The organism is Paraburkholderia unamae, from assembly GCF_003268775.1.
Classification (GTDB): Bacteria; Pseudomonadota; Gammaproteobacteria; order Burkholderiales; family Burkholderiaceae; genus Paraburkholderia; species Paraburkholderia unamae.
Genome location: NZ_QLSU01000008.1, coordinates 286,602 through 338,696, shown reverse-complemented (window position 1 = coordinate 338,696; position 52,095 = coordinate 286,602). Strand labels below are relative to the sequence as shown.

Below are 52,095 nucleotides of genomic sequence, written 5' to 3'. Positions count from 1 at the left end.
TGCCTGCGAAGCTACCGTGCGTTTCTTCTTCATCGGCATATCCATGATTTTTACCTCTCATGATATGCCTCGCCCACGAAATGACGGATAGGTCCGGCGGCACCTACTTTTCTTTGCAGCGGCAAAGAAAAGTAGGCAAAAGAAAGCCGCTCAAACCGCTAGTGCCTGCCACCGTTCACCCCGCGCCACCCCAGATAGTGGCTCCAGAGCGTCTGTCACCTCGCACCTTTGAACGTAGTGACAAAGGGCTCATTCTTCCGGCGGCGCTACGCGCCCCGAAGGGCATAACCAAAACCACAAACCCCGCGTAGGCAAGGCGGGTTTCCCTTGCAGACCTTTCCGCAGCGCGCGAAGCGAGCGGCGGGAAGTATGACTGCCTTGTCACCAGGTTCAAGGGTGCGAGGTGACGGATGCTCCGGAGCCACAGACAAATACGGCGCGGGGTGAACGGTGGCGGGCATTGGCGGTGTGAGCGGCTTTCTTTTGCCTACTTTTCTTTGCCGCTGCAAAGAAAAGTAGGTGCCGCCCCGCACAGGGGCAACGCTCGCAGACCGACACGAAAGCAAGGAAAGGCCAAAACCGCCAGGAACCCCGCCATCAACCCGAGCCAACCTCAACCGCCAGGGCCCAAGCGCCAGCGCTCAGACCACCACGGTATCGAGACAATCCTCAGCCCGCCACCCATATAGCCATTGCAGCGAATCATAAAACTGCTCCTGACTGCGCCCCACCCACAACGCATTGCGCACAAGACGCTCCACACCCATCGCGTGATAAACGCGCCCCATCTCACGCGCCGAGTAGAGCACGCGCGCCGTGCGCGGAATGCGCACCGCTTCATAGCGCTTGAATGCCGCGACGAAGTCGCCATCGGCGGCGTTGACGGCAGCGCCGAGCGTCACAGCATCCTCCAGCGCCTGGCAGGCGCCCTGAGCCACGTACTGCGTCATGGGGTGCGCAGCGTCGCCGAGTATCGTCGCGCGCCCGAAGCTCCATTGTTCGACCGGGTCGCGGTCGGCGGTAGCCCATCGCTTCCACGAGGTGGGCCGGTCGAGCATCTGGCGCGGCAGTGCGTCGATTCCTTCGAAGTACGAAAGGACTTCTTCCTTGCTGCCGTCGCGCACGCCCCAGACTTCCTGCTCGCGGCTGTGAAAGGTCACGACGAGGTTGTACTGCCGCCCGCCGCGCAGCGGGTAGTGCACGAGGTGGCAGTGCGGCCCGGCCCACACCACGGGCGCGTTGAGCTGCAAGTCCTTCGGCATGTTTTCCGTGTCGACCACGGCGCGGTAGACCACATGTCCCGTCACACGCGGCTCGTCGCCGATCAACGCGGCGCGTACCGCCGACTTCACGCCGTCGCAGCCGATCACCGCGTCGGCGCTGTAGCGCTCGCCGTGCTGGTCGGTCACAGTCACGCCGTGCTCGTCCTGTTCGAGCGCCTTGATCTGCGTGTTCGTGCGGAACTGGATCAGCGGATTGTCCTTCACCGCTTCGAGGATCGACAGGTGGATATCGGCGCGATGAATCACGCCGTACGGATTGGCAAAGCGCTCGCGAAAGCGCGCACCCGTTTCGATGCGCGCAACCGGCCTGGCATTGGTCGCATCCATGAGCGTGAGCGAGTCCGTGAACACCGCGCGACTGCGCGCCGCCTCGCCCGCGCCGAGCGCATCGAGCGCCGTGAACGCATTGGGCCCGAGCTGGATGCCCGCGCCGATTTCGCCGATCTGCGCGGCCTGTTCGAGCAGCAGCACGCGAACGTTGGCGCGCGCGAGCGCGAGCGCCGCGGCCAGGCCGCCGATACCGCCGCCCACCACGATCGCGCGGCGCGCCGGTTGGGATGTATGCATGTCTTGTCTCCTGAATGACTTGTTGGGGCGGCGGCTGGCCGCTATGCGATGTAATCGGGCTGGCGTTGCGGCTCGGCCGCGGCGAACGCCGGATGTTCGCGGGCGTGACGGTAGACCGCCATGCTGCGTTCGTAGGCCGAGAGGTCGCAGCCCATGCGCAGCGCGTTGGCGATTTGCGGCACGAGGCAGCAATCGGCGAGCGTGGGCGCCGCGCCGAAGCACCACGGTCCCTCATGCGTGGCGGCGGCCTGAGCGAGCAGACGCTCGACGCCCGCCATGCCTTCGTCGATCCAGTGCCGATACCACGCGTCCTTCTGCTCCGGCGTCACTGCCAGCACGTTCTGGAGGTACTTGAGCACGCGCAGGTTGTTGACGGGGTGCATGTCGCAGCCGATCAGATACGCGAGTTCGAGCACGTGCGCACGCCGTTGCGGGTCCGCCGGAATCAGGCGCGGCTCGGGATGGCGCGCATCGAGCCAGTCGATGATGGCGAGCGACTGGCCGAGATGAAAATCGCCCTCGACGATGGCGGGCACCGCCGCCGAAGCGTTCACGTTCTCGACGTATTGGGGCGCGCAATGCTCGCCGGTGCGAATGTTCACGCCGAGATACTCATGCTCGACGCCCTTGAGCCGCAGTGCGATGCGCACGCGGTACGAGGTCGAGCTGTTGAAGAAGCTGTAGAGCTGCACGATGACGTTTCCTGTAGGCGCGAAGCGGCTCAAACCACTTTCACGGTCAGCTCGCCCAGGCGCTCCACGCCCACCTTCATGGTGTCGCCGGTCTTCACGGGGCCCACGCCTTCGGGCGTGCCGGTGAAGATCACGTCGCCCGGTTCGAGGCGGAAGAACTGCGAGAGGTACGCGACCGTTTCCGCGACCGACCAGATGAGATGCGAGACATCGCTCTTTTGCTTCGTTTCGCCGTTCACGGTGAGCCACAGCGCCGCGTTGTCGAAGTGCCCGGCAACGCTCGCCGGATGTACGGGGCCGACCGGCGCCGAGAGATCGAACGCCTTGCCGATTTCCCAGGGGCGGCCCATTTCGCGCATTTTCATCTGGAGGTCGCGACGCGTCATGTCGAGGCCGACTGCGTAGCCCCAGACGTGCGAGAGCGCGTCTTCAAGAGCGATGTCCGAGCCCGCCTTGCCGATCACGGCCACGAGTTCCGCTTCGTAGTGGTAGTTCTGCGTTTGCGCCGGGTAGGGCAGTTCGAGCGTTTCGCCGTAGGCCACGGGCACGATGGCGTTATCGGGCTTGCAGAAGAAGAAGGGCGGCTCGCGGTCCGGGTCGAAGCCCATTTCGCGCGCGTGCGCGGCGTAGTTGCGGCCCACGCAGTAGACGCGGCGCACCGCGAATTGATCGGTCGAGCCGGCGACGGCAAGGGCGACGGGCGCCTCGGGCTGGAAAACGAATGCCATGTTGGTTGCTCTATGAGAGTGAATCAGTTGATATGGATTGCGAAATTATGATGTAGCGGGCGCGTCCTGACGAGCGGCGCGCTTCACGGCAGAACGTCAGCCGAGGCGCTCCTCGCGCAGCAGGTTGAGCGCTGCGAGCACGGGGCGATCGGAGTAGCTGAACAGCACGGCGTCGCTTTCGGCTTCGAGTTGCACCGGCATCCACGAGGGCGCGACGAACACGTCGTGCGCGTCGAACGCGAAACGCTCCTCGCCGATACGCACTGCGCCGCTGCCCTCCACCACGCAGTAGACGGTGGAGTCCGTGCTGCGATACGGCTTGCCCCTGAAGCCCTTCGGCAGGAACTGCATGAAGGTCGCCATGGTCGGCATGGGCCAGCCACCCGTGGCCGGATTCACGTAACGCAGCTTCACGCCGTCCCAGTCGTCGAGATCGCCGTGGCGGTAGAGCGTGTCGAGCGCTTCGCGGCTGCGCGCGTACGGATAGCTGAAGATGGGCGAAGTCGGGTCGGTCACGGTATGGCGCACCGGCACCATGTTGTGGCCGAAGCGCGCAAAGCTGTCGCCTTCGGGGCGCGCGACGGGTTGCGTGGCTTCGGGGTAGTTCTCGGCGAAGCCGGCGTCGAGATGGCCGAGCAGCGGAATGTCCAGGCCGTCGAGCCACACCACGGGCTCGCCGCCTTCCTCTACGGTGGGGTTGCCGTGATCGTGCCAGGTCCACGAGGGCGTGATGATGAAGTCGCCGGGATGCATGGTGGTGCGCTCGCCGTTCACGGCCGTCCACGCGCCCTTGCCTTCGACGATGAAGCGCAGCGCCGACTGCGTGTGGCGATGGCTCGGCGCGATTTCTCCGGGAAGGATCAACTGAAGGCCGCCGTAGAGGTTGGGCGAGAGGCTCGACTTGCCGGGCAGGCCGGGATTTTCGAGCACGAGCACGCGGCGGATCGCTTCCTCGGCGCTGATGACCGCGCCTGCCTGCATGACGAGCTCGCGCACCTGCGCGTACTTCCAGATGGCGGGCAGCGCCTGCGGGCGCGGCGACTTCGGCACGAGGCTGTGCAGCGACTCCCACAGCGGGGACATGCCGCTGCGCGCGATCTGCGCATAGTAGGCTTCGCGCTCGGGCGTGGCCGTGCCGGCTGACATGCTGGACATGCGAGTCTCCTGAAATTCGTTGTATTGGGTGGCGGTTGAACGAATTTATAATCCCGCAAGACATATCCAGTAAAATCACAAATTCATCTTATCCATATGTTTGTGGATATACCTTGGCGAGGAGATCATGGACTGGACTCACCGTTTGCGGCTGCGGCACCTGCAAATGCTGCTTTCCGTGGCGCAGACCGGCAATCTGAGCCAGTCGGCGGAGGCGCTCAACACCACGCAGCCGGCGCTTTCGAAGTGGCTCAAGGACCTCGAAGCCGACATCGGCCTGGCGCTGTTCGAGCGCCATGCGCGCGGCCTGCGGCCGACGCCGTACGGCGAAGCGCTCATCGAGCACGCGCGCCGCATAGAGGGGCACCTGGACAGCGCGCGCGACGACATGCTCGCGTTGCGCGAGGGCGGCAGCGGCCTCATCTCGATCGGCACGTCGGGGGTCTCGGCGGCGGACACGGTGCCGCTCGCGGTGGCGCGCCTCATCGAGGCGATGCCGCGCGCGCAGGTGCGCCTCGTCGAAAGCACCATGAACCTGATGATGCCCGCGCTCGTGCACGGCGATCTCGACATCGTGGTGGGGCGTGCCGCCAACGCCCAGTTCGACGCGACGCTGGAGATGGAAACGCTCTATCGCGACCCGGTGAATTTCGTCGTGGGCCTTGGGCATCCGCTCGCGAAACGGCGCAAGGTGGACTGGCACGATTTGTTCGAATATCCGTGGATCGTCTGGCCGGCGGGCACGCCCATTCGCACCGCGCTCGAAGCGGCGCTCGCGGCGGCGGGGCGCGCCATGCCCCGGCACGCGGTGGAGTCGAATTCGTCGATGCTCAACGTGACGCTGCTGAACCAGACGCACCTGATCGGCGTGGCCTCGCACCGCGCTGCCGTGCGCTTCGAGCATCTGAACGTGCTTCGCGTGCTCGCCATGCCCATGCCGCTCGGCGGCTCGGGCGCGGTGGGCATGTACTGGCGGCGCGACAGCGTGGGCCGCGCGGCGGTCGCGCTCGCGCTCGACTGCCTGCGTGAGAGCGCGAATCCATCAGGCGAGGGTCAGACCGGGACGTGACGCCATCGCGAGATAACGCGATGCGCGGTGGGAAAACGTTGCTTGTCGGTATCGCATTGAGCCGCGTTGACTGAGAACAAGCTGACGGGCGTGGCCTGACGGTATGCTGCGCGGGCAGCGCGTGGGCGTCAAACCACGGCTGAATTTTTCCCACGCCGAGGTTTTATCCAGGAATGAAAAAGGTCACGCTTGCCGGTCTCTCACTGGCTATCACGGCTATTGCGCTGAGCGCGGGCGGTGCGCTGGCGCAAACTCCCCAGCCGGGCCCGGCGCCCTCGATCGATCAGGGCGATGTGTTCCTGGCCGTGTGCCAGAAGCCCGAGAACCTCGACGCATGCATCATGTATCTCGCCGGTTATACAAACGGCGCGCTGGTTCAGTCCGTCATCGACAAGCAGCGGCCGCGCTACTGCATCCCGCCGAACGTCGGCCGCAAGGACCAGCTCGTTGCCGTCACGACGTGGATGAGAGGGCACCTCGAACATGTGCTCGAACCCACCGCGGCGGTGGTCTACAAGGCGCTGATTGGCGCTTACCCGTGCCGGTAGCCGCGCCGCTGCGAGGCTCGGCCGGGTTTGGCCATTTCATGAATTGCATTCATGAAAGCATGCGCGATTCAGGGCTTTATCGAAAGACGGCGACGTATTTAAATCTCCACTTCGGCAACGAGTTCGAAGTGAGAGGATATGGACTATCGCAATCTGGGCCGCAGTGCGCTCAAGGTTTCCCCGTTGTGCCTCGGCGCGATGATGTTCGGCGGCGAGACCGACGAGGCCACGTCGAAGCGCATCATCGAAAAGGCATTCGAGCAGGGCGTGAATTTCATCGACACGGCCGACGTTTATCACGCGGGCCGCTCGGAAGCGATCGTGGGCCGCGCGATTGCGGCGCAGCGCGATAGCTGGGTCGTGGCGACCAAGTTCGGCTTTCCGTTCGCGCAAGGCCCGAACGAGCAAGGCCAGTCGCGCAAGTGGATCTATCAGTCGGTGGAGGCGAGCCTGAAGCGCCTTGGCACCGATTACATCGACATTCTCTATTTCCATCGCGCGCTGCCCGACGTGCCGCTCGAAGAGAGCGTGCGCGCCGTGGGCGACCTGATTCGCCAGGGCAAGGTGCGTTATTTCGGCGTGTCGAACTTTCGCGGCTGGCGCATTGCGGAGATCGCGCGGCTGGCCGACCAGATGGGCATCGACCGGCCCGTGGCGAGCGAGCCGCTCTACAACATCGTCGACCGCACGGCCGAGGTCGAGCAGTTGCCCGCCGCCGCGCATTACGGGCTCGGCGTGGTCTCGTATAGTCCGCTAGCGCGCGGCGTGCTGACCGGCAAATACGCCGTCGATGCGCCGCCGCCCGGCGACAGCCGCGCGGGCCGTGGCGACCGCCGCATCCAGCAGACGGAATGGCGCACGGAGTCGCTGCGCATCGCGAAGCAGATCGCCGATTACGCGGCGCAGCGCGGCGTGACGCCGATCGCGTTCGCGCTTGCCTGGGTGCTGAAGAATCGTCATGTGAGTTCGACGATCGCGGGGCCGCGCACCGAGGCGCATTGGGACAGCTATTTCGAGGCGCTGAGCGTGCAGCTCGGGCCCGACGACGAGGCGTTCATCGACAGCCTCGTGCCGCCGGGGCATGCTTCCACGCCGGGCTACACCGATCCGGGCTATCCCGTGGAAGGACGCAAGACCGGCGTTTGATCTGGCCGCTGAGTCGGCATCTAACCTCGCGCTGCGTTACCCTGCGGGTTACGCTCGATAACGCAGCGCGTCGATCACGAGCGCGAGCGCGCGCGACGATTGCCGCCGGCTCGGGTAGAACGCGTGGTAGCCCGGAAACACCGGGCACCAGTCCTTGAGCACGCTTTTCAGGCGCGCTTCGCGTATGAACGGCAGCGCGACGTTCTCGGGCAAAAAGGCGAGACCGTGGCCGTCCAGCGCCGCGTTGAGCATTTGCGGCACGGCGTTGAAGGTGAGCTGGCCGTCCACGCGCACCTGCAATTCGTGCTCGCCCTTCTTCAGTTCCCAGGCATACAGCCCGCCCGACGACGTGAGCCTCAGCGTGATGCAGTTGTGCTTGAGCAGATCCTGCGGCGTTCGCGGCACCTTGTTTGCGGCGAAATAATCGGGAGAACCAACGATCGCCATCTTCACGTCGGGCCCGATGCGCACCGCGATCATGTCCTTGGCCACCTGATCGCCCAGGCGCACGCCAATGTCGTAGCGGTCGGCGACGATGTCGCGCAGGCCGTAATCCACGGTGATTTCCACCTTGATGTCGGGATAGCTCGCGAGCACGGGGCGCAGTTTCGGCCAGATCACGCTGTCGATGGGATGATCGATCGCGGTAATGCGGATCGTGCCCGCGGGCTTGTCGCGCAACTCGGTGAGGGCGGCGAGCTCGGTGTCGATCTGCTCGAAGCGGGGCGCCACGGCCTGAAAGAGCTGCTCGCCGGCCTCGGTAGTCGAGACGCTGCGGGTGGTGCGCGTGAGCAGGCGCAGACCCAGACGCGTTTCCAGACTACGGATGGTATGGCTTAGCGCCGACTGCGACACGCCCAGTTGCGCGGCGGCGCGGGTGAAACTGCGCTCGCGCGCAACGGCGAGAAACGCAAGGAGATCGCTGAAATTTTCACGCGCCATGGAAGTGCTCGAAGTCGGGGCCGGAGTGGTGCGAATCGTATCACCGGGGGCGCGGCGGCGTGAAAAGGGCGTCAACGCATCGGGCGGCGGGCGTCAGGCTGTCGCTTCGACGGCCAATTCGAAGCCCTCGTCGAGCCAGCCCGTCACGCCGCCGATCATCACCTTGACGGGCCGCCCCAACTGGGCCAGCCGGATCGCCCCGCGCGTGGCGCCATTGCAATGCGGCCCCGCGCAGTAGGTCACGAAAAGCGTGTCGGCCGGATACGCGGCGAGCTTCGAGGCAATGATCTTGCCGTGCGGCAGGTTGACCGCGCCCGGCACGTGGCCGCTCGCGTAGCTTGCGGGCCCGCGCACGTCGAGCAGTACGAAGTCCGCGGGGCCGTCGCTCGTCAGCGCGGCGTGGACGTCGGAGCAGTCGGTTTCGAAGCGCAGCGAAGCGGTGAAGTGCGCGAGCGCTTCGGCGCTTGCGGCGGTGGCGACGGCGGATACGGTCGACATGGGGGCTCTCCTGAGTGTCGTGTTGCGTTGCGATGGCATCCATTGTGGGGGGGGCGACGCATGACGTGCCAGTGGCGCGATTGCCAATCTCCGGTAACATCGCGCCATGAACGAATCGACTTCACACCTCGTTGTCGCGCTCGCCTACGACAGGCTTTGCACCTTCGAATTCGGCTGCGTGACGGAGTTTTTCGCGCTGGAGCGCCCGGAGCTTGGCGTGGACTGGTATCGCTTTGCCGTGTGCGCGGGCGAGCGCGGGCCGCTGCGCGCGGCGGGCGGCATCACGGTGCAGGCGCCCTATACGCTCGCCATGCTCGATCGCGCGCAGACCATCGTCATACCGGGCTGGCGCGATGCTGACGAAATCCCGCCCGAACCACTGCTCAGAAAGCTGCGCGCGGCCTATGCGCGCGGGGCGCGGCTGTGCTCGATCTGCTCCGGCGTGTTCGTGCTGGCGGCGGCGGGCGTGCTGGACGGCAAACGCGTGACGACGCACTGGCGCTACGCCGAGCGCCTGCAACAGCGCTATCCGCGTGTGATCGTGGAGCCGCAGGCGCTGTACGTCGACGAAGGCCAGGTACTGACCTCGGCGGGCTCGGCCGCGGGGCTCGACATGTTGCTGCACCTCGTGCGCCGCGATCATGGCGGCGCGGTGGCCAATCGCGTGGCGCAGCGTCTCGTGGTTGCGCCGCACCGCGAGGGCGGCCAGGCGCAGTTCGTGCCGCGCCCCATGCCGCCCGACGAAGCGAGCCGCCTTGCCAGGCTGATGGACTGGGTGCGCGCGAATCCGCGCCGCGCGCACAGTGTGGAGTCGATGGCCGCCAGGGCGGTCATGAGCCCGCGCACGCTGCAACGGCAGTTTCTCGAAGCGACGGGCATGGGACCGTACGAATGGGTGCTGCGCGAGCGCGTGAGCGTCGCGCGCGAGTTGCTGGAGTCGCGGCCGCGCCTGACGCTCGCGCGCGTTGCCGAACTGGCCGGCTTCGGTTCCGAGGAGTCGATGCGGCGGCACTTCAGGCGCATCGCCTTGACGAGCCCGGCGGCTTATCGTGCGAAGTTCGGTACGCAATCCGGCGCGAAAGCAAGTGGCGAAACCGCATAGCGTGGCGCGCGATCGTCACGCCTTGCCGCGCTCGCGGACGATCGTTGCGGCGCGCTTCGGCGTAGCCGCCGGTTGCGCGTTGTGTTCGCGCGTGCGTCCGAGAAAGGCGAGCACCGCAAGCGCGCAGATGAGCGTCAGCGCCGCCAGTCCCGTAAGCAGGACCGAAAACGCGTCGGCATAGGCGTCGCGCAGCGCCGCGGCGGACAAGCCCGGCAGCCACGCCGAGGCTTGCGCGAGGTCGCCCGTCGCGAGTCTTGCCGCCGCCTGGGCGAGGGCGCCCGCATCGGCATGAGCGTGATTCACGGCGCCGAGCCGCGTTTGCGTGAGCGCAGCCAGCACCGCGCTCACACAGGCAAGCGCGATGCCTTCGCCCGCCACGCGCGTCGTGCTGAAGATGCCCGTGGCCATGCCCGCGCGCTCTTTCGGCACGACGCTCACGGAAAGGCCGTCCATCAAGCCCCAGGGCATCGCCGCGCCTGCGCCGATCGCAAGCATGGGTCCGATGGTCCGTTCGATTGCCAAGCCGTGCGCGCCGCCGCGCAGCGCAAGGCCGAGCGCATACAGCCCCACGGCGGCGATGGCGAGCCCGATGCCCGAAACCACGCCCGGCGCTAGCCAGCGCGTGAGCATGGCGGCCGCGAGCGGCACGACGAGCATGGGCGCGGAGAGCGCGAGCATGAGCCAGCCCGCGTCGATCTCGCGGTAGCCCTCCACGCCGATCAGCCGCAGCGGCAGCACGACGAGCAGCACGATGTAGCAAAAGCAGGTGGCGACGGGCAGCAACTGCACGCCCACGAAGCGCGGATAGCGAAACAGCGAGAGATCGAGCATGGGGCGCGCAATGCGCGTTTCGATCGCGACAAAGGCGCAGCCCAGCACCGCCGAGGCGCCCAGCAAGCCCGCGACGAGCGCATTCGACCAGCCACGCGCCGGCGCTTCGATCACGCCGTAGGTGAAGCACGAAAGCGCGGCGGTGAAGGTGAGCGTGCCCGCCCAGTCGAGCCCGCGCGCGTGCGGGTCGCGCGACTCGCGCATGCGCGGCACGCCGAAGGCGAGCGCGAGCGCGCCCGCGACCGCGCCCGTCGCGAACACGGCGCGCCAGCCGAGGCGATCGATCAACAGCCCGGCGATCACGGGCCCGAACGCGAGCCCCAGGCCGAAGGTCGTGCCGAGCAGGCTGAACGCGCGCGTTCGCGCATGGCCGTCGAATTCCTGCGCGAGCGCCGCCGTGCCGCCCGCGAGCGCGGCGGCGGCCGCGATGCCCTGCGCGGCGCGCAGCAGGTCCAGCGCGAGCAGCGAAGGCGCGCACGCGAGCGCGATCGATGCCAGTGTGAAGCCGCCTATGCCGAGCGCGAACACGCGCCTGCGCCCATACCGGTCGGCGAGCGTGCCCGCCGCCATCAACAGGCTGCCGAAGGCGAGCATGAAAGCGTTGGTGATCCAGTTGAGGGCGGCCGGGCTGCCGGCCGTGCCGGCGGCGAAGGCCCGGCCGATGGCGGGCGTCGCGACGGCGCCGCCCGAGAAGGCGAGCGGCAAGGCGAGGGCGGCGAGGCAGACCGCGGCCAGGATCGCGACCCGGCGCGAGCGCTCGCTGTCGTTGCGAAGAGACGTCATGAGTGGGCTCCGGAGAGTCGCCGGACGTCCGCCGGCAGGAGCGAGCAACGATAATGCGCAGGCGCGCGCGGAAAAACAGTCTGGCGCTCCGGGCATTGCGGAACGCAATTCGCGAATCGTTGCGCGCGAGACCACTCGAACACGACATGGACAACCTCAACGGCATCGTCGCCTTCGTGCGCGTCGCGCAGGCGCTCAGCTTCGTTGCGGCCGGGCGCACGCTCGGCATCTCGGCCTCGGCGGTCGGCAAGAGCATTGCGCGGCTGGAGCAGTCGCTCGGCGTGCGGCTCTTTCATCGCACCACGCGCCGCATCACGCTGACCGAGGAAGGGCAGCTTTTCTACGAGCGCTGCCATCGCATGCTCGAAGAGTTGCGCGACACGCGCGAGCTGCTGTCGGCCGCCGCGCAAACGCCGCGCGGCCGCCTGCGCGTGAGCCTGCCCGCCATCGGCTATCGCTTCCTGCTGCCGGTGCTGCCCGAGTTCGCGCAACGCTACCCGGAAATCGAACTCGATCTGGACTTCAGCGACCACATGGTCGATCTCGTGGAGGGCGGCTTCGACGCGGCGATCCGCAGCGGGCCGCTCAGCGATTCGAGCCTGATGGCGCGGCGGCTGGGGCCGTTTCGCTTCGTGCTCGCCGCGTCGCCCGCCTATCTCGCCCGCGCGGGCGTGCCGCGCACGCCAGCCGATCTGGAGGCGCATGCGTGTGTGCGCTACCGTTTCGCCACCACGGGCAAGCTGCAACCGTGGGACATCGCGAGCGGCGCGCAAGCGCTGCCGGCGCTGCGCTGCGCGCTCGTGTGCAACAACATGGAGGCCTTGCGCGGGGCCGTGGAGGCGGGCTTCGGCATTGGCTACATGCCCGATTTTCTCGCTCGCGGCGCGGTCGCGGCGGGCACGCTCAGGACCGTGCTGGACGATGCCTGCGAAGCGCGGGGCCAGTTCTCGATCCTCTGGCCCTCTAACCGGCAGCTCACGCCGCGCCTGCGCGTGTTCGTCGATTTCATTTGCGAGCGGCTTTTCAAGGCGCGCTGAAGCCGCTGTCACGCTGTTATTGCGCCGCCGGGGTCACGGCGGATTCATGCCAATCGTGCTAGCATGCGCGCTTTCGTCCGTCTGGATCCGGGCGCGCGCCCACACGCACGCGCCTCGCGCGAGAGGCTGCCTGCCTCGCGAATCTTCGCGACGGCATGACGCCGCCGCATCGCGCCCCGACCTTGTCCCCGCCCCCCTTCGAGCCAGCGCGACGCGCGGGGCGTGGCAGCGACATTCAGCCAACCTGCCGCAATCCATACCGCTTCATGGAAACCGACCGTTCCGGCTCGCGCCGTCCTGCTTCCCGTTTTTCACTGCTGCGCGGCGAACTGCTCGCGGGCCTCACGTCGTCGTTCGCGCTCGTGCCCGAGTGCATCGCGTTCGCGCTCGTCGCGGGCGTGAACCCGCTCGCGGGTCTGTATGGCGCGTTCTTCATCTGCACGATCACGGCCCTGTTCGGCGGGCGGCCCGGCATGATCTCGGGCGCGGCGGGGTCGATGGCCGTGGTGATCGTCGCGCTCGTGGTCCAGCACGGGCCGCAGTACCTGTTCGCCACGGTGGTGCTGAGCGGCATTGTCATGATGCTGTTCGGCGCGTTGCGCCTGGGCAAGCTGATCCGCATGGTGCCCCACCCGGTGATGCTCGGCTTCGTGAACGGCCTGGCGATCATCATCGCCCGCGCGCAGTTCGAGCACTTCAAGGTGCCGGGTCCGCAGGGGCCGCAGTGGATGCACGGATCGGCCCTCGCGCTCATGGCGGGGCTCGTCGCGCTCACCATGGCGATCGTGTTCGTGCTGCCGCGCCTCACCAAGGCGGCGCCGCCCGCGCTCGTGGCGATCGTCGGCGTGGGGCTCGCCGCGCAACTCCTGCATTTGCCCGCGCGCACGCTCGGCGATATGGCGCACATCGCGGGCGGCCTGCCCGCGTTCGCGCTCCCCGCCGTGCCGTTCGACTTCGCCACGCTGAAGATCGTGCTGCCCTACGCGGTGCTGATGGCGATGGTGGGGCTGCTGGAGACGCTCCTCACGCTCAATCTCACCGACGACGTGACGGCCACGCGCGGCCAGCCCAACCGCGAGTGCGTGGCGCTGGGCGCGGCAAACGTCGCATCGGGCCTGTTCAGCGCGATGGGCGGCTGCGCGATGATCGGCCAGACCGTGATCAACCTCGGCTCGGGTGGCCGCGCGCGGATTTCCGGCGTGACGAGCGGCGTGATGATCCTGCTCTATATCCTGTTCCTTTCGCCGCTGATCGAGCGCATTCCGCTCGCGGCGCTGGTGGGCGTGATGTTCGTGGTGGCGGGGCAAACTTTCGCATGGGGATCGCTGCGCGTGCTGCACAAGGTGCCGCGCAATGACGCCGTGGTGATCGTCGCGGTCACGCTCATCACCGTTTGCACGGATCTCGCCACGGCGGTGCTGTGCGGCATCGTGATCGCCTCGCTCAATTTCGCGTGGCAGCATGCGCGCGAGTTCCGCTGCGACGTGCGCGATGTCAACGACGGGGCCGAGCGCGAGCGCGTTTACGCACCGCGCGGCACGCTGTTTTTCGCCTCCGCCGCGCATTTCCAGACGCTGTTCGATCCGCAGCGCGACCCCGCCGCCGTGACGATCGATTGCGCGCATCTGCATGTGGCCGACCACTCGGCCATCGCCGCGCTCGAAGCGGTGCACGCGCGCTATGAGCGGGCGGGCAAGCGGCTCGTGTTCGCGCATCTTTCGCCGCGTTGCAGCGGGTTGCTGGCGCGTGCGGAGGTGGCGGTGAAGGTGGCGGCCTAGCCGCTCGCCTCACGCTCCGCTCACGCGAGCAGCCCCGTCCCATTGACAATGGCAGTGAGGACAGCGCAGTCGAAAAAAAGTGCTTGACCTGGAGTGCACTCGAAGTCCCACGATCTCGACTGTCGATGAGGAGAAGCGCATGAAGATTGGCGAACTGGCCGCACTTTCGGGCCTTTCGGCCCACACGATCCGCTATTACGAGCGCATCGGGCTGATTCCCTATGCCGTTCGCGACGACACGGGCCAGCGCGCTTACGACCGCAGCGTGCTCGACTGGATCGGCTTCCTGGGCCGCCTGAAGACGACGGGCATGCCGATTCAGGGCATGCTGCGTTATGCGCAGCTACGCGCGGCGGGTCCGGCAACCGAAGGCGAGCGCGGCGAGTTGCTGGCGGCGCACCGCGATGCGGTGCGTGCGCAGGTTGCCGAACTTCAGGCGTGTCTTCTCGTTCTCGACAAAAAGATCGAAGGTTATTCCCACGCCATGCAAAGGAACGAGAATGCACAACACGATGAATCAATCCGGCGACGTCCGGCAGGAAAGCCGCCTCGCAAGAGGCCAGCGCATGCTCACGGCGATTGACGGCAGCGCCGGCGAACATGTGATCGACGCGCTGGCCGATATCGCGCCCGACTTCGCGCGCTACCTGCTGGAGTTCCCGTTCGGGGACATCTACGCGCGGCCGGGCCTCGATCTGCGCTCGCGCGAGATCGCCACCATCGCCGCGCTCACGGCCGTGGGCCATGCGCTGCCGCAGCTCAAGGTGCACATTGCGGCGGGACTCAACGTGGGGCTCTCGCGCGAGGAGATCGTCGAGACGATCATGCAGATGGCCGTGTACGCGGGCTTTCCCGCCGCGCTCAACGGGCTTTTCGCGGCGCGCGAGGTGTTCGCAAGCAAGGCGTGAGGCGTGCCCCGCTTGCGGTGGCCGCATCAGAACAGTTTCAACGGCATGTTCACGACGAGGCGATACTCCATGTTGCTCGGGTCTGAGTAATACTTCGAGCCGTGATGCCACATGGCGATGAACGTGAACTTCGTGTCCTTGAAACGCCCGTCCTGCACGGTATAGGACGGAATGAGGCCGAACTCGTGATGCGAGCCGTGCACGGGCTGCCCGTCTTTCCAGTAGAGGTTGTAGAGCGGGCTCGCCGGCGTGGGGTTGGCGAGCGCGCCCGCTGTTGCATTGGCGCCCCAGCCTAGCGCGTACCAGAGCATGGCTTTCGCGCCCGGCAGGCCCGCATATTTACCGTCGAAGCCATAGCGCACCTGGAACGACTGTTCGTGAGGCGCGTTGTAGTCCACGTCCATCGAGTTGACGAGATAAATGCCCGCGGTCTCGTTCACGTAGTCGAAGAACTGGTCGCCGAGCACCTCCTGATAGCCGAGAAAGAGTGAATGCGGGCCGTGCTGCGCCGACAGCGAAAGGCTGTACGCGTTGCTGTTGATCGGGCCTTGCAGCGCGCTGCCGGCGTTGTGCGTCGAGTAGATGTTGAAGAAGCCCGTCCACTTGATCGTCGACGGGTCGCCGTAGCTCTGCTGCAACGAGCCATAGTACTGACGCCACACATCGTCGGCCTGGTTCGCGAAGAGCGCGAGGCTGCCGCTTTTGCTGTAGTCCCAACTGCCGCCCAGGTAGCTGAAGCGCTTGAACGACACACCGCCGTAAGTGGTGGAGAGATCGACGAGGTTCGTGTGTCCGCGCGGGTTCACCTTCGTGAAGCTGCCCGCCTGTAGCGCGACGTTCGAGATGTCGTTGCTCACGAGCGAAGCGCCGAGGAAGGTGGGCGGCAGGGCGCGGTTGTCGTGCGGCTCGAAGAACGGGTTGTCGGAGACCATTTGCAGGCCGTACTTCACGACTGTGTCGGAGATGCGCGCCTTCACGTCGTAAATGCCGGGGTAGGCCCACGCGAGCTGATTCGAGCCGCCGCCGTCCTTGCCCACGTGCACCATGTTGCCCGCACCCGCGCCGCCGTCGAGCTTGAGCGCCGCATAGAGCGAGGCGTCGACTCCGAGGCCCACGGGCCCCTGCGTGTAGCCCGAGGTGTAGTCGAGCATCGCGCCCTGCACCCACGCATGGCGGTGCGGGCCGCCTTGCACGTCGAGGTGGTCGGCGTAGTTGCGCAGATTGAGCGTGAGGTGGCTGTCCGCGATAAAGCCTTTGCTTTGCGACTGGCTCGATTGAGCGGGCTTCGTGTTGTCGGCCTTCACGGCGCGGTTCACGCTCAGGTCGGGCGAGCCCGATGCGAGACGCTCGGGGGCGTTGGGCTGCACGAGCGCGTCGGGGTGCTGTGCGTGCATCTGCACCGGGGCCGTGGCGGCATCGGCCTGCGCGGTTGACGGCGTGGTGTGCGTAGCCGTTTTGCGGCGCGCTTTGTGGCGGGCTTTCTTCGCTTTATTGGGCGCGGGTTGCTGGGCCTGTGGCTGCGATTGTGGCTGCGTTTGAGTTTGCGCCTGTGTTTGCACTTGCGCGCCTGCCGCCAGGCTCAACGGCAGTCCGATCGTGAGCAGCGCGAGTCGTGCGGCGTATTGCCTGTTCCTGTGTCCTCTTTTCATCACGTCTCCATAAGTATGGTCGTTGTTATTCCGCAAACACTAAGGAATGCGAACGGTTTGTGAGGCCCGCCCGCAAGGGCGAAGCGGGCACTTCAGGCCGCGCGTGGATCTTCCGCCGTGCGCGGGTGCCAGCAGGCGACAATCGAATGGCCGCAGCGGGAAGCCACGGGCGGCGGCGTGGCGGCGGCGCACTGCGCCGAGGCACTTGGGCAGCGTGTGCGGAATGCGCAACCCGAAGGCGGCTTGAGCGGCGAGGCGATCTCCCCGCGCAGCAGCGGTGCGTGGCGCTCGCGGGCGCGCGCCGGGTCGGGTAGCGGCACGGCGTCGAGCAGCGCGCGCGTGTAAGGGTGAGCGGGGTCGTCGTACACGGTCCCGCGCGCGCCGAGTTCCATGACGCGCCCCAGATACATCACCATCACGCGATGGCTGATGGCTTTGACCACAGCCAGGTCGTGCGCGACGAAAAGCAGCGAGAGCGACAACTCGCGTTGCAGGTCGCGCAGCAGGTTGACGATCTGCGCCTGAATGGAAACGTCGAGCGCGGAAACCGGTTCGTCGCAGATCACGAGCGCGGGCTCGCCGATCAGCGCGCGCGCGATGCCCACGCGCTGGCACTGACCACCCGAGAATTCGTGCGCGCGGCGTTCCAGGTGATGCGCGTTCAATCCCACGCGTTCGAGCATGGCGAGCACGCGGCGCGCGGTCTCCTTGCGGCCCAGATGCGGCGCGTGCGTGCGCAATGGCTCGGCAACGATCTCGCCGATCGACATGCGCGGGTCGAGCGAGGCAAGCGGGTCCTGGAAAATCATCTGCACGCCACGACGCAGGTTGCCGAGGCGGCGACGCGCGCCGAGCACGGTTTCTTCTCCCTGCCAGCTCACGCTGCCTGAGGCGACGGGTGCGAGGCCGATCACGGCGCGCGCAAGCGTGGACTTGCCGCAGCCCGATTCACCCACGAGCCCGAGCGTTTCGCCACGCCCAATATCGAAGGAAATACCGTTTACGGCGTGCAGCAGCGCCTTTTGCCACGGCCACGCGCCGCGTGCGACGCGAAAGTTCACCGCGAGGTCGCGCACGCTCAGGAGCGGGGCGCCTGGCGCTATCGTGGGGTTCGTCATGCGTGGACTCCCGGTGCGGCGCGCAAGGCGCCGTCGTGGCGAATCGGCAGGTGGCATGCGCGTGCGCGCGTGTGCGGCGGCGTGGCCACGGATTCGAGCGGCGGCATTTGCGTGCGGCACCGTTCGAGCGCAGCGGCGCAGCGCGGCGCGAATGCGCAACCGGGGCCGAGGTTGCCCGGCATCGGCGGGTTGCCGGGAATCGTGCGCAGCGGCGCGCCGCCTGGCGCATCGAGCCGCGGCAGTGCGCCCAGCAGTCCCGCCGTGTAGGGATGCAGCGGCTGCTCGAACAACGCGCGCGCGCTCGCCTTTTCCACCGCGCGGCCGGCGTACATCACCATGACGTCGTCGCAAAGCTCGGCTACCACGCCCATGTCGTGCGTGATGAGCAGGATCGCGGTACCGCGCTCGCGGTTCATCTCGCGCAGCAGTGCCATGATCTGCGCCTGCACCGTGACGTCGAGCGCCGTGGTCGGTTCGTCGGCGATCAGCACGTCGGGCTCCATCATCAGCGCCGCCGCGATCAGCACGCGTTGGCGCATGCCGCCCGAGAATTCATGCGGATACATGGCGATGCGCCGCGCGGCGTCGGGAATGCGCACGCGCTCCAGCGCCTCGATCGCGCGCTGGCGGGCCGTGCGCCGCGTGACCTTGCGGTGCAGTTGCAGGGCCTCGGTCATTTGCCGTTCGACGGTAAGGAACGGATTGAGCGAGGTCATCGGGTCCTGAAAGATCATGGCGATGCGGTCGCCGCGAATGCGGTTGAGTGCGCGCGGTTTCATGTCGAGCAGGTTCTCGCCGCGCAGGCGCGCATGGCCGGTGGCACGGCCATTCGAGGCGAGCAAGCCGAGCAGCCCCATCACCGTTTGACTCTTGCCGGAACCCGACTCGCCGACGATGCCGAGCGTCCCGCCCGCTTCGAGCGAGAAGGAAACGTCGTGCACGACGGTCACGGGCGGCTCGTCGCGGCGTTCGAAACGCACGCTCAGGTCCTGAACTTCGAGCAGGGCCATGTCAGCGCTCCTTGGGGTCGAGCGCGTCGCGCAGGCCGTCGCCCACGAAGTTTACGCAGTAGAGCGTCGTGCACAGCAGAACGGCGGGACAGAGCAGCAGCCACGGCATGGCTTCCAGCTTTTGCGCGCCGTCCTGGATCAGCACGCCCCAACTGGTCATCGGTTCCTGCACGCCCAGACCAAGAAACGACAGTACGGACTCCGTAAGAATGATGTTGGGAACGGTGATGGTGGCGTAGATCGCGACGACGCCCGCGAGATTGGGCACGATATGTCGCGCGATGATGGCGGCGGGGCGCACGCCGATGGCGCGGGCGGCGTCGACGAACTCGCGCGAGCGTAGCGAAAGCGTTTGGCCGCGCACCACGCGCGCCATATCGAGCCACGAAAAAGCGCTGATGGTGAGCACCACGAGCGAGAACGCGCGGCCGAACAGCGTGACCATGAGAATGGCGATCAGCATGTAGGGGATGGCATACATCATGTCGACGATGCGCATGAGCACAGCGTCGACGCGCCCGCCCAGAAAGCCGGAAGTCGCGCCGTAGATCACGCTGACCAGCGCGGAGACGAACGTGCCGAGCAGGCCGACTTCGAGCGACACGCGGCCGCCGACCAGCGTGCGCGCCAGCAGGTCGCGGCCCAGTTCGTCGGTGCCGAACCAGTGGCCGCCCTGGAGTGTGGGCGCGACGCTCATCGCGCCCCAGTCGTTGTCGATGGGCGTGTTCGTGAGGAGCAACGGGCCGACGAAGCAGGCCAGCGAGATGAGCGCGAGCAGCACAACGCTCGCGAGCGCCGCGCGGTGGCGCATGAAGCGCTCGAGCGCGGGCGGCATGCGCCGCCTTGGAGCGGCCGCCGTGGCTGGAGTGAGGGACGAGGCGTTCATGATGACGGAGGCGTTCTCAATAGCGGATGCGCGGATCGAGCCACGCATAGGCGAGGTCGACGAGCAGATTGAAGAGCACGGCGCAAACCGTGGTAAGCACGACGAGGCCGAGCACGAGCGTGTAGTCGCGATTGACGGCGCCGTTCACCACGAGTTGCCCGAGGCCGGGCAGCGCGAACACCGACTCCGTGACGACCGCCGCCGTGATCGACGAGATGCACACCGGGCCGAGCAGCGAGACGACGGGCATGAGCGCGGGCCGCAGCGCATGGCGCAGCACGATGACGTGGCCGGGCAAGCCCTTGGCGCGTGCCGTGCGGATAAAGTTGCCCGAGAGCACTTCGATCAGGCTGCCGCGCATCACGCGTGCGATCGCGGCCATGTTGATGATGACGAGCAGCGCAATGGGCAGCACGCGATGAGGCCAGTCGCCGTCGCCCCAGCCGCCTGCGGGGAGCAGGCCATTGCCGTTGGCGGACTTGAGCAGGATGGCGAAACAAAGCACGAGAACCGGGCCGAGCACGAATGGGGGCACCACGTTGCCGAGATTGCCGAGCAGCATCACCGCGTGATCGACCGCGCTGTTGCGGCGCACGGCGGCAAGCGTCCCGAGCGTGACGCCCAGCAGCACCGCGAGCGGAATGGCGACGCCGCCGATGCCGAGGCTCACGGGCGCGGCCTTTTTCACGAGCTCGTTGACGGACCAGTCCGCATAACGGAACGAACTGCCGAGGTCGCCGTGCAGCAGCGCCCAGAGGTAGCGCAGGTACTGCTGCCAGATCGGCTCGTCGAGGTGGTAGCGCGCGTTGAGATTGGCGAGCGCCGCCACGGAGAGGCGTTTTTCGGTGTCGAACGGGCCGCCGGGCGTGAGGTGCAGCAGCACGAAGCAGGCGGTCACGACCGCGAGCACGGTCGGCACCGACCAGAGCACGCGGCGCAGGATGTAGGCGAGCATGGGCGGTCAGTGTTTCAGTGCTTCAGGATGTACATGTCCTGGGTGGCGCGCTGGTCGAGGTAGTTGGTGAGCGAATAGCCCGCCACATACGACTTCACGAGCCGGGCGTTCGAGTACTGAAATAGCGGCACGATCGGGTAGTCGACCATCGCTTGCGCGAACGCCTGGGTGAGCAGGCTCTTGCGCTTCGCCTCGTCGCTTTGCTGGTTGGCGTCGTTCGCCAATCCATCGGCCTTCGAATTGCAGTTGTGCTGATCGTTTTGCGGGTTGCCGCATTGCACGAGGTTGTAATAGCTCGTGGCGTCGTTGTAATCGGCGTACCAGCCGTTACGTGCGACCTGGTATGCGCCATCGTGACGCCGCTTCAAAAGCACCTTGAATTCCAGGTTCTCGATCTGCGCGTTGACGCCGAGCTTGGTGCGCCATTCGCTCAACGCGAAGAGCGCGACCTTCTTGTGCAGATCGTTGGTGTTGTAGGTGAGCGTGAAGGCGAGCGGCTTCGCGTCGGAGTAGCCTGCGGCCTTCAACAGGGCACGCGCCGTTTCGACACGTTTTGCCATTGGCCACGAGGCCCAGTCCGGCGTGAACGGCTCGGCGCCCTTTGTGCCTTCGACGACGAGCCCATAGGCGGGGCGCTCGCCGCTTTGCGTGATCTTCGAAGTGAGCAGGTCGCGGTCGAGCACCATCGAAAGCGCCTGGCGCACGCGCGGATCGTGCAACGCGGGGTCGCTGTTGTTCAGGCTGTAGTAGTACGTACCGATTTGCATGCTCGCTTTCAGTTCGTGGCCGAACTGCTTCGAAAGCGACGCGTACTGGCTCGACGGCACCGTGTAGGTCATGTCGATCTGCCCCGCCTGGAACATGCGCATCGCGGTTTCGTCGTTATCGATGGGCATCCACGTGACCTTGGCGATGGCGACGTGGGCCGCGTTCCAGTAGTGCGGATTCTTCGTGAGGACGATGCGGTTGTTCGGTTGCCAGTCGGCGAGCACATAAGGGCCGTTGCCGACGAGATTGCCGGGGCGTGTCCAGGTGGCGCCGTACTTCGTGATCGTCGCGCGGTCGACCGGCGCGAGGGAGGCGTTCGCGGTGAGTTCGGTGAAGAACGGCACGGCCGTCTCGGTCTTGACTTCCAGCGTGTACGGGTCCAGCGCACGTACGCCGAGCGCCGTCGGCGGCTGCTTGCCCGCAATCACGGCCTTGGCGTTCTTGACGAACTCGACGATGACCGTGTAATTCGAGGCCGTTTTGGGATCGGCGACGCGCTGCCACGCGTACACGAAGTCGGCGGCGGTAACAGGACGCCCGTCGCTCCATTTCGCGTCGTGGCGAAGCTTGAATACCCAGGTGTCGGGCGCGGTGCGCGTCCAGGAGGCGGCGACACCCGGCACGACCTTGCCGGCGGCGTCGAGGCGCGCAAGACCCTCGTAGAGGTCGTAACCGACAAAGGCGGCACTGGTCGTTTCGATGTGTGCGGGATCGAGCGACTCGACCTCGGCCAGCAACTGCCGCGTGATTTCCTGCTTCGCTGCGAGCGCCGTGCCGGGCGGGATCGTGACGGCGTTGGCCGCGGGCAACTGGGCGAATGCGAACGCGGCGAGCGCCGCCGCGAATAGCGATGTGCGTGCCATGGGGTCTCCTGATTAATGTTCGTTGTGCGAAGCGGATTCGCGTGGCGCGGGCGCGATCAGCTTGACGATTCAAGCTGTGCCTGGCGCGGCGATAACTAGCCTGGTTGGCGAGTCGGGGGCGATTATTGAAATCGGCGAATGCCTTGTCAATCGGGGAGGATGCGTCGCGAGATTCGGATTCGTCCGATGGAGAAAGACCTCGGCTGCGGGCCCATTTTTCGGCTCTTAAGTAAGCCGTTGATAATGCAATCGATATTCAGGACTATCGAAAGGAGGCGTGTGCAGGCGCGAGCGGGATCCATACAAGACGCATAGCCCGAAACGTTTCGCTCCGTGCAAGAGCATTGCGCTTGGTCAATCTTGCAGCGATCCCATCGGTGAGGTTGGAGGCCCGTATCACGGATGCCAGCGATAGACCACGACACTCGATCCGTTGTAATTGTCCTTCGTGATCACATATTCGCCGGTCGAGCGCAAAAGTGCGCGAATGCCGTACATCGAATCGACGTCGTTGCCGACATCCAGGGCCGATGGATTCGAGTTGGTCAACGTAGTCACCAGGCTGCCCGTGTTGAGGTCGAACACGTCGATGTTCGGCACCGTATGTACATAGCCGACAAACAGATAGTGGCCCGCCGCCGCGATCGATTTCGGGTTCGCGCTCGTGAGGTCGATCACGGGGCTCGGCGCGCTCGTGTTGCCTGCTTTCCAGCCGTGATACACCTCGATGTGCCCGTTCATCGCGGTCCAGTCCCAACTTCCCGCAATGCCTTGAGCGAGGATCATCGTGTCGCTGTCCGACTGGTAGACGATGCGCGTGAGCGGCAGCGCGGTGCGCGGGATCTGCGTCACGATGGCCGCGCCCCATGACGGCTTGCCGGTCGCGTCGAAGCCCGTCAACGGATAGTGGTAGAGGCGGTTGGTGCGGTCGAGACCGGCCCAGATGTCGCCGTTGCTGTCGATGGCGAAGCCGGCTGTCACCTTCAGATCGGTGTTGAAGGGCTTGCCGGGCAGCGAACCGTCCGGAATCGCAATGTAGCCGTTCGCCGCATTGAAATGATAGAAGTTGAACGCGTCGGGGTTCTGGCCCGAGGCGACGAGTATGCGATTGCCGCCCACCGACACGAGCTGCCCGAAGTGCTGGCCGCGCTGGTAGTCGTTCACGTTCAGGCGCGGGTCGTTCGGCCAGGTGAAGGGATCGATTGTGTTCGCAACGAATGTGCCGCCCGCCGTGCCGGTATAAATGTTGTTGCCGCTGTAGAACCAGGCGCCGTCGGTTGCCGGGTCCGGCGCGGCGATCGCTTCGAAATTCAGCGCCTGCAAGGTCCACTGGAGCGTGCCCGTGGGGCTGTACGAGTGAAGGTCGGTGCTGCCGTTGCGGCCAAGGTCCCAACCGCCGCCCCATGCGTTGTTTAGCACGTACAGATTCGCGGCGGCATCCTTGCCGATACCCACCACACGCGTGAAGCGCTTGTCGCCAACCTGCCCCTTTATGCCCGTCGTGGTGTCGAGATAGCCGCCCTGCACGCCGAACGTGCCCACCTGCGCCGGTACGCCGGTCAGGGCGTATCGCTTGATGTTCATGTCGGGCCCCTCGTCGCCGACGAGCAACTGGTTCGTCGCGGCGTCGTAGTCGAGCGCCGAGGGACGCGCGCCCGCCGCCATCTGGATCGTGTTCAAGGCGGCGCCGGTGGGGCTGAACTGGGCGATCACGCCCGCGCTCTCGCATGCGACCCACAGGTTGCCCGCGCCGTCCGTTGCGAGCGCACCGGGTTGCTTGACGCCGATGTCGCGTTGCCACACGCCGTCGGTGGTGTAGACGCGCACGCGGTTGCCGTAAAAGTCGCTTGCGTACAAGAGCGAGCCTGCCGTGGCGAGCCCGGTGATCACGTCCGCGTACGGAATGCCGGTCCACGTGCTCACGCCAATGCGCAGGTCGCGGGTGTTCGTGCCGCGGTTGTAGCGCCCCACGGACCCGCTGCCGTACGTCCGGCTATAGCCGAGCGCCACGAAGATCGACGTGGCATTGCCCGTGATGGCGCCGCCCTGGAACTCGTCGTGCGCGCCGATGGTGCCGAGCGCGGCGCCGTTCTGGTAGATCGCCACGCCGCCCGCGTTTTCGTCCCAGCGCGACGCCGTGTAGATCACCCCTTCGGGCGCGACCCACATCGAGCGCGCGCCATTGCCGACGTGCGCGGCGAGCGTGCCGTACGTGTTCGCGAGCCAGTCGGTCGTGTATTGCGCGTGAGCGCTGCTCGCCAGCGTGGCGACGAGCAGCCCCAGCCATGCCGCGCGAATCGGTTGTTTGAACATGCGTGAGTGTCCCGCTGATGTCGCGCCGCGAGAGGGTGAATCGTGGCGCATAAAATGGCTGGTAGTGCGACGACGCCGGATTCGCAAGGGCAGGCTTTGCGATCGTGCGTAAAGGCAGTGTACGCACTAAATGCGAATCACTGCTTCGAGCAGGACACCTTGTAGCGCGCCTCATGGGCGCGGCGTGACCCGCAACGAATCGGGGCCGCACGAGGATCCCGATATAATCGTCCTGCCATTCAACGAGGACGTTACATGAAATCACTGATCGCCTTTCTCGCCGCCGCTACCGTTGCATCGAGCGCTTTCGCCGCCAACACCATCGAGAAGTTGCCCTCGGGTGTGGTGGTCGAGCACATCAAGCAAGGCACCGGCCCGCAACCCACGGCCAATGACGTCGTGCGCGTCAACTATCGCGGCACGCTCGCGAACGGCACCGAATTCGACAGCTCCGACAAGCACGGCGGCGCGGCGACTTTCCCGCTCGGCCGAGTGATTCCGTGCTGGACGCAAGGTCTCCAGAAGATGAAGGTTGGCGGCAAGGCCAAGCTGACCTGCCCGGCGGCGACGGCATACGGCGACCGCGCAGTCGGCCCGATCCCGCCGAACAGCGACCTCACGTTCGAAGTCGAACTGATCGGCATCGGTCAGTAATGCGAGGGTGAACGCGGCCGGCCATGCATAAACGCCGCGTGTAACACGCCGATTCAGGCGGGCGGTGCGTCCAGCGTGGCGCATCGCGAGAACCGGGCCTGGCCAGCCCGTTCTGATCGATAGCGAGCGTGCTTGAATTGCCGGATTGATTGGTACTGCTGAGTAGCAGGCGGGCCGGCACGATGACGCGCGACAAGCGCGATTTAAGGCGTCAAGTCTCGGGCTTCATCAAGAATCCATTTCGCGAATGCCTGTAATGGCGTTTCGCTCAATTCGATCGGCTCCGGCAGAACGAGACAGAAGTTTTTGGTCACGGCTTTGCCGTCGGGCCAGGGCGCGACCAGACGGCCTTGTTCAAGCTCGGTGCCGATGTAGAGACGCGGCACCAACGCCACGCCTAAACCGGCAAGCGCGGCCTCTATCAGCATGGAATGAAGATCGTAACGCGCGCCAACCGCGGAATTGCCAAGCGCGATGCCGGTCTCTTGCGCGTAAATCTGCCAGGCATCCGGATTTTGTCGCCGGTGAAGGCGTGGCAACGCATCGAGCGACGCGTTCGCACCGGCGTTTGCGAGCAGCGCCGGGCTGCAAACGGGCACAAGCACCTCCTCCAGCAAGCGATGGAGATGCATGCCCGCCCATGCCGGATGCTCGAAATGAATGGCCGCGTCGAAACCGCTACCGGCAAGAAGGAAGGGCTCCATGCGTTCGGCGATATGCACGGTGATGTTGGGGTACTGATCCTGAAAACGCTTCAGCCGGGGAATCAGCCAGCGGGTGGCGAAAGTCGGAATGGCGGCGATATCGAGGCTCGCGCCCTCCAGAGGCTGCCCCATCACATACAGGCTGTCCCGCTCCAGCCGGTCCAGAATCTCCCGAACCTGCGCCGCGTAGCGCGTGCCGTTGGGTGCGAGCCGCACCCGATTGCCCACTCGCTCGAACAACGCGACACCCAGGAACGCTTCCAGCCGGCCAATCTGACGACTGATGGCGCCCTCGGTGAGCGCCAGTTCCTCGGCGGCGCGGGCAAAGCTTCCGTGTCGAGCCGCGGCCTCGAAGGCCAGAAGCGCGGAATTGCTGGGAATCTTGCGTCGCATTGGAGGTTCTCCGGTCAAAATGGGTTCCACGCCAGCTTGATTAAATGTCACGGAAGCCTGACTAAACTTCGATATCCGCGCTGGGAATGCAAGGCTACCATTACATTGCTGCAATGAACATGAATCATTCGCAGAAGGAAGCCCATCCCTCAGAAGGACAAATCGATGATCTATACCGTGGAATGCAGCTTTGCCGATTCCAACTGCGAAGCCGAATGGAACGACTTCTACAGCCTTGAAAAGCTGCCCGCACTCATCTCCGTTAGCGGCTTTCATACGTCCCAGCGCTTCAGATCGATAACCGACGGTTGCCCCGTCTACCTGGCCGTCCACACGATCGACGGACTCGATGTCCTGACGGGAGAGGAATATCGCCAGAAAGGCGGCGGCAATTTCGCCAGGTGGCAGCAACACATCACTAACTGGCATCGCAATCTCTACAGCGATATCGGCCTCGCGCCAGCGGTCAATGCCGACGAACGCCTCGTGCTTTGTGCAAGCGGCCCCGATCCGCTGATCCGGATGGGCCTCGAACCGTTAGGCATGCACGCTGTTGCGCTGGAGAAGTCTCCCGAACGTCGCTGGCTTGCGGTCATGTCTCGCAGTCACGCTCAACGTGTCGGGAGCGTCGCTGAAGACGTCCATCTTTACTCGCCGATGACGGCACAACTGACAAGCTTCCGCACGCTTTCGACGCAGCAGCAATAGCAGGACTGCCATGCCAAATGTGACTTTCTATATTCATGTGGAGCACATGCCGTCCGACGCGAGCCTTGCCGATCTGTCTCGCGACTGCGTCGAACTCTGCACGAATGTTCTCGAAGCGAAACTCAAGAACGTTCATGTCGTATATGTGGGCGTTCAGCATGGACACGGGCATCCCGTCTTTGTGGAAATCCAATATCGTCTGGAGACGTTTCGTACTCCTCCGGTCATGAGCCGGTTCATGGAAGTCCTGGATCATGCCATCGCTCGCCACACGGGGCTCATGGCGCGTATCCGCTGTTTTGGTTATGCCGCGTCGGATATTCACGCCCGAAACTAACCGATCAGGAGAAGAACTGTGTCCACCCTTGTCTTTCCAACGCAGCAGGTTGGCGACTTCACGATTACCGCGATCAGCGATGGCTACCTCACCGCGAGCCTCGACTTTCTCTCGAATATCGATGCGTCCGAGGCTTCCAGCATGCAGCGCGATGCGGGGCAAACGGAACCGTCTGCCGTGCATATCAATTGCTACGTGGTGCGAGGCCCGGGCCACACCGTTCTCATCGACGGCGGGGCTGGCGGTATCAAGCAATGGGGCGGCCGCCTGAAGCCCCATTTATTGCTCGCGGGCATCGAACCCACCGCGATCGACACGATCCTGCTCACGCACGCGCATCCCGACCATGTCGGCGGGCTGATGGATGCGGCCGGACAAGCGAGCTTCCCGAATGCGGAACTGGTGGTTCATCAGCGCGAAGTTGAATTCTGGCGGGATGACGGGAACAGGGCGCGTGCCAGCGAGCGGGCGCGCGGCAACTTCGTGATAGCACGCCAGGTTTTCGATGGCTACCGCGACCGGCTGCGCACGTTCGATGAGGGCGAAGTGCTCCCCGGTATCAGCGCGATGCCGCTACCGGGACACACCGATGGACATACCGGATATCTCCTCGAAGCCCGTAATCGGAGTCTTCTTGTCTGGGGGGATATCGTTCATTTTCCTCACATCCAGATTCAACGGCCGGATGTTTCGATTGCATTCGATCAAGACTCGTCCCTTGCCGCGACTACACGATCACGGCTTCTGGATAGGGTCAGTTCGGAGAGGCTTCTGGTTGCCGGCATGCATTTGGGGGAAGCCGGTTTCGCGAGCATCAGGCCGACGCGGGGAGCATACGGTTTGCATTACGAGAGCGAAGCGTGAGGCATCAGGTCCGATTCACCAGTTGGTCTCGCAACTGTCGCCGCAGCACTTTCCCGACCGGCGTTTTTGGCAGACTGCTCACGAAGACCACCTGCTTCGGCACTTTGTAAGCGGCCAGGCTTTTGCGCGCGAACTCGATCACGTCGGGTTCGCTCAATCCCGAATCGCTTTTCACCACGAAGGCCACCGGCGTCTCGCCGGATTGAGAATCCGCCACGCCCACCACCGCAACTTCGAGAATGCCGGGATGCCGGAAGAGCACGCCTTCCACTTCGTTCGGGTAGACGTTGAAACCGGAGACCAGAATCATGTCCTTCTTGCGGTCGACAATCCTGATCATGCCGCGCTCGTCCATGACCCCGATATCGCCGGTCGCGAAAAATCCATCGGCGCCGATCGCATGCGCCGTTTCCTCGGGCCGGTTGAAGTAGCCTTGCATGACGATGGGCCCGGCGACCCAGATTTCGCCCGGCATACCGTTGGCCACGGCCGCTCCGCGTTCATCGCGGATTTCAATGCGTGTGGAAGGCAGCGGCACGCCGATCGTCCCTTCGAAGTTCGCCGCCGTGACGGGATTGGCCGTCACCGCGCCCGCGGCTTCGGATAGCCCGTAGACTTCCAGCACCGGGCTGCCGGTGAGCGTCTGCCAGCGCTCGGCAACGGCCGGCTGGGTCGCGGTTCCGCCACCGAACGTGTTGCGCAATGTCGAGAAGTCGAGCGCGCTGAACTCGGCGTTGTTCATCAGCGCCGTGAATAGCGTATTGAGACCGCCGAACACGGTTGGCCGGTGCGTTGCAAAATCTTTCACGAGGCCGGGAATATCGCGTGGGTTCATCACGAGAATGCAGCGGGTTCCCAAATGAAACGAGACCAGGCATTGGCACACGAGGGCCGCGACGTGGTAAAGGGGCAGCGCGACGAGTGTGGTTTCGCCGCTCGCACGAAATACCGGCTTCACCCACGCGGCGAACATCAACACGTTCGCGAGCACGTTGCCATGCGTCAGCACGACTCCTTTGGGCTCGCCGGTCGTGCCGCCGGTGTATTGCAGGAGCGCTCTTGTCTCGCGGCTCAGCGCCGGTTCGGTGAAGTCCGCGGCCGCACGCGCGCTCATGGCGGTCCTGAAGGCGATCGCGCCGGCGATCGTCCAGGGCGGCACGAGCTTTTTCTTTTTCCGAACGACGTAGTCGACGAGGATGGATCTCGGAAAGTGCTGCATCTCCGCCACGCGCGCCACGATAACGTGCTCAATGGCGACACGGGTGAGCACCTTTTCGACGGTGGCGGCGGAAACCTCCATGACGATGATCGCGCGCGCACCGGAATCCTTGATCAGAATTTCCAGTTCCGGCGCGGTGTAGAGCGGGTTGACGTTGACCACGGTGAGCCCGGCCCGCAGTGCGGCGAACATCGCGATGGGATGTTGCAGGGAGTTCGGCAACATCAGCGCAACGCGGTCGCCGGGTTTCAGACCGAGGTCTTTCTGGAAATAGGCGGCGAGGCGGGTGGCGTGCTCGTCCAGTTGACGATAGGTGAGATCCACGCCGAACTGATGAAAGGCGATGCGGTTGCCGAATCGTGTAACGGCTTCTTCGAGGAGGGCGACCATCGAAGGGTAGTCATCGAGGTCGATGTCCGCCGCAACGCCGGGGGGATATTGCGAAAGCCAGGGCAAGTATGACATTGCGTCCTCCGCTGCGGACGGCTCCGACGTTTGCCGCGTCTAACATCCTGTTCGATCATTCCGCAAAGACTGGAATTCGCGATCCATTATCCATAACGGTCAATACATAATGCGATTCGTCTTCCTTCGTAAGGTAGACGAAATTAATTCGGACTCCAAGCGTATTCTCGCTGTGATGTCCCTGGTGTGCTGTAGCGCACATATGTGCGAAATGTCCGGGTGCAGCGTGCGCGATCCGGTCAGGGAAGGCTGTGAAGGAGTTGCTCGGGTATTGCTGCGTGTGCGGCGTCAGCCCGTTTGGTGGCAGCAGGAGGAGCCGATGAGCGGGCGCCCGGATGAACGATCGAGACAGGGGCGAGGATGCTTGAGGCCTGATAGAGACAAACCCATTCCGCGTGCTCTGGCTGTCGCGGATCGATTTCCAGCAACCAGTTTGTCTGGCAAATGCGGCAACCGTAACGTTGCAGGAGCACGGGGCGACGCCCGAGTGGGCGCAGCCGGGTGCGCCCGTCGATGATCCGCAGCCCGTCGTGGGGAGGGACCGTGTCGCCCAGTTGCATTCTTTGGCAGGCTTCGCAGGACATGGCAGTCGGAGTGTCGCTGGACGAGTGACCGACTATAGCACCGCGTTGCGCGCCAGGCGCAGAGTCAGTAGTCGAAGAAAAAGCCCGCACAGGGCGGCCTGAATGCCGATCGAAAGGAGGCAAGTAAGGCGCGCCGCGCGGTATAGACTTTTGATGTTGTGTCGCTCCCGCTCGTGCGCTTATTGAGCGCTGATACGGGCAGTCACGGTACGCATCGGGTTATTCCTCTGATTTTTAGCCGCGACACGACGCTGTGCCTGCGCGGCAATGACAGGAGCCGGTCATGAATTCAAACCTGCGATGCGCCTTGTGTGCGTCTTTTCTGCTGATCATTACCGGCATCGCGAATGCCCAGTCGGCAACCGCGCCTTCCGATGCGTCGATGGCGCCGGGCGCGACGCCCTCGGCATCCAGCACGACGAAGTCGGACCGGGCGCTCGCGCGTGCTGTGCGGCGCGCACTGTCGAAAGCGCCGGGGTTCAATGTTTCCGGTGTTTTCGTTCGCGCGCGCGACGGCGCCGTGACGCTCAGCGGCACGGTTCGCAATGGCGACCAGATCCGGCAGGCGGAAGACGTTACGCGTTCGGTGCCGGGCGTGAACTCGGTATCGAACAAGCTGACGCTATTTCACGGCGGGAACGGTTGATACGGCCGCTTGCGGAGCGGAGCCGTCGATCAAACAGGCGGCTCCCATCCTCGCTCCCTGGCACATCGCGAAGGTCCGCTCGTTATCCGCGAGAACAGTTTTCTTGCGCCTCGAACGCAAAGACCCAGACAGATGAGCAGCATGCCAAGCAGGATCATTACGCCGGCCATGCCCGTGACCGCGCCGCCCACCCCTTGTCTCGCCGAATCGACCACCACGAGCGTTCCGAACGCAATAAGGCCCAGCGCCACGATGTAGTACATCCGTCGCAACCGCTTTGCGCCGCCCGGCACGGGCCGCCAGATGTTGTACAGGCCAATGGCGATGGCGCACCCGTACATGAAGAAGGTTAGATACGTCGTTAGCATGATTGCGAGCCGCAGGTGCTGTCAAAAAAGCGAATGTCGATCCCTGGCAGTCCTTGCTGGTTCCCGGAGGCTGTCGTCGAACCATGAAAAACGTCTACGGCGCGCTCTGCCGCAGTTGCTCGGCCAGCAGGCCGGCGTGCGGAGTCAGTGCGGAAAAGTCGCGCGCGCAGAGGTAGAGCCGTCGCGTGGACCACGCTTCCGATAGCGGCAGGACGGTGAGGTCGCGGCGCAGCGTTCTGGCCAGCCCTTCGGAAAGGATTGAAACGCCAATGCCGGCTTCCACGTGCATGACCACATGGTCGACGTTGCGCAACTGGATGCGGTAGTCGAGCTGCCGCCCCAGACGCGATGCACGTTCCGCGAGATGCGTTTCGAGCGCCGTGTCCGCCATGCCCACGATGGGCTCGTCGAGGATATCGGTAAAGGCAACGTCCGATTGCCGGGAGAAACGATGCGAATGGCTCGCGACCACGACGAGCTGGTCGCTGGCGATCAGGTGCGTTTGCAGCGTGCCGAGATCCGTGATGTCCGCAACGACACCCAGATCCGCGCGCCTGTCCATGAGGGTCTGGACGATCTCGGCGCTGGGCCGCTCCTCCAGATCGATCGACAGGTCGCGATGCGCCGCCAGAAATCGGCAGAGCTGCGGCGGCAGGAACGCCGCCATGGCGGCGGTGTTGGAGAGCAGCCGGATGCGCCCTTTCAGGCCCGTTGCGTAGGTCCGCAGTTCCCCGCGCATCATTTCGACCTGACCCAGGATCGAACGCGCATGACGGACCAGGGCGTCGCCCGCAGCGGTCGTGCGCACGCCGCGACGGTTGCGTTCCAGTAACGGCGCGCCCAGCGCCGCTTCCATGCTGGCCATGCGCTCGCTGACCGATGCCAGCGCGAGATGCATTGCCTGGGCGCCATGTGTGAGGCTGCCGCATTCCACCACGCTCAGGAATAGGCGCAAATCGGTCAAGTCGAAGCGCATGGGCGATTGTCATAGGTTCGGATTTTCCGAAGTCTAGCACCGGAATTGCCAGATTGTCGGAATGTGGGGCGGCGACTAACATCGCTGGCATGAACTCGACGGCCTTGATTTTTTCAACAGGATTGCTGGCAGGCGCGATGAATGCGCTGGCAGGGGGCGGCTCGTTCGTCAGTTTGCCGGCGCTGATCGCGGCGGGCGTGCCTCCGGTTCAGGCGAATGCTTCCAGCACTGTCGCGCTGTTCCCTGGCGGCCTGGCCAGCGCGTGGGCGTATCGCGACGGACTGCGGCCGGTGGGCGCCGTGTCGCTGCGCGCGCTGCTCGCGACGACGCTGTGCGGCGGCTTCGCGGGCGCGCTGCTGTTGTTGTGGACGTCGTCCGCGGCGTTCACGTTCGTGCTGCCGTGGCTGTTGCTGGTGGCTTCCATCGCGCTCGCGTTCGGCAGGCGCATGGGCGAGGCGTTACGCGCACGCTGGCACATTCACGCGCGTGCGGTGCTGGCCGTTCAGTTCGCGCTTGGCGTCTACGGCGGCTACTTCGGCGGCGCGGTGGGCATCATGATGATTGCGATGTGGGGCCTGCTCGAAAACGCTGACCTGAAACACCTCAACGCACCGCGCACGCTGCTGGTCAGTGCCGCCAACGTCGTGGCGGTCCTCGCTTTCATTGTCGCCAATGCGGTGCGCTGGCCCGAGACGCGGGTCATGCTGGTGGGCGCGATCATCGGCGGATACGTCGGGGCGCGCATCGGTCGCCGGGCGCCGCCGCGAATCATCCGCGCCCTCACGTTGCTGGCCACTTCCTGCATCACGCTCGCGTTCTTCGTGAAAACGTATGCGCCCCTACTGCTGCATCGCTAATTCGGTGAGGACACCATGCTCAGCGCCTTGTTGGAAACGATCGGAACACTGGGTATCCTGGCGAGCCTCGCGGTGCGGTTGCGCAGGCGCCGACGCTGACGGGTTGGCGTATCGCTGCGTCGAGGGCGTGAAGCCTGGGCGGGATCCCATCACGATCTGCGCGCGGCGAACGCCATTGCTGTGTCGCGCCCCGGCCGCACCGCTTCGACGATGCGCCCGTCTTCAAGCCGGATAATCCGGTCGGCGGCGTCGAAATAGCGGTCGTCGTGCGAAATCACGATGAGTGTTTTGCCCTGGCGTTTGAGGTCCGGCAGGATCTCGGTGTAGAAAATGCGCCGGAATGTCGGGTCCTGGTCGGCGGCCCATTCGTCGAGCACCATCACCGGGCGGCCCTCCAGATAAGCATGCACGAGCGCGAGTCGCTTGCGTTGCCCGGTCGACAGATCCGTCGTGCTGAACATGCCGTCTCGCACCGATACCTTGTGCGCGAGCGCGAGCCGCTCCAGATAGCGTTGCGCTTCGCTCTCGCGCGTGTGCTCGCCGGGCAGCAATGTGTCGAACAAGTGGTAGTCGGAGAAGACCGCCGAAAAAAGCTGGCGGTAGGCGTCGAGCCCGTCGGCGCGAACCGGTGCGTCGTCGACGAGCAGCGCGCCGCTGTCCGGCACATAGAGACCGAGCAACAGCTTGAGCAGGGTTGTCTTGCCGCAGCCATTCTCGCCAACGATGAAGAGCGTTTCGCCGCGGGCGACGGTCAGCGAAAGCGGCCCGAGCGCGAAGCCGGCCATATCGGCCGGCGCGCCTGCATGGCTGTCGTCCTGCGGCGCGGGAAACCGGTAGGTGATATCGCGCAGCGTGATGGTGTGGAACGCGTGGGTGTCGAACGCCTGCGCGTTGCGTGGCGTCGCGCGAGGCGGCGCATCGAGCAGCGCGGGCTCGCTGCTCGAAAACCGTGCGGAAAGCGCCGCAATGCGCCTGAGCGCGACTTGCGCCCGCCCGATGGACGGCAGCGCGCCGACGATCTCCTGAATCGGCCCCTTCATGTAGAGCAGCACGAGCACGAATCCGGTCAGCACGCTGCGATCCGCATGGGCCGCGCCGCCTTGCAGCACGAGCATGAGACCGACCACGACGAAGAACAGCAGCGAGCCGAACGCGTTCGCACTCACGAACACATTGGCGGCGCGCACGCGCAGCCGGAAAATCGCATTGATCGTGCCGGACAGCTCATGGCCGTAGACGAAGGCGCGGCGCTCGCGGTTGATGCGCAACTCCTTGGCGCCGTCCACCATCGCGCGATAGTGCTTTTGCAGGCGATCTTCGGCTTCACGGGCGGCGCCGAAGCGGCGAATGCCCACGCGCCTCGCGAGCGACTGCACGATCGAGCCGAGTGCGATGGCGACGAGCGCAATGAGCAGCAGCATCGGCGAGAGCACGAACAGATAGCCGAGGCAACCGGCGATGGTGGCCGTTGCGATGGCGAGGCTCGAAAACATGAAGGAAAACGTGCTGATCGTATCGATGTCCTGATTGAGCGCGGCGATCAGCCGATGGCTGCGAAACTGCTCGATCTCGCTGATCGGCGCGGCGATGATCTTCGCGCAGAGGTCCTTGCGCAACGCCGCGATTACGCGCTGCCCGACAACGTTGTTGCCGATATCCGAGATCACTTCGCCCGCGAGCGCAAGCGCGCAGAGGCCGGCGAAGCTCGCAACGAAGGTCGGCAGCGCGGCGTCGCCGTCGTGCAGCGTGCGGTTCGTGAGGGCGAGCAGCGCCGCCGTGGCGATGCCGCTCGCCGCGCCCATGAGCGTTGCGAGCGCCGAGATGGGCCACAGGCGGCGCAGCAGCCGGAACAGGTGGGAGAGCATGGTTTTCTCCGTCGTTATTCTTGAAGATGCAGTGGGGAAATCAGGCGGCGGAGGCGCGCCGCGCGAGCAGCCACATGAGCCACGGCGCGCCGAAAAGCGTTGCAACCAGGCCGGCCGGCAGTTCGCGCGGCAACAGCAGCGTGCGCCCGAGCCAGTCGGCAATGACGATCGTGAGTCCGCCGATGGGCGCGGCGAGCAGCAACTGGTCGAGCGGACGCCGCGCGCCCGCGAGGCGGGCGAAATGCGGCGCCGTGAGCCCCACGAACGACAGCGGCCCGACGATCAAGGTCGCTGCGGCGCTCAGTAACGCGGTGAGGGCGAGCAGCGCGCCGTGCGCAAGCGGCGTGTGCACGCCGAGCGCGCGTGCGCTGGCGTCGCCGAGCGGCAGGATCGCGAGCAGCCTGCCGGTGAGCGGCGCAAGCGCGGCGAGCACGAGACAGAGTCCGAGCGCGAGCGTCGCGTCGCGAGGCGTGACCGTGTAAGTGGAACCCGAGAGCCAGGTGAGCAGGGTGGCCGCCCGTTCGCCGCCGCCGGCGATGACCACGGCCACCACGGCCTGAAACAGCGCGCCGATCGCAATGCCCACGAGCAGCACGCGTTGCGGTGCGAACGCCGAGCGGCGCGCGAACCAGAGGATAGCGAGCAGCGTCGTGAACGCGCCGCCGGACGTGGCCGCAAGACGCGCGCCGTGCCCAGCGTCGGCCGCGCAGGCCACGAGCGCGATGAAGCCGAGCGCGGCCCCGGCGGACACGCCCAGCACCTCCGGACTCGCGAGCGGATTGCCGGTGAGCCGCTGCAACAGGGTGCCTGCCAGCGCGAGCATGACGCCGGCCGCGAAGGCGGCAATCTCGCGCGGCGCGCGCCAGATCGCGACGTGCGAGAGATCGGCGAGGCTGCTGAACTGCCAGCCATGCACGCCCCGGCCGAAATCGAACGCGAGCACCAACGTTGTGGCGCTCAGGATTGCGATCAGCGCGAAGCGACGCCGGATCGACATGGCGCGAGAGACTCGACGCGATATCGAAGCGACGGCGTCGAGCCGCTGCGTGCGCGGCATGCGCGCGAGCAGGAGCAGCATGAGCGGCGCACCGAACAGCGCGCTCGCGGCACCAGCGGGCACCAGTTCGCCGAGCGCGTTGGCCAGCGGTTGCACGGCCTGATCCGTGAGCCAGAGCAGCAGCGCGCCGCACAACGGCGCCAGCACGAGGCGCTGCGCCATGCGTCGCGCGCCCGCGAGCTGTGCGAGAGCGGGCGCGGCGAGCCCGATGAAACCGATCACGCCAACCGTGCTCACCACGGCGGCGCTCAGCATGACGGCGAGCGCGAGCGCGGCAAGCCGCAGGCGGCGCAGTGCGAGACCGAGGCTGCGGGCGTTGGCGTCGTCGAGACTGAAGAGCTGGAGCGGGCGCAGCAGCAGCCACGCGAGCACGCCTCCCACGGCGAGCCGGGGCGCGAGCGCGGCGACATCGCTCCAGTCCTGCTGGACGAGCGAGCCGCCGCCCCAGATGAACAGGCCGCGCAGATAAGGCGTGTGAAAGAGCTGGAGCGCGACGCTGACCGAGCCGCACCAGAGCGTCACGACGAGACCCGCGACGGCGACCGTCACCGGCGCGAGGCCGCTGCGCCACGCGAGGCCGAACACGATGGCCGCGGCGGCCAGCGCGCCCGCGAGCGCGACCGGCTCGCGCGCGAGACCGTGAGCGGCGAGCGAAGCGGGCGCCCAGAGCGCGGCGAGCGTGAGCGCGAGCTGGGCCCCGGCGGAAATGCCGAGCGTCATCGGCTCGGCGAGCGGATTGCGCAGCACCTGCTGGAAGATCGTGCCCGCGAGGCCGAGCGTCGCGCCGGCGAGCCAGGCGGTGACGATGCGCGGCAGCCAGCTATCGTGCACGATGATCTGGCGGATGTCGCGCGCATCGGGCGAAAGGAGCGCCTGCCACCACAGCGAGCGTGGCGCGACAGCGGCCAGGTTGAGCGCCGACAGGCCGACGGCCGCGACGAGCGCTAGCCCGAGCGCCACGACGACGAGCGAGCCGGAAAGGCGCCCGTGCCCGGCGCTCGCCGACGTCGCGAGGGGTGCCTCGGGGGTTGCCTGGGAAGGTGCCTCGGTCGGCGGCGGAGAAAGACGATCGATTCCGCTCATGAGTGGGCGATACCGGTTGCGTGGGTCGCGCTGGCGGGTCCCGCGAGCAAGGTCCGCGTGATCGCATCGCCGAAGCGGCGCGCCGAGGGCAGCATGCCGAAGCCCCAGAAGGGCGGCAGCGCGGCCACGCGGTCGTGGGCGACGGGCGGCAACGCTCGCCACAGGCGGTTCGACGCGAGCGTGCGCGCAACGTCCTGGGGCAGCGGGTCGAAGTAGAGCATGCTGGCGTCGGGCGCGGCGGCCAGCGCCTCCAGCGGCGCGACGCCGATTCCCCAGTAGTCGGTTGGGCCGCGCCAAGCGTTGGCGAGACCGAGCGTGTCGAGCACATCCTGGAACAGGCTGCGCGCGCCATACACGCCGACGTGCCGCGCGTCGAAGAAGCGGATCAGATAAAGCGGCCGTGCGGGCGCGACAGCCGCTGCAAGACGCGCGCGGTTGGCGGCGAGCGCCTGCGCCGTTTGCGCGATGAGGGCCTGCGCGGCCGCCTCGCGGCGGCAGAGCGCGCCCAGTTCGCGCGTGACCGATGCGGCGCGCAGGTAGGGCGCGCCCGTGTCGGTATAGACCGCGAAGGCGCGCACCGGCGCAATGCGCTCCAGCATGTCGCGCTGCGACTCCTGGCTCGAATTGATGAGGATGAGATCGGGAGCAAGCTGCGCGAGCCACTCGAGGCTCGGCGCGAGTCGCAGACCGACGTCCGGCACACCGGGCGGCACGCGCGGCGTGACCACATTCGCGTTGTAGTCGCCGATTTCGGCAACGCCCGCCGGGACCACGCCGAGCGCGAGCAGCGTCTCGGCAAGCCCCCAGTCGAGCACGACGACGCGCGGTGCGTCGTGTTGCGCGGCAGCGCGGGTCGACGCGCGCGGCGCGCCTCCGCCAAGCGCCGCCGCGCCGGCGGCCACTGAAAGCAGAAAGGTTCGCCTTTGCATGGTCAGCGCGCCACCGCGATGGGGCTGCCGCCATGCGGGTGCGGCACGATATCCATGGGGACGCCGTAGATCGCTTCGAGCACCGGGCTTCGCATCAGCTCGGCGGGCGTGCCTTGCGTCAGCAGCCGGCCGCCATGCAGCGCGACGAGTTCGTCGCAAAAGCGCGCGGCGAGGTTGATGTCGTGCAGCACGATCACGACGCTCAGGTCGTGTGTGTCGGCGAGGCTGCGCAACAGGCGCAGCACGTCGATCTGGTGTGCGATGTCGAGCGCCGAGGTCGGCTCGTCGAGCAGCAGGCACGAGGCGCCTTGCGCGACGAGCATGGCGAGCCAGACCCGCTGACGCTCGCCGCCCGAGAGATGCTCGGCAAGCTGCGCGGCGAAACGCGCCGTATCCGTCACGCGCAACGCCTCGTCGATCATCGCGCGATCCTCCGCGCGCAGGCGGCCCAGCGCGCCATGCCAGGGATACCGGCCTAGCGCGACGAGCTCGCGCACGGTCATGCCCGCGGCCTGCGGCGGGTGCTGCGGCAGGTAGGCCACACGCCGCGCGAACTCGCGCGCGGACCATGTGCCCAGCTCGCGGCCCGCAAACCGCAGCGAGCCGCCCGAGGGCGCCTGCTGGCGCGCCAGCAGCTTGAGGAGCGTGCTCTTGCCCGAGCCGTTATGGCCGATGAGCGCGATCATGCGGCCCGCCGTGAGCGAGAGCGAGAGCGGCGCGAGCAGCATGCGTGCGTCCGCTTCGAATGACACGCCCTCGATCTCGTACAACGCGCCGCCCGCGCGCTCGCGCGGCTGCCTCGCATCGTCGAGAGCGGGCGCGTGGGTTGCCTGCATCGAACGCATCGCTTGCCTTACCAGCGATAGCGCGCGGTCGCGAGCACCTCGACGCCGTCGCCGTAGGTGCAGGTGTTCGCGCTGAAACAGGACGCCACGTACTGCCGGTTGAACAGGTTGGTCCCGTTCAGCGAGAGCAGCCAGTGACGGCCCGTGTCGTAGTGAATGGCGGCGTCGATGAGCGTGACCGACGGCACGCGGATCGTGTTCGACTCGTCGTAGCTCGAACCCAGGTAGCGCACGCCCCCGCCGAACCCGAGGCCGCGCAGCGAACCGCCGTGCAGCGTGTAGTCGATCCAGGCGGCCGCGACGTTGCGCGGAATCCCCCACGTCGTCTTGCCCTGCAACGGGGTCGTGCCGCCGTCGATGGTCGTGGCCGAGTCGTTCGAATCGGTCGTGACGTTGTTCAGATAGGTGTACGAAGCGGTGATATTCAGGTCGTCGGAAAGACTGGCCTGACCCTGGAGCTCGAACCCGCGTGCGCGCACCTGGCCCGCCTGGGTGCTGAAGCCGGGGTTCGCCGGGTCGGACGTGAGCACATTGCGCTCGCGCAGGTCGAACACCGAGGCCGTGATGAAGCTGTTGTAGCCGCGCGGCTGGTATTTCACGCCCACTTCGTACTGCTCGGCCGTGGTCGGCCTGGCCGCCGAACCGTCGGCGAGCACGCCCGCCTGGGGATTGAACGACTTCGCAAAGCTGGCGTAGGGTGCGAAGCCGTTGTCGAACAGGTAGACGAGACCGGTGCGCCACGTGAAGGCGCGCGCCGACTGCGACGTGTACGACGCCGTGACCGGATTGTTGTCGTCGGACGAGGCCCAGTCCTGGCGCACGCCGATCAGGAAGCGCCACCTGTTCCAGGCGAGCTGGTCCTGTGCGTACACGCCAAACTGAGTCATGCGGATGTTGTCGTCCGAGGTGGCGTTCGGCATGGCCACGCTCTGATAGACCGGCGCGAAAGGATCGAGCTGCGGCGCGGCGCCGAGGCCCACGCGCTCGCGATAGAGCACGCGCTGATAGTCGAAGCCGAAGAGCGCCGTGTGGCTGACCGGGCCCGTCGAGAATTTCGCCTGGGCCTGATTGTCGACCGTGAAGAACTTCGCGCTCTCGTCGTTGAAGAACGCGTAGCGGTTCAGCGTGGTGGCCGAGTCGTCGGAGAAGCCGTTGGCGAACACGTTCGAGAAGTCGTCGCGCACGTACGTGTAGCGCAGGTTCTGGCGGAAGGTCCACACGTCGTTGAACCGGTGCTCGAACTGGTAGCCGACCGAAGCCTGCGTACGCGAATGCGAGTCGAAGTTCGGGTCGCCGAGATTCGTGTGCGTCGAGATCCTGCCGTTCGGCGTCTCGAACAGGCTCCCCATCGCCGGCACGAAGTTGTAGTAGCCCACGTCCGGGTCGCGCTGGTACTTCGCGAGCACCGTGAGCGTGGTGTTCGCGTCCGGCTTCCAGGTGATGGCGGGCGCGATGTACACGTGGCTTTGCTTCGCGCCGTCGACCTGCGTGTCGTTGCGGTTCGCCGTGCCCGTCAACCGGTAGGAGAGCGAGCCATCCTGGTTGATGGCGCCGCCAAGGTCGAAGCCGCCTTCCGCGCGATTGTGGCTGCCCGTGGTGAAGAACACCTCGTGAACCGGCGTCGTGGTGGGCTGCTTGCTCACCAGGTTGGCGACGCCGCCGGGGTTGGCCTGACCGTAGAGCACCGAAGCCGGGCCGTGCAGCACGTCGATGCGTTCGAGCCCGTAGGGATCGAACGCGGGAATCGCGTAGCCGAAGCTGATGTCGCTCGGTTGCCGCGCGCCGTCGAGGAACTGCTCCAGATAGAAGCCGCGGCTCATCAGATAGGGCGCACCGGCCGCCGACGCGCCGCGGATCTCCGAGGTGACGCTCGCGGTGTAGCGCAGCGCCTCGGTCACGGTCTGGGCGTTCTGGTCGGTCATCTGGTCGCGCGTGACGACGGAAACCGACTGCGGCGTCTCGATGAGTGGCGTGTCCGTTTTAGTGGCAGTAACGGCCGTAATCGGCACATAACCGTCAGCGGTGCCGGTCGTGGTCTGTTCGCGCCGGTTGCTGACTTTGACGGCGGGAAGCTGCTTGCCCGCGTCCGTTGCGCCATCACTCGCGGCGCCTTGTGCATTGTCATTGGCTGTCTGCGCCAGCGCGGCGCCACCGCCGCCGAGCAGATAAAGCAGCAACGCGATGGCAGTCGTGCTGCCTACCCCGGTCTTCATGTGGATATCTCCATCGAGTGCAAATAATAATACAAGTCGAAATGATTCTCGTTAACAATGGAAATGCGATGTAAAGGACTCTTGGTGGTCCTCGGGACATTTGCCATGCGATGGGGACGTTCAGGCAGAAGACGGCTGGGCCGCTCAGGCGTTACTATAACTGCGGTATTCCGGCTTAGTCCGGACAACTTTGGCAATGAAATGGTCAATCATGGCAGATTGAATGTGAGATTGACTTTGAGACATTTGATACGGACATGAGCCAGCCCAAACTCCAGACTTTCGGGGCGCTGCCCGTGGGGCGCAAGGTGATCGCGCAGTCCATCGACTACGACGACGGCACTCACGAAATCGCTCACGTTCACCACCGCTCGCAGCTCGTCTACGCCACGACGGGCATCGTGCGCGCGGTCACGCCGTTGGGCCTGTGGATGCTGACGCCCGGCCACGCGCTGCTGATCGGCTCGCAGGTCGAGCACGAGCTGCATATGGTGGGCAAGGTGTCGATGCGCACGCTCTATATCGAACCTGAAGCGTTGCCGGCAAGCGGCGCCGAATGCCAGATGCTGACGGTCGACGCGCTGCTGCGCGCGTCGGTGCTCGGCATGTTCGACCTGGCGCTCGATGAAGATGTCGGGAACGGCTCCGGCGCGACGGACACGCGCGAAACGCTGCTGGTGCCGCTGATCCTGCGGCTTCTGGCGCTTGCCTGCGCGCGTGCGCCGGACAAGCGGCTGCCGCTGCCGGGCAACCCGCGCCTGCGCCGGATCTGCGAGCGCCTGATCGCACAACCGGCGACCAACGACACGCTGGACGACTGGGCCGACGAAGTGGGCGCGAGCGCCCGCACGGTTGCGCGGCTCTTTCGCCAGGAAACGGGCATGACGTTTGGCCAGTGGCGCGAGCAGTTGCGTCTTGCCGAGGCGATGTCCAAGCTCGCGGTCGGCCATCCCCTGGCGCGCATCGCACAGGAACTGGGCTACGCGGACGTGCGCACGTTCTCTTCGATGTTCCGGCGAGCGTTTGGCAGCACGCCGCAGCAGTTCCGGCAGCACGTGGGCGAAGCGGATTGAGCTCCCCACCTCATGCGTTCCCGCCGGATAAAAAAAACGCCAACCCATTCGGGTTGGCGTTTTGCTTGCAGCAGGACAGGTATCAGAACAGGTATCAGAACTGGTTCATCGTGTTGTCTTTACCTGCCGCCTTCAGGGCCGCTTCGCCGCTGAAGTATTCCTTGTGGTCGTCGCCGATGTCCGAACCGGACATGTTCTGGTGCTTCACGCAGGCGATGCCCTGGCGGATTTCCTTGCGCTGCACGCCAGCCACGTAGCCCAGCATGCCCTGGTCGCCGAAGTATTCCTTGGCCAGGTTGTCGGTCGACAGCGCGGCGGTGTGGTACGTCGGCAGCGTGATCAGGTGGTGGAAGATACCCGCTTCGCGCGCCGCGTCGGCCTGGAAGGTGCGGATCTTTTCGTCGGCGGCGGCTGCCAGTTCAGTCTGATCGTATTCCACGCTCATCAGTTGGGCGCGGTCGTAGGCCGACACGTCCTTGCCTGCGGCCTTCATCGCGTCATACGCCTGCTGGCGGAAGTTCAGGGTCCAGTTGAACGACGGGCTGTTGTTGTACACGAGCTTGGCGTTCGGGATGACCTTGCGGATCTCGTTGACCATGCCTGCGATCTGGGCGATATGCGGCTTTTCGGTTTCGATCCACAGCAGGTCGGCGCCGTTTTGCAGCGAGGTGATGCAGTCCAGCACGCAGCGCGCTTCGCCCGTGCCGGCGCGGAACTGGAACAGGTTGCTCGGCAGGCGCTTCGGACGCATCAGCTTGCCGTTCTGCTTGATGACGACGTCACCGTTGCCCAGTGCATCGGCCGAGATTTCGTCGCAGTCGAGGAACGAGTTGTATTGGTCGCCCAGATCGCCCGGCGTGTGGGTCACGGCGATCTGCTTGGTCAGGCCGGCGCCCAGCGAGTCGGTACGGGTCACGATGATGCCGTCGTCCACGCCCAGTTCCAGGAAGGCGTAGCGGATCGCGCGCACTTTGGCGAGGAAGTCCTCGTGCGGCACGGTGACCTTGCCGTCCTGGTGGCCGCACTGCTTCTCGTCCGACACCTGGTTTTCGATCTGGATGCAGCAAGCGCCCGCTTCGATGAACTGCTTGGCCAGCAGGTAGGTGGCTTCCGCGTTGCCGAAACCGGCGTCGATGTCAGCGATGATCGGCACGACGTGGGTGACGTGGTTGTCGATCTTGTCCTGAATGGCGGCCTTGGCGGCCGCGTCCTTCGCGGCGTCCAGCTCGCGGAACAGGCCGCCCAGCTCACGGGCGTCGGCCTGGCGCAGGAAGGTGTACAGCTCGCGGATCAGCGCGCTCACCGAAGTCTTTTCGTGCATCGACTGGTCCGGCAGCGGGCCGAACTCGGAGCGCAGCGCGGCGACCATCCAGCCCGACAGGTACAGGTAGCGGCGCTCGGTGCTGTTGAAGTGCTTCTTGATTGAGATCATCTTCTGCTGACCGATGAAGCCGTGCCAGCAGCCCAGCGACTGGGTGTACTTCGACGGGTCGGCGTCATAGGCGGCCATGTCGGCGCGCATGATCTTCGCCGTGTACTTCGCGATGTCCAGGCCCGTCTTGAACTTGTTCTGGGCACGCATGCGAGCGGCGGATTCGGGATTGATGGCATCCCACGCGCTGCCTTGTTTCTCCTTCAAACCGGCAACTGCCTTGATGTCGTCTTGATACTGGGCCATGAGTCTCTCCTGAGAGCTAAGCGCGATTGATCGAATGATTCAGCTTGCCGCTGCGTATGTCGAAGCGAACTGCATGACTAAATAGTAGCGATGTTTGAGACGCGCGGGCGATGTCTTATATAAGACATAAGAGTTTATTTTTCGTTATTTTTCAATGGGATACGTATCTCTTTTTGCGATGCAAAACAGGTTTTCAAGCGACGAAAAGAGGACGCGGCGGAAATCCGCAGCGGATTCCGCAATGTGAAACGTGCTTTCGGGTGCTGAAGGGAAGGCCGGTGCGGCAGGCGCGAGCGACGATCGCCGGCGGGATGATCTTGCGGACGTCTGTTACGAAGACTGGCGTGCCAACGCATGCTCGCCGGATGATTGGATCTACGCGCGCCTGGCGGGTCCGCGGCGTCCCTTCGCCGCCGGTTTCGTCTCAAGCGAAGGCGAGCGCTCGGTGAGCGACGGCGAACTCTCGTTCCTCTCCCCGAAGAACTGCTGCCGATAGGCGACGGGCGTCATCTGCTTCGTCGCCTTGAACTGCCGGTTGAAGTTCGGGACGTTCGGAAACCCGCAGCGGGCGGCGATCAAGGAAATCGGCACGGCGGTATCGGTCAGCATGCGGCACGCGTGACCGATTCGAACGCGGGCGATGTACTGGCCGACGCTTTCCCCGAGATGCTGGGTAAAGTGCCTCGTCAGCGTGCGTTCGGACATTCCGGCGGCCTTCGCGAGCGTCGCGAGCTTCAAGGGATGCGCGAATTGCGTGTCGATCAACGACAGCACCCGGTTGAGCCGGTCCGGCCCGAACCCCGAGGTGGCGCCCGCGCGGGCGTCGAAGGCCACAGGCAGCGTCAACGCCTGGGCGGGCAAGTCCGACAACCAGACGAGAATATCGAGCACGGCGGCCAGCCTTTCTCGCGCATTGGCCGATAGCAGCCGGTCCAGTTGCGCGCGCATCTGCGTGCCCGCGCCCTCCTGGAACACCAGCCCGCACGCGGCCCGCCGCAGCAGATTGCGCAGGTCGGCGTATTCCGGGCACAGATCGGCGAGCCGCTGCACCCACAAACCGTCGAACCAGACGACGATCGCCACCTGCGGCTGCGAAGGATTGATGGAGCGGTTCGACGACCAGGTGTGCGGCAGATCCGGCGGCACCAGCACCAGGTCGTCGTCGCCATAAACCGCGACCGTGTCGCCGATGTAGCGCTTGCCCTGACTGTTCATCGTCAGGGTCAGCTCATATTCGGGGTGATGGTGCCATTCGAACGGGATTTTCGGCAGCCGGCGGTTGTATACCCTGACCGAACAACGCTCACCGAATTCGACGTGCTCGTAGGCGGGTTTCATGGCTGGAAACGCAAAGAGGTTGTCCGGATTCTATCTCTTCTCCGGGGTGCCGGGCGCTAAGCTTTGGGGCACGACACACTATATGGAGACGCAGCATGGAATCCCTGCATATCGACGATCTACCGGCGGCCATCCGCGCGGTGAAGCAGCAACTGCGCGAGAGCCTTCCCGACTACCGGCAGGTATTCGAGCAGGTCGACGCCGAAATCAGGCGCAAGGTCGAGGTGATTGCGCGCGAGCGCGAGCGTGGCGAGCCGGTGATTCCGGAGGTCCAGTATGCGGATGTGGCGGCGGGGCGCGTGAGCGAGCAGGCGATCGCGGCGATCAAGGAGCGCGGCGCGTGTGTCGTGCGCGGCGTGTTCAGCCCGGAACGCGCCGCGGCATGGGACGACGAGATCGCGAGCTATGTCGAACGCAACCGGCTGGACGAGAAACTCGCGCACCGGGCCGAGGACAAGTTCTTTGGCACGCTTGCATCGAGCAAGCCGCAAATCTATGGCATCTACTGGTCCGGGCCGCAGGTGGAGGCGCGACAGTCCCCCGAACTCACCCGCACACGCGTGTTCCTGAACCGGCTCTGGAAGTGGGAAAGCGAAGGCCGGGTTCACTTCGACCCGCAGAGCGTGCCGGCCTACGCGGACCGCCTGCGCCGCCGCCCGCCGGGCTCGGAATCGCTGGGGCTTTCCGCGCATTGCGACGGCGGCTCGGTGGAGCGCTGGCTCGATGAGAACTTCCGGCGCGTCTATCGTCACGTCTTCAGCGGCGACTGGCGCCGGTATGACGCCTTCGACGCGGCCTGGCGCCCGCAGGCGCGCGAGATCCGCTCCCCGACGGTGTGCTCGGTGTTCCGCACGTTTCAGGGCTGGACGGCACTCACGCCGCAAGGGCCGGGCGACGGCACGTTGCAACTGGTGCCGATCGCCAACGCGATGGTCTATGTGCTCTTGCGCGCGCTCCAGGACGACGTCGCCGACGACGATCTGTGCGGCGCGATGCCGGGCCGCGCCTTGTCGATCAGCCCACAGTGGCACGCCCCGCTGCACCAGGCGCTCTCGTCCATTCCCTTGATGCAGGCGGGCGACACCGTCTTCTGGCACAGCGATGTGATTCACGCGGTGGAAGACGCCCATCGCGGCACCGGGTACAGCAACGTGATGTATATCGCGGCGGCGCCCGGCTGCGCGAAAAACGACGAATACCTGAAGCGCCAGTTGCCGGCTTTCCTCAAAGGCGAAAGTCCGCCCGATTTTCCCGCCGATCACTTCGAAACCGGTTTTGCCGGCCGCGCGACCGAAAGCGATTTGACGGCGCTGGGCAAGGCGCAACTCGGCTTCGGCCTCTGACTGACGTACGCGGGGGAATGCGCGGGAGGCTGGGCGGCTCGACGGCTCGACGGCGGCTGGGCGCCGTCGAGCCAGGGGAAGATCAGCCGCTTCGGCTGAAGGTGAAGCTGAGGGGCGTTCCTGTTGCGTTGCGTGCTTACGCGTTTGCGGTTTCAGGGCGCTTCCAGTGTGCAGTGGCTTGCTTGTCCGTTATCCGCACCTTCGCGAGCAGCGGCTTGTAGCCTCGCAAGATGACTTCACTGATCGCGAGAAGCTCCGAGCGGAAGATGTCGCTGGTGAAGCGGCTACCGTCGGCGAACTCCAGCGAATAGCCATCGATCGGGCCCCATTGGCCTCGCGGTAACGGTTCGATATACACGTCCATCATTAGTCTCCATAGGATAGAAGGGGTAAGAGATTCAGTCGTTTTCAGTCTATCGCAGGAAAAGATGCGGCCATGGCTGCCATTCGTCTCGGATAATTCGTTGTAATTCAATGGCTTGCGTGACATTTTTCACGATGAGGGAAGAAGTCCTTCAATGCGCAATTGCGTAGCGGTAGCGGGGAAATGGCATTCCCACGCATTGGAGCCAGGTTGCACGATATGAAAGCGCGGGCCGGTTCGCGCGTACGCTTCGAGGTGTCGTGGGTCGCGGGTCAGGTGGTGCTTGACACCGTCTTTTTTTCTGGTGAAAGTGTAGACACATGTGTAGGCTGAATTGAGCTGCATCGGGCTACATTGCGCGAACGAAAAAACCGGTACGACGGACAGGACGGACACCATGAAGCTCGCTATATACAGTGCGACTCACGCCTCGCCCAAGGCTCGTTCGCCACACACACGCAAAACCTGCAAAACCTGCAATACGCGGCAGGCGCCCACCCGAACCATCGCGCACGACGCGCGGCGATTCATCAGTCCGTTCCCCGGCGCATACGGCACCGGCACTGCCAGCGAGACGCAAAGCATTCCTGGTACCGCTTTCCTCGTGGCGCTGCTTGGATTGTCGGGCGTGCTCATGGGGGCGTTCGTCTTCATGCTTCACAGCGCCGTCAACGCATCCTGACGACGAACCCATTGTGAGTACAACAAGGCGGCTCATGACCCGACGATTCGCTCATGGCCGCCGCACGCCGCGACGTTCGGTCGAGCACCAGACTGGGGAAAACTAGAATACAAAAGTGTAGACAATCCGCTAGTCTGGAGACGTCGTGAGCCAGTGGGCTCCCCCTCTTTTGCATGTTGTGCAATGCCTCGCAGTGCCGCCAAACGCGCAGCGAGCCGCATGTTTGCTGGTTAGCCAGGAAGCCGGAGAAGCCTTGTTTGCAGGTCCTCTGGCCCCGCGTTCGAGTGTCGATGTTTTTATTGACATCGTTTTTTTTGCGCTAAATTGTCGACACTTGTGTAGTCTAATTTTCCCATCCGATGAAGGGGTGTCACCATGAAGTTTGCGAAAGAGCTGTGCATGAGCGTTGCAGCGGGCGCGTTGTTCTCCATGGCGGGCGTGGCGTCTGCACAGACGGTGTCGCTTGGCGCAGTGCTGCCCCTCACGGGGGCGAGCGCGTCGGTCGGGGACGATCAGCGGCGCGGCGTGGAACTGGCCGTCGAGCAAATCAACGCTCACAACGGTGTGCTCGGGCAGAAGCTTCAGGTCATCGTCGAAGACTCCGGCGGCGTGGCGGCAACGGCACTGAGTTCGGCCCGCAAGCTGGTGTCGGTCAACAAGGTGCCGGTGGTGATCGGCGAGTTCTCGTCGGGAATCACGATTCCCGTTGGGCAATACGTGGTGCAGCAGGGCGACGTGCATATCAACATTGGCTCGTCCAGCCCGCAGGTGCGCAAGATCGGCACTGGCTCGTTCAGCGTGATCGGCCTCGACGACCTCTCGGCGCGCTTCGCGGCCGGTGACGTCTTCGGGCAGAACCTCAAGGACGTCGCGTTCATCGCCCCGAATAATTCATACGGGCAGGGCGTCGCGAACGAATTCAAGAAGCGCTTCGAATCGCTGGGCGGCAAGGTGTCGTCGGTGGTGCTCTATAGCGAAGGGCAATCGACGTATCGTCGCGAGCTTCAGCAGATGTCGCGCTCGGCGCCGCAGGCCTACGTGTATAGCGCGTACGGGCAGGAAGCGGCGACCATCAATCGCGAGGCGTATGAGCTCGGCCTGAACAAGTCGAAGTGGTACGGCATCTACCTGACGATGTGCACGAGCGATACGACGCCCCAGGCCGCGCAAGGCCAGGAAGGGCTCGAAGTCGCCTCGATCGGCGATGGCGGCAAGGCGTATGAACAGGCCTATCGCGCCAAATACAAGGAAGCGCCCAAGTCGTCCTTCGGCAGCTATGCGTACGACGGCGTGATGGTTGCCGCCGCCGCGATCAACAAGGCCGGTTCGGCCGATCCCGCCAAAATTCGCGCCGCGATGAAGGCCTTGGGGCCGTACAGCGGCGCGACGGGGACCATTGCGTTCGACGATGGCGGCCAGCGCAAGGACCAGCCCTACGACAAGGTGAAGTTCGATACGAAGGTCGTCACCCGCTAAGCTCGGCCGCGCTGCGTGCCAGCGCGGCTGGCCGAGGAGAACTCGATGCTGCAATTCATCATTGACACCCTGATACGCACCTCAGACATCATGCTGGTCGCCGTGGGCCTGAGTGTCGTCTACTCGCTGGTCAAGTTTCCGAACATCGCCCATGTGCAATACGCCATGCTCGGCGCCTTCATCACCCTCGCGCTCACCCGCGTTGGCATGCCGTTCGTGCTGGCGCTGTTCGGCTCCTGCGTCGCGATGGGCGCACTCGCCGTGCTGCTGAACATGCTCATATTCAAGCGGCTGTTGCGCTCGGGCAGTTCAATCGCGATGATCGGTTCGCTGGCCATTTCGATGATTTTCATCGCCGTGGTGCTGGGGGTTGCAGGCTCGCGTCCGTTCCAGTACTCGGCGGGACTGTCGCATCCCATCGCCGTCGGCTCGACCACGGTATCGGTGGACCAGCTCACGTCGATCGCCTGCGGATTCGGCTGCGTGGGTCTCCTTGCCGTGCTGCTGTTCAAGACCAACGTTGGCCGCTCCATGCGCGCCATGTCGTCCAATGCCGCGCTTGCGGCGGCTACCGGCGTGGACGGCGCGCGCATCGTGAACGGCATCACGTTCCTGAGCGGCGCGCTGGCGGCCCTGGGCGGCACGATGCTCGGCCTCACGGAGTCCGTACATATCGGCCTCGGGACCAACCTGTTGCTGCCGGTATTCGCCGCGGCGATTCTGGGCGGGCTGGGTAATCCGCTCGGCGCGGCCGCTGGCGCGCTGTTGATATCCATTGCGGAAACGCTGGTCACGAACCTCGATTTCGGATGGATGTTCGGGACAACCGATGTGTATGTGCCGATCACCTACATCAGCGCAGCGTCCTTCCTGATTCTGCTCGTTGCGCTTCTGTTCAAGCCCTACGGCATCTTCGACCGGGAGGTTCGCCGTGTATAGCTTCCTGTTGCACGTTGCGACGCTCACCTGCATTTATGCCCTGCTCGCACTCGGGCTGAATCTCCAGGCGGGATTCACCGGACTCCTCAACTTTGGCTTCGTGGCGTTTGCAGGCGTGGGCGCCTATGCGTCAGCGATCACCTCGTCGCTGGGCTATCCGGTTCCCGTCGGCATGCTTGCCGGTGTCGCCGTGGCCATGCTCGTGGGTTACGTCATGGCGCGGCTCGGACGCAACCTCGCGTCCGACTATTGGGCGATCGCGACGCTCGCCGTGGCGGAGCTGATCCGCACCGTCGCGCTCAATGAAAACTGGCTCACGGGTGGTGCGCAGGGGATCAGCGGCGTGCCCGCGATTTTCGGGAGCAAGGCCGGCACGCAGTACGACCTTGCGTTCTTCCTGCTCGCATTGTCTATGGTGGTCATGGCGTTCTTCGCCTGCACGCGTCTGACGCGGGGCCGGTTCGGCCGCGCAATCCGCCTGATGCGTGAGGAACCCGCGCTCGCAACCAGCCTGGGCTACCAGCTCGTGCCGCTCAAGGTCAAGGCCACCGTCACGAGCGCCGCGATGGCTTCCGTTGGCGGTTCGCTGCTTGCGCACTACATGAGTTTTGTCGGCCCCGACTACATGCTTTCCTCCGAGACCTTCCTGGTCTGGACGATGGTGATGATAGGCGGCCTCGGGAACAACGTGGGCGTGATACTGGGCGCGTTGCTCGTCGAAGCAGTCTATAGCGCGGTGCCGTTTGTCAAAGACTACCTCGACATCAGCAGCGACATTGCGGGCGCGGTGCGGCTCGGCACGATCGGCGTCGTGCTGCTCATCTGTCTGATGGTCCGGCCCGGTGGCCTGGTTCCCGAAAAAATCCGGAGCGCAACATGAGCACGATGCTTCGCTTGCATGACGTGTACAAAGCCTTTGGCGGCAACCAGGTGCTGACCGGCCTGAACTTCAACGTGCGCCAGGGCGAAATTGTCGGCTTGCTCGGGCCGAACGGTTGCGGCAAGAGCACCGTCCTCAATGTCATCACCGGCTATTGCCCCGTCGATCGCGGCGAGGTGGAGCTTCAGGGCGAGCGCGTGAGCGGCATGGCGGCCCACCAGATTGCCGCAAGGAGCGTGCGCCGAACCTTCCAGCTACCGTCCATGCCGACGCGCATGACGGTCGAAGAGGTCGTGATGGCGGCGTCCACGCAAAGTCACGGTCTGTGGAGCACGCTATGGCGAACGGCAGCGGTCAAGCGGCTGGAGCAGCAAACGCGCGAGCGCGCGCGTCATCTTCTCGACGAATTGCTGCTCGCGAAAGTCGCGCACTTGCCGGCCGCCTCGCTCTCCGGCGGCCAGAAAAAGCTCCTCGGCATTGCCTGCGCCATGATGGAGCAGCCGGCGCTGCTGCTGCTCGACGAGCCGATGGCGGGCGTGCATCCCAACCTGCGCGCGGAACTCGTCACGACGCTCAAGCGCATCAACGCTCAGGGCATTACGCTCGTCATCATCGAGCACGACATGCACTTCATTTCCGAAACTTGCAGCCGCTGCATCGTGCTGGACAAGGGCAAGACCGTCGCCGACTGCCTGCCTTCTGAGCTCGAAAATCACGAAAGCGTGGTGGAGGCCTATCTCGGCAAGAAGCCGGGCGGGCAATACCAGGTTGCGGGAGCCATCGCATGATAGCCGTCAATAACGTCGTAGCCGGTTACACGCGGGAAGTCGACATCCTGCGTGGCATTTCCATCAATACGCGGCAACTGGAGATCGTGACCATCCTCGGCCCCAACGGCTGCGGCAAGTCAACCTTGCTCAAGACCG

Annotated in this window: 47 protein-coding genes (1 of these 47 cut by a window edge); 21 read left to right on the top strand and 26 right to left on the bottom strand. The window is 65.2% G+C overall.

Annotated features, from left to right (window positions below; all coding sequences use genetic code 11):
* Positions 1–641: 641 nt before the first annotated feature.
* The 4 genes from C7401_RS16165 to gtdA all read right to left on the bottom strand — a co-directional run bounded on the left by C7401_RS16165 (position 642) and on the right by gtdA (position 4,416).
* A complete protein-coding gene (locus tag C7401_RS16165; RefSeq protein ID WP_112172391.1) occupies positions 642–1,850 on the bottom strand; it encodes a 3-hydroxybenzoate 6-monooxygenase in 1,209 nt (402 codons plus the stop codon).
* Positions 1,851–1,891: 41 nt separating this feature from the next.
* On the bottom strand, positions 1,892–2,542 hold the full coding sequence (maiA, locus tag C7401_RS16160; RefSeq protein WP_112172390.1) for a maleylacetoacetate isomerase: 651 nt from the start codon (positions 2,540–2,542) through the stop codon (positions 1,892–1,894).
* A gap of 29 nt (positions 2,543–2,571) precedes the next feature.
* Positions 2,572–3,270: a fumarylacetoacetate hydrolase family protein gene (locus tag C7401_RS16155; RefSeq protein ID WP_112172389.1), complete on the bottom strand. Its 699-nt coding sequence runs from the start codon at positions 3,268–3,270 to the stop codon at positions 2,572–2,574.
* A 96-nt stretch (positions 3,271–3,366) separates the two neighbouring features.
* On the bottom strand, positions 3,367–4,416 hold the full coding sequence (gene gtdA / locus C7401_RS16150; protein WP_112172419.1) for a gentisate 1,2-dioxygenase: 1,050 nt from the start codon (positions 4,414–4,416) through the stop codon (positions 3,367–3,369).
* 136 nt (positions 4,417–4,552) lie between these two features.
* Between gtdA and C7401_RS16145 the strand changes: the two genes are divergently transcribed.
* From C7401_RS16145 to C7401_RS16135, 3 genes are all read left to right on the top strand, one after another.
* On the top strand, positions 4,553–5,494 hold the full coding sequence (locus tag C7401_RS16145) for a LysR substrate-binding domain-containing protein (RefSeq protein WP_112172388.1): 942 nt from the start codon (positions 4,553–4,555) through the stop codon (positions 5,492–5,494).
* A gap of 173 nt (positions 5,495–5,667) precedes the next feature.
* A complete protein-coding gene (locus tag C7401_RS16140; RefSeq protein ID WP_112172387.1) occupies positions 5,668–6,042 on the top strand; it encodes a Rap1a/Tai family immunity protein in 375 nt (124 codons plus the stop codon).
* Between the two features lie 138 nt (positions 6,043–6,180).
* Positions 6,181–7,188 (top strand): aldo/keto reductase, encoded by a 1,008-nt coding sequence (locus tag C7401_RS16135; protein ID WP_112172386.1) that lies wholly within the window; start codon positions 6,181–6,183, stop codon positions 7,186–7,188.
* A 48-nt stretch (positions 7,189–7,236) separates the two neighbouring features.
* Here the strand turns inward: C7401_RS16135 and C7401_RS16130 are convergent, their stop codons facing one another.
* Both C7401_RS16130 and C7401_RS16125 read right to left on the bottom strand, forming a co-directional pair.
* Complete coding sequence (locus tag C7401_RS16130) at positions 7,237–8,130, bottom strand: LysR family transcriptional regulator (protein ID WP_112172385.1); 894 nt, start codon at positions 8,128–8,130, stop codon at positions 7,237–7,239.
* A gap of 93 nt (positions 8,131–8,223) precedes the next feature.
* Complete coding sequence (locus C7401_RS16125) at positions 8,224–8,628, bottom strand: rhodanese-like domain-containing protein (protein WP_112172384.1); 405 nt, start codon at positions 8,626–8,628, stop codon at positions 8,224–8,226.
* Between the two features lie 106 nt (positions 8,629–8,734).
* On the opposite strand from C7401_RS16125, the gene ftrA reads away from it, so the two are divergent.
* A complete protein-coding gene (gene ftrA / locus C7401_RS16120; RefSeq protein ID WP_112172383.1) occupies positions 8,735–9,730 on the top strand; it encodes a transcriptional regulator FtrA in 996 nt (331 codons plus the stop codon).
* Positions 9,731–9,745: 15 nt separating this feature from the next.
* On the opposite strand, the gene C7401_RS16115 is transcribed toward ftrA, so the two are convergent.
* Entirely contained in the window at positions 9,746–11,344 is a 1,599-nt protein-coding gene (locus tag C7401_RS16115; protein WP_112172382.1) for an MFS transporter, read from the bottom strand.
* Positions 11,345–11,490: 146 nt separating this feature from the next.
* On the opposite strand from C7401_RS16115, the gene C7401_RS16110 reads away from it, so the two are divergent.
* From C7401_RS16110 to C7401_RS16095, 4 genes are all read left to right on the top strand, one after another.
* On the top strand, positions 11,491–12,381 hold the full coding sequence (locus C7401_RS16110; protein ID WP_112172381.1) for a LysR family transcriptional regulator: 891 nt from the start codon (positions 11,491–11,493) through the stop codon (positions 12,379–12,381).
* A gap of 266 nt (positions 12,382–12,647) precedes the next feature.
* On the top strand, positions 12,648–14,159 hold the full coding sequence (locus tag C7401_RS16105; protein WP_112172380.1) for a SulP family inorganic anion transporter: 1,512 nt from the start codon (positions 12,648–12,650) through the stop codon (positions 14,157–14,159).
* 139 nt (positions 14,160–14,298) lie between these two features.
* Positions 14,299–14,742 (top strand): MerR family transcriptional regulator, encoded by a 444-nt coding sequence (locus tag C7401_RS16100; RefSeq protein WP_112172379.1) that lies wholly within the window; start codon positions 14,299–14,301, stop codon positions 14,740–14,742.
* Positions 14,672–15,067 carry a carboxymuconolactone decarboxylase family protein gene (locus tag C7401_RS16095; RefSeq protein WP_165841916.1) on the top strand — a complete coding sequence of 132 codons (396 nt, stop codon included), beginning with the start codon at positions 14,672–14,674 and terminating at the stop codon, positions 15,065–15,067. Before C7401_RS16100 ends, C7401_RS16095 begins: the two co-directional genes overlap by 71 nt.
* 26 nt (positions 15,068–15,093) lie before the next feature.
* Here C7401_RS16095 and C7401_RS16090 read toward each other — a convergent pair whose 3' ends face one another.
* From C7401_RS16090 to C7401_RS16060, 7 genes are all read right to left on the bottom strand, one after another.
* Positions 15,094–16,716 carry an OprD family outer membrane porin gene (locus C7401_RS16090; protein ID WP_112172377.1) on the bottom strand — a complete coding sequence of 541 codons (1,623 nt, stop codon included), beginning with the start codon at positions 16,714–16,716 and terminating at the stop codon, positions 15,094–15,096.
* A gap of 92 nt (positions 16,717–16,808) precedes the next feature.
* Positions 16,809–17,834, bottom strand: a complete 1,026-nt coding sequence (locus C7401_RS16085; RefSeq protein ID WP_112172376.1) for an ABC transporter ATP-binding protein — start codon at positions 17,832–17,834, stop codon at positions 16,809–16,811.
* Positions 17,831–18,844: an ABC transporter ATP-binding protein gene (locus C7401_RS16080; protein ID WP_112172375.1), complete on the bottom strand. Its 1,014-nt coding sequence runs from the start codon at positions 18,842–18,844 to the stop codon at positions 17,831–17,833. Before C7401_RS16080 ends, C7401_RS16085 begins: the two co-directional genes overlap by 4 nt.
* A 1-nt stretch (position 18,845) precedes the next feature.
* Positions 18,846–19,730, bottom strand: a complete 885-nt coding sequence (locus C7401_RS16075; RefSeq protein WP_112172374.1) for an ABC transporter permease — start codon at positions 19,728–19,730, stop codon at positions 18,846–18,848.
* A gap of 16 nt (positions 19,731–19,746) precedes the next feature.
* On the bottom strand, positions 19,747–20,685 hold the full coding sequence (locus C7401_RS16070; RefSeq protein ID WP_112172373.1) for an ABC transporter permease subunit: 939 nt from the start codon (positions 20,683–20,685) through the stop codon (positions 19,747–19,749).
* Positions 20,686–20,699: 14 nt separating this feature from the next.
* Positions 20,700–22,316 carry a peptide ABC transporter substrate-binding protein gene (locus C7401_RS16065; RefSeq protein WP_112172372.1) on the bottom strand — a complete coding sequence of 539 codons (1,617 nt, stop codon included), beginning with the start codon at positions 22,314–22,316 and terminating at the stop codon, positions 20,700–20,702.
* A 396-nt stretch (positions 22,317–22,712) separates the two neighbouring features.
* Positions 22,713–24,629 carry an NHL repeat-containing protein gene (locus C7401_RS16060; RefSeq protein WP_112172371.1) on the bottom strand — a complete coding sequence of 639 codons (1,917 nt, stop codon included), beginning with the start codon at positions 24,627–24,629 and terminating at the stop codon, positions 22,713–22,715.
* A gap of 255 nt (positions 24,630–24,884) precedes the next feature.
* Between C7401_RS16060 and C7401_RS16055 the strand changes: the two genes are divergently transcribed.
* Positions 24,885–25,283 carry an FKBP-type peptidyl-prolyl cis-trans isomerase gene (locus C7401_RS16055; protein WP_112172370.1) on the top strand — a complete coding sequence of 133 codons (399 nt, stop codon included), beginning with the start codon at positions 24,885–24,887 and terminating at the stop codon, positions 25,281–25,283.
* 203 nt (positions 25,284–25,486) lie between these two features.
* On the opposite strand, the gene C7401_RS16050 is transcribed toward C7401_RS16055, so the two are convergent.
* On the bottom strand, positions 25,487–26,380 hold the full coding sequence (locus C7401_RS16050; protein WP_112172369.1) for a LysR substrate-binding domain-containing protein: 894 nt from the start codon (positions 26,378–26,380) through the stop codon (positions 25,487–25,489).
* Between the two features lie 165 nt (positions 26,381–26,545).
* Between C7401_RS16050 and C7401_RS16045 the strand changes: the two genes are divergently transcribed.
* Genes C7401_RS16045 through C7401_RS16035 form a run of 3 tightly spaced genes read left to right on the top strand, consistent with a single transcriptional unit; the run spans position 26,546 to position 28,289 of the window.
* A complete protein-coding gene (locus C7401_RS16045) occupies positions 26,546–27,088 on the top strand; it encodes a sugar ABC transporter (RefSeq protein ID WP_112172368.1) in 543 nt (180 codons plus the stop codon).
* Positions 27,089–27,098: 10 nt separating this feature from the next.
* Positions 27,099–27,425, top strand: a complete 327-nt coding sequence (locus tag C7401_RS16040; RefSeq protein ID WP_112172367.1) for a hypothetical protein — start codon at positions 27,099–27,101, stop codon at positions 27,423–27,425.
* A gap of 18 nt (positions 27,426–27,443) precedes the next feature.
* Positions 27,444–28,289 (top strand): MBL fold metallo-hydrolase, encoded by an 846-nt coding sequence (locus tag C7401_RS16035; protein ID WP_112172366.1) that lies wholly within the window; start codon positions 27,444–27,446, stop codon positions 28,287–28,289.
* A 4-nt stretch (positions 28,290–28,293) separates the two neighbouring features.
* Here the strand turns inward: C7401_RS16035 and C7401_RS16030 are convergent, their stop codons facing one another.
* On the bottom strand, positions 28,294–29,973 hold the full coding sequence (locus C7401_RS16030) for an AMP-binding protein (RefSeq protein WP_112172365.1): 1,680 nt from the start codon (positions 29,971–29,973) through the stop codon (positions 28,294–28,296).
* An 867-nt stretch (positions 29,974–30,840) separates the two neighbouring features.
* On the opposite strand from C7401_RS16030, the gene C7401_RS16025 reads away from it, so the two are divergent.
* A complete protein-coding gene (locus C7401_RS16025) occupies positions 30,841–31,203 on the top strand; it encodes a BON domain-containing protein (protein WP_112172364.1) in 363 nt (120 codons plus the stop codon).
* A 29-nt stretch (positions 31,204–31,232) separates the two neighbouring features.
* Here C7401_RS16025 and C7401_RS16020 read toward each other — a convergent pair whose 3' ends face one another.
* The gene (locus C7401_RS16020) at positions 31,233–31,571 is read right to left on the bottom strand and encodes a hypothetical protein (protein ID WP_112172363.1); all 339 of its coding nucleotides are present in this window, start codon (positions 31,569–31,571) and stop codon (positions 31,233–31,235) included.
* 94 nt (positions 31,572–31,665) lie between these two features.
* Positions 31,666–32,547, bottom strand: a complete 882-nt coding sequence (locus tag C7401_RS16015) for a LysR family transcriptional regulator (protein WP_112172362.1) — start codon at positions 32,545–32,547, stop codon at positions 31,666–31,668.
* A gap of 89 nt (positions 32,548–32,636) precedes the next feature.
* On the opposite strand from C7401_RS16015, the gene C7401_RS16010 reads away from it, so the two are divergent.
* Complete coding sequence (locus tag C7401_RS16010; protein WP_112172361.1) at positions 32,637–33,404, top strand: sulfite exporter TauE/SafE family protein; 768 nt, start codon at positions 32,637–32,639, stop codon at positions 33,402–33,404.
* Between the two features lie 149 nt (positions 33,405–33,553).
* On the opposite strand, the gene C7401_RS16005 is transcribed toward C7401_RS16010, so the two are convergent.
* Genes C7401_RS16005 through C7401_RS15985 form a run of 5 tightly spaced genes read right to left on the bottom strand, consistent with a single transcriptional unit; the run spans position 33,554 to position 41,396 of the window.
* The gene (locus C7401_RS16005; protein WP_112172360.1) at positions 33,554–35,269 is read right to left on the bottom strand and encodes a cyclic peptide export ABC transporter; all 1,716 of its coding nucleotides are present in this window, start codon (positions 35,267–35,269) and stop codon (positions 33,554–33,556) included.
* 40 nt (positions 35,270–35,309) lie between these two features.
* Positions 35,310–37,409 carry a Fe(3+)-hydroxamate ABC transporter permease FhuB gene (fhuB, locus tag C7401_RS16000; protein ID WP_112172359.1) on the bottom strand — a complete coding sequence of 700 codons (2,100 nt, stop codon included), beginning with the start codon at positions 37,407–37,409 and terminating at the stop codon, positions 35,310–35,312.
* The gene (locus C7401_RS15995; RefSeq protein ID WP_112172358.1) at positions 37,406–38,338 is read right to left on the bottom strand and encodes an ABC transporter substrate-binding protein; all 933 of its coding nucleotides are present in this window, start codon (positions 38,336–38,338) and stop codon (positions 37,406–37,408) included. Before C7401_RS15995 ends, fhuB begins: the two co-directional genes overlap by 4 nt.
* Before the next feature lie 2 nt (positions 38,339–38,340).
* Positions 38,341–39,174: an ATP-binding cassette domain-containing protein gene (locus C7401_RS15990; protein WP_112172418.1), complete on the bottom strand. Its 834-nt coding sequence runs from the start codon at positions 39,172–39,174 to the stop codon at positions 38,341–38,343.
* 17 nt (positions 39,175–39,191) lie between these two features.
* Positions 39,192–41,396 (bottom strand): TonB-dependent siderophore receptor, encoded by a 2,205-nt coding sequence (locus tag C7401_RS15985; RefSeq protein ID WP_112172357.1) that lies wholly within the window; start codon positions 41,394–41,396, stop codon positions 39,192–39,194.
* Positions 41,397–41,653: 257 nt separating this feature from the next.
* On the opposite strand from C7401_RS15985, the gene C7401_RS15980 reads away from it, so the two are divergent.
* On the top strand, positions 41,654–42,469 hold the full coding sequence (locus C7401_RS15980) for an AraC family transcriptional regulator (protein ID WP_112172356.1): 816 nt from the start codon (positions 41,654–41,656) through the stop codon (positions 42,467–42,469).
* 94 nt (positions 42,470–42,563) lie between these two features.
* Here the strand turns inward: C7401_RS15980 and C7401_RS15975 are convergent, their stop codons facing one another.
* Both C7401_RS15975 and C7401_RS15970 read right to left on the bottom strand, forming a co-directional pair.
* Positions 42,564–44,147 (bottom strand): isocitrate lyase, encoded by a 1,584-nt coding sequence (locus C7401_RS15975; RefSeq protein ID WP_112172355.1) that lies wholly within the window; start codon positions 44,145–44,147, stop codon positions 42,564–42,566.
* Positions 44,148–44,522: 375 nt separating this feature from the next.
* A complete protein-coding gene (locus C7401_RS15970; protein WP_112172354.1) occupies positions 44,523–45,485 on the bottom strand; it encodes a helix-turn-helix domain-containing protein in 963 nt (320 codons plus the stop codon).
* 95 nt (positions 45,486–45,580) lie between these two features.
* On the opposite strand from C7401_RS15970, the gene C7401_RS15965 reads away from it, so the two are divergent.
* Complete coding sequence (locus tag C7401_RS15965) at positions 45,581–46,828, top strand: DUF1479 domain-containing protein (protein ID WP_112172353.1); 1,248 nt, start codon at positions 45,581–45,583, stop codon at positions 46,826–46,828.
* Between the two features lie 136 nt (positions 46,829–46,964).
* Here the strand turns inward: C7401_RS15965 and C7401_RS15960 are convergent, their stop codons facing one another.
* Positions 46,965–47,195, bottom strand: a complete 231-nt coding sequence (locus tag C7401_RS15960) for a hypothetical protein (RefSeq protein ID WP_112172352.1) — start codon at positions 47,193–47,195, stop codon at positions 46,965–46,967.
* A 1,054-nt stretch (positions 47,196–48,249) separates the two neighbouring features.
* Between C7401_RS15960 and C7401_RS15950 the strand changes: the two genes are divergently transcribed.
* The 5 genes in view from C7401_RS15950 to C7401_RS15930 are tightly spaced (at most 45 nt apart) and all read left to right on the top strand, a layout consistent with a single transcriptional unit that may run on beyond the window.
* The gene (locus C7401_RS15950) at positions 48,250–49,350 is read left to right on the top strand and encodes an ABC transporter substrate-binding protein (protein ID WP_112172350.1); all 1,101 of its coding nucleotides are present in this window, start codon (positions 48,250–48,252) and stop codon (positions 49,348–49,350) included.
* A gap of 45 nt (positions 49,351–49,395) precedes the next feature.
* The gene (locus tag C7401_RS15945) at positions 49,396–50,289 is read left to right on the top strand and encodes a branched-chain amino acid ABC transporter permease (RefSeq protein ID WP_112172349.1); all 894 of its coding nucleotides are present in this window, start codon (positions 49,396–49,398) and stop codon (positions 50,287–50,289) included.
* Entirely contained in the window at positions 50,282–51,169 is an 888-nt protein-coding gene (locus C7401_RS15940; protein WP_112172348.1) for a branched-chain amino acid ABC transporter permease, read from the top strand. Before C7401_RS15945 ends, C7401_RS15940 begins: the two co-directional genes overlap by 8 nt.
* A complete protein-coding gene (locus C7401_RS15935) occupies positions 51,166–51,957 on the top strand; it encodes an ABC transporter ATP-binding protein (RefSeq protein WP_112172347.1) in 792 nt (263 codons plus the stop codon). Before C7401_RS15940 ends, C7401_RS15935 begins: the two co-directional genes overlap by 4 nt.
* On the top strand, positions 51,954–52,095 hold the start of the coding sequence (locus tag C7401_RS15930; RefSeq protein ID WP_112172346.1) for an ABC transporter ATP-binding protein. Its footprint extends 578 nt past the window's final position; 142 of the gene's 720 nt are visible here — the first part of the coding sequence; its start codon is at positions 51,954–51,956; its stop codon lies beyond the right edge, outside the window. Before C7401_RS15935 ends, C7401_RS15930 begins: the two co-directional genes overlap by 4 nt.

Coding starts and splice junctions, on each gene's coding strand:
- C7401_RS16165 (WP_112172391.1), bottom strand. CDS start 1,850: ATGCATACATCCCAACCGGCGCGCCGCGCGATCGTGGTGGGCGGCGGT.
- C7401_RS16155 (WP_112172389.1), bottom strand. CDS start 3,270: ATGGCATTCGTTTTCCAGCCCGAGGCGCCCGTCGCCCTTGCCGTCGCC.
- gtdA (WP_112172419.1), bottom strand. CDS start 4,416: ATGTCAGCCGGCACGGCCACGCCCGAGCGCGAAGCCTACTATGCGCAG.
- C7401_RS16145 (WP_112172388.1), top strand. CDS start 4,553: ATGGACTGGACTCACCGTTTGCGGCTGCGGCACCTGCAAATGCTGCTT.
- C7401_RS16140 (WP_112172387.1), top strand. CDS start 5,668: ATGAAAAAGGTCACGCTTGCCGGTCTCTCACTGGCTATCACGGCTATT.
- C7401_RS16135 (WP_112172386.1), top strand. CDS start 6,181: ATGGACTATCGCAATCTGGGCCGCAGTGCGCTCAAGGTTTCCCCGTTG.
- C7401_RS16130 (WP_112172385.1), bottom strand. CDS start 8,130: ATGGCGCGTGAAAATTTCAGCGATCTCCTTGCGTTTCTCGCCGTTGCG.
- C7401_RS16125 (WP_112172384.1), bottom strand. CDS start 8,628: ATGTCGACCGTATCCGCCGTCGCCACCGCCGCAAGCGCCGAAGCGCTC.
- ftrA (WP_112172383.1), top strand. CDS start 8,735: ATGAACGAATCGACTTCACACCTCGTTGTCGCGCTCGCCTACGACAGG.
- C7401_RS16115 (WP_112172382.1), bottom strand. CDS start 11,344: ATGACGTCTCTTCGCAACGACAGCGAGCGCTCGCGCCGGGTCGCGATC.
- C7401_RS16110 (WP_112172381.1), top strand. CDS start 11,491: ATGGACAACCTCAACGGCATCGTCGCCTTCGTGCGCGTCGCGCAGGCG.
- C7401_RS16105 (WP_112172380.1), top strand. CDS start 12,648: ATGGAAACCGACCGTTCCGGCTCGCGCCGTCCTGCTTCCCGTTTTTCA.
- C7401_RS16100 (WP_112172379.1), top strand. CDS start 14,299: ATGAAGATTGGCGAACTGGCCGCACTTTCGGGCCTTTCGGCCCACACG.
- C7401_RS16095 (WP_165841916.1), top strand. CDS start 14,672: ATGAATCAATCCGGCGACGTCCGGCAGGAAAGCCGCCTCGCAAGAGGC.
- C7401_RS16090 (WP_112172377.1), bottom strand. CDS start 16,716: ATGAAAAGAGGACACAGGAACAGGCAATACGCCGCACGACTCGCGCTG.
- C7401_RS16085 (WP_112172376.1), bottom strand. CDS start 17,834: ATGACGAACCCCACGATAGCGCCAGGCGCCCCGCTCCTGAGCGTGCGC.
- C7401_RS16080 (WP_112172375.1), bottom strand. CDS start 18,844: ATGGCCCTGCTCGAAGTTCAGGACCTGAGCGTGCGTTTCGAACGCCGC.
- C7401_RS16075 (WP_112172374.1), bottom strand. CDS start 19,730: ATGAACGCCTCGTCCCTCACTCCAGCCACGGCGGCCGCTCCAAGGCGG.
- C7401_RS16070 (WP_112172373.1), bottom strand. CDS start 20,685: ATGCTCGCCTACATCCTGCGCCGCGTGCTCTGGTCGGTGCCGACCGTG.
- C7401_RS16065 (WP_112172372.1), bottom strand. CDS start 22,316: ATGGCACGCACATCGCTATTCGCGGCGGCGCTCGCCGCGTTCGCATTC.
- C7401_RS16060 (WP_112172371.1), bottom strand. CDS start 24,629: ATGTTCAAACAACCGATTCGCGCGGCATGGCTGGGGCTGCTCGTCGCC.
- C7401_RS16055 (WP_112172370.1), top strand. CDS start 24,885: ATGAAATCACTGATCGCCTTTCTCGCCGCCGCTACCGTTGCATCGAGC.
- C7401_RS16050 (WP_112172369.1), bottom strand. CDS start 26,380: ATGCGACGCAAGATTCCCAGCAATTCCGCGCTTCTGGCCTTCGAGGCC.
- C7401_RS16045 (WP_112172368.1), top strand. CDS start 26,546: ATGATCTATACCGTGGAATGCAGCTTTGCCGATTCCAACTGCGAAGCC.
- C7401_RS16040 (WP_112172367.1), top strand. CDS start 27,099: ATGCCAAATGTGACTTTCTATATTCATGTGGAGCACATGCCGTCCGAC.
- C7401_RS16030 (WP_112172365.1), bottom strand. CDS start 29,973: ATGTCATACTTGCCCTGGCTTTCGCAATATCCCCCCGGCGTTGCGGCG.
- C7401_RS16025 (WP_112172364.1), top strand. CDS start 30,841: ATGAATTCAAACCTGCGATGCGCCTTGTGTGCGTCTTTTCTGCTGATC.
- C7401_RS16020 (WP_112172363.1), bottom strand. CDS start 31,571: ATGCTAACGACGTATCTAACCTTCTTCATGTACGGGTGCGCCATCGCC.
- C7401_RS16015 (WP_112172362.1), bottom strand. CDS start 32,547: ATGCGCTTCGACTTGACCGATTTGCGCCTATTCCTGAGCGTGGTGGAA.
- C7401_RS16010 (WP_112172361.1), top strand. CDS start 32,637: ATGAACTCGACGGCCTTGATTTTTTCAACAGGATTGCTGGCAGGCGCG.
- C7401_RS16005 (WP_112172360.1), bottom strand. CDS start 35,269: ATGCTCTCCCACCTGTTCCGGCTGCTGCGCCGCCTGTGGCCCATCTCG.
- fhuB (WP_112172359.1), bottom strand. CDS start 37,409: ATGAGCGGAATCGATCGTCTTTCTCCGCCGCCGACCGAGGCACCTTCC.
- C7401_RS15995 (WP_112172358.1), bottom strand. CDS start 38,338: ATGCAAAGGCGAACCTTTCTGCTTTCAGTGGCCGCCGGCGCGGCGGCG.
- C7401_RS15990 (WP_112172418.1), bottom strand. CDS start 39,174: ATGCAGGCAACCCACGCGCCCGCTCTCGACGATGCGAGGCAGCCGCGC.
- C7401_RS15985 (WP_112172357.1), bottom strand. CDS start 41,396: ATGAAGACCGGGGTAGGCAGCACGACTGCCATCGCGTTGCTGCTTTAT.
- C7401_RS15980 (WP_112172356.1), top strand. CDS start 41,654: ATGAGCCAGCCCAAACTCCAGACTTTCGGGGCGCTGCCCGTGGGGCGC.
- C7401_RS15975 (WP_112172355.1), bottom strand. CDS start 44,147: ATGGCCCAGTATCAAGACGACATCAAGGCAGTTGCCGGTTTGAAGGAG.
- C7401_RS15970 (WP_112172354.1), bottom strand. CDS start 45,485: ATGAAACCCGCCTACGAGCACGTCGAATTCGGTGAGCGTTGTTCGGTC.
- C7401_RS15965 (WP_112172353.1), top strand. CDS start 45,581: ATGGAATCCCTGCATATCGACGATCTACCGGCGGCCATCCGCGCGGTG.
- C7401_RS15960 (WP_112172352.1), bottom strand. CDS start 47,195: ATGATGGACGTGTATATCGAACCGTTACCGCGAGGCCAATGGGGCCCG.
- C7401_RS15950 (WP_112172350.1), top strand. CDS start 48,250: ATGAAGTTTGCGAAAGAGCTGTGCATGAGCGTTGCAGCGGGCGCGTTG.
- C7401_RS15945 (WP_112172349.1), top strand. CDS start 49,396: ATGCTGCAATTCATCATTGACACCCTGATACGCACCTCAGACATCATG.
- C7401_RS15935 (WP_112172347.1), top strand. CDS start 51,166: ATGAGCACGATGCTTCGCTTGCATGACGTGTACAAAGCCTTTGGCGGC.